The following is a 52,006-nucleotide window of genomic DNA, read 5'->3' as shown; positions in this document are numbered from 1 at the left end:
GGCGTCGCGGCCGACGGGCCCGGCCGACGCGCCCCGCGGCGGCGCGGCGGCGCCGGGTGGTGGCGGCGCAGGAGCCTGCGCTTCCGGCTGACCGCGGCCGCCTCGGCGGTGCTGGCGGTGGCCCTGGCCGTGTCCGCCTACGTGATGGTGGGGGTGATGTCCCGGGCCCTGCTGGGCCGGATCGACGAGTCGCTCTACCAGCGGGCCAGGCAGATGGTCTCGCTGGCCGACGCCGGGCGGCTGCCCGACGAGCCGAGCTCCTCCGACGGCACCCTCGTGCAGGTGATCGACGCCGCCGGGCGGATCACCCACGCCACCACGGGGACCGACCGGCTGGTCCCGCTGCTGGACGCCCGCCGGCGGGCCGCGGCGCTCGCGGAGGACGGCACGCGCTTCCTGGACGGCAGGCCGTACGGGATCCCGCACATGCTGCGCGTGCGGGTGCTCCGCGCCGACCGCGGGCAGACGGTGCTCGTGGCGCGGTCCTTCAGCGAGGTGGAGACCAGCATCGCCACCGCCGGCCGGGTGCTGGTGGTGGGGACGCCCCTGCTGCTGGTGCTGCTCGCCGGGGTCAGCTGGGTGATCGTCGGCAGGACGCTGCGGCCCATCACCGCGCTGCGCCGGGGCGCCGAGGAGATCACCGGCACCGCCCGCTCGCGCCGCCTGCCGGTGCCCGAGTCCCGTGACGAGGTCTACAGCCTGGCCACCACGCTCAACGCCATGCTGGACCGGCTGGAGCGGGCCGACGCCCGCCAGCGCGCCCTGGTCTCCGACGCCGCGCACGAGCTGCGCAGCCCGCTGGCCAGCATCCGGCTCCAGTTGGAGGTGGCGCTCGGCCATCCCGGCGGGCCGGACGACTGGCGGGAGACCGCCGAGGGCGTGCTGGAGGACACCACCCGGCTGACCCGGCTGGCGGAGGACCTGCTCGCCCTGGCCCGCCTCGACGAGCGGGGCGGGGCGCCGGCGCGCCGGGAGCCGGTCAGGCTGGACGAGCTGGTCTGGCAGACCGTCGAGCGGTACGGCGCGGCGGTCGTGGTGAGGGTCGCGCCGGGCCCGGACGGGGACGGCCGGGCGGACCCCGGCGGGGGCGCCGCCGCGGGGGCGGGCGCGGGCCACGCCGGGGACCCGGACGGGGGTCCGGCCGTCGTGGTGGCCGGGGACGCGCTGGATCTGGGGCGGGTGCTGGTGAACCTGGTCGACAACGCGCTGCGGTACACCGTCTCGCCGGTGGTGGTGGAGCTGCGGGCCGAGGGGGCGGACGCGGTGCTGACCGTGGCCGACGACGGCCCCGGCATCCCGGAGGCCGACCGGGAGCGGGTCTTCGACCGGTTCGTCCGGCTGGACAGCGCGCGCAGCCGTGACGAGGGCGGGGCGGGGCTGGGCCTGGCGATCGTCCGCGAGACGGTCAACGCGCACGGCGGGGCGGTGCACCTGGAGGACGCCCGCCCCGGACTGCGCGCCGTGGTGCGGCTCCCGCTGTCCTGACGGCGAGGACGTGGGCGGACGCCTCCCGGCGGCCGTACGGCGCCCCCCGGTGGCCCGCCCCGGTCGCGCCCGGGTCCGCTCGCCCCCCGCCGGGGGATTCGGCCTGCCGCCGTACGGCCCGTTCACCCTCCCGGGCGCCCGGACGATCCGCCGGCTCCTCCGGCGGCCTCCACGGTCTCGTCGTAGAGCTCGAAGAGCCGGACGGGCGGGGCCCCGGCACCGTGCCCGTCATGCCCGGCCCGGTCGCGCAGGGCGGCCCAGCAGTCGGCGACCGCGGCCCGGGCCCGGCCGCCGGGCCAGTCCCGGGGGAGCAATTCGGGCGGGAGCAGCGGGTCGGGCTCCATCGCGCGGGTGAGCTCCGCGGCGAGCTCGATCTCGACGGCCAGCAGCTCCGTCCGGGTGAGCGGCTCCGGTCCGGTCACCCGGCGCAGGCGGAGACGGGCCGCCTCGGCGAGCCGTTCGTATCCCGCGGCGAGCTCCTGCAGCGGCCACAGCGACGCGGCCAGCGCGCGCGGGTCGCGTTCGCCGCCCACGCGCAGTTCGGTGCAGGTGAGGTGGGTGAGCGCGGAGCCGAGGCCCAGACGCCGCGCCTCGGCCTCGACCAGGCCGTCCCAGGGATTGGCGGAGACGTAGAGGCCGCCGTGCAGGGGGGCGCCGCCGAGCCGCAGGATCGCCTCACGCAGCCCGTCGCGCGCCGCCCGCGCGGTCTCCGGGACCGCGAAGGCCACCAGGTGCCAGAGGCCGTCCCACGGTTCCAGCCCCCGGTCCTGCCGGAAGGCGTGGCGGACGAACCCGGCGGTCAGGGCCGGCGAGTTCGTGACACCGCCGGTGGCTCGCAGGACGGCCTTGCGCCCGCGGCCCTCGCGGGTGAAGCGCCCCTCCTCGGTGAGCCGCCCGATGCACAGCCGGACCTGCTGGTCGCTCATGCCGAGGATCCCGGCGACGGCGTAGAGCTCGTCGGCGTGGACCGTGCCGTCCCGGCGGACCAGCCCGTAGACGAGGGTGCGGGTCGGAACCTCGACCCGCGGGGTCCCGCTCCCCGGGGCCTGCGGCCGTTCCGTGGCGGTCATCCTCTCCCGCCTTCCGTGGCGGCGACGGGGCGGCGCATCGTGGTCACCGCTCCGAACCCCATGAGACCGCGCAGGTACGGCGTGCGCTCGGTCCCGGTGGCGGTGAAGCCGCGTCGTTCGTACAGCGCCCGGGCGCGCGGGTTGCCGTCGACGACGTCCAGCCGCACCCGCCGGTAGCCGAGGGCCGCCGCGACCGAGCCGATCTCCTCCAGCAGGAGGGTCCCGACACCGGAGCCCCGGTGGGCCGGATCGACGGCGATGCCGTCCATCACCAGCTCGCCGGGGGCGGGGTCACGCTCCAGCAGGGCCAGCAGCGCGAGCCGGGGCAGGCCGGAGAGCAGCCCGTAGGAACGCAGCACGTCGCCTGCCGTCCCCCCGGTGAGTGCCCGGCCCGCGTGCCGGTATCCCGCCAGTCCGACGAGCCGGTCCCCGGCCAGCGCCGCGACGGCCCGGTCGTGGTTCAGATGCGCCGCGATGAAACCGACGGCCTTGTCCGGCGGGTTGAGCGCAGGGCCGAGCTTGCGGCCGAAGGCCTCCCAGTAGAGCTCGGCCGCCCGCCGCTCGGCGCCGGGCGGCACCCCTCGCCGGATCGTGATCGCTTGACTGCTCCTCATATCGTTCGATTCTATTACGATCGTCTGCGTAACGATAGTTTTATGAGGGAGATGTCATGGGTTCAGGGAAGACCGGCGCGGGCGGGGCCGGATGGTGAGCCGGCGCGTGCGGAGACCGCTCATCGCGGTGCTCGTCCTCGCCCTCCTGGCGGCGGCGGGAGCGGGAGCGGTGGTCGCCGGGAACACCTACGAGCTCCGTGAGGAGCGGGTGACGATCCCCGGGGGCCCGCACCCGCTGGACGGCGTGCTCGCCACACCCGCCTCCGGGAGGGGACCGTTCGGGCTGGTCGTCTTCGTGCACGGTGACGGCCCCGTCGACGCGACCCGCGACGGCTTCTACCGCCCCATGTGGGAGGCGTTCGCCCGCGCGGGTTACGCCTCGCTCTCCTGGAACAAGCCCGGAGTCGGCGGTTCCGCGGGGAACTGGCTGGACCAGAGCATGCAGGACCGGGCGGAGGAGGTGGAGACCGCCATCGCGTGGGCCCGTTCCCGCCGCGATCTCGACGCCGGCCGCATCGGGCTCTGGGGCGCCAGCCAGGCGGGCTGGGTGCTGCCCAAGGTCACCGCCCGCGTCCCGGATGTGGGCTTCGTGATAGCCGTCTCCCCCGCGATCAACTGGCTCCGCCAGGGCCGCTACAACCTGCTCGCCGAGATGCGGGCCGACGGCGCGACCGCCGCCGAGATCCGGGACGCCGTCGACCGCAGCGACAGGACGCTGCGCCTGCTGCGCGCGAAGGCGTCCTTCGAGGAATACCGGCAGGCCGTGGGAGGGGAGACGGGCGGCCTCACCGCGGACCGCTGGCGGTTCATCCTGCGCAACCACACCGCCGACGCGACCGCGGATCTCAGGCATCCGGCGACCGGCCGGATCCCCACCCTGCTCGTCCTGGCCGGCCACGATCTCAACGTCGACGTCGCCGAGACCGAGGCCGTCTACCGCGAGGCCCTCTCGGCGCTCCAGGTCAGGCGCTACCCGGACGCGGACCACTCCCTGGTCCGCCGAAGCCTCGCGGACTCGGACATCAAGCTCACGCTCGCCGCGATCCTCGCCCCCCGGTCGCTGGCCCCCGACGGCCTCGTCGACGACATGGTCGCGTTCCTGCGGGATCCCGGCAAGGCGGCGAGACGGTGAACGGCGAACGCGCCCGGCGCCGCCGAGGCCACCGGGCACGTTCTGGAGGCCGCGGCCGCTTCGCTTCTCAGTAGCGGAAGCCCGCGACCAGCCGGTGCAGCCGGTCCGACAGCTCGGCCAGGGCGGCCGCCGCCTGCCGGCTGTCCGTGACGCCCTCGGCCGTCACCCGCGTCGCGTCGGCCAGCACCGCGATGCCGGCGGCGATGTCCGTGCTGCCCTGGGCGGCCTCGGCCACGCCGCGGGTCATCTCGCCGGTGGTCGCCGTCTGCTCCTCCACCGCGGAGGTGATCGTCAGCTGGTAGTCGTTGATCTTGCCGATGATGTCGCCGATCTCGGCGATCGCCGCGACGGCGCTCTCGGTGTCGGCCTGGATGGCCTGGACGCGCTTGGCGATGTCCTCGGTGGCCTTGGCCGTCTCCTGGGCCAGGTCCTTGACCTCGCCGGCCACGACCGCGAAGCCCTTGCCGGCGTCGCCGGCGCGCGCGGCCTCGATGGTGGCGTTGAGCGCCAGCAGGTTCGTCTGCTCGGCGATCGAGGTGATGGTCTTGACCACGTCGCCGATCTCCGCCGACGACGCGCCGAGCTTGGCGACGGTCTCGTTGGTCGCTTCGGCGACCGCCACCGCCTGGGAGGCGACCTTGGCGCCCTCGCCGGCGTTGTGCGCGATCTCCTGGATGGAGGCGCCCATCTCCTCGCTGCCGGCGGCGACGGTCTGCACGTTGTGCGAGACCTGGTTCGCGGCCGCGGCCGCGTTCCCGGCCTGCGCGGACGCCTCGTCGGCGGAGGCGGCGATGCGGTCGCTGACCGCCGCCAGCTCACCGGAGCTGGCGGCCAGGGCATCGGCGCTGGCGGCCAGTGACTCCATCGTCTGCCGGAGGGCGCCGTTGGCCTGGTTGACCGCCGCGGCCATCTGGCCGGCTTCGTCGCGGGAGGTCACGTCGACCCGCCCGGTCAGGTCGCCGTTCGCCGCCGCGCCCAGAGCCCGGGAGACCGCCGCCAGCGGCCGTACGATCATCCGCGCCACCGCGACGGCCAGTCCGAGACCGAGCACCAGCGCCACGAGGAACAGCGCGATGACCGTGAACCGGGAGCTCTCGTAGCCGTCGGTGGCCTCGGCGGCCATCTCCTCGGCCCGCTCCGCCTCGTAGGCGGCCAGGTCCTCGATGCTGGTGTTGAGGCCGACGAGGGCCTCGTTGAGCTGCTTCACCAGCCCGCCGGGTGCGGTGGAGACGGCCGTCCCGGCCGGGAGGGGGTCCTCGAAGACCAGGGCGTCGCGCACGGCCTGGTACTCCTGCCAGACCTCTTCGAAGGCGGCGGCCTTCTCCTGCCACTCCTGCGTGTGCAGGGCACCGGCCGCGTACGTGTCGAACGCGGCGGTCGCGGCCTTGGTGTAATCCCGCATCTCCTGCGCGGCCTCGGCCCTGCCGGCGGGATCGGGGATGCTCTCGTAGGCGACGTTGGCCTCGAACATGTCGCCCATCCGGCCGCGCATGTCACCGAGCTGCCGCAGGCTGGTGTTGCTCTGCTTCATCGCCTGCAGGTCGCCGTTGAGGCCGCCCATCTCGCTGACCGCGACCGTGCCGCTCACGGCGCTCAGGGCGGCGACGACGCCCACGGCAGCGATGATCTTGGTGTTGATGCGGCGGTCGGCGAACCATCCCAGCAGGCGGCTGCGGCGCACGGTCACCACGGGCCGTGCGGTGTGGGCGGGAGAGGCGGTCACGCAGATCCTTTCCAGAGCGACCGGCGGCTGCGAGGGGCAGCGGGTGAGGGCTGCATCTGTCCATCGGCACCCGGGACCGGTACATGAGCCGGTGAGCGGCTCACTCGCGCGCACCTCGCAGCGGGCCGCCGGTCCGGCGGCCGCCCCACCGCATCCGGCCGCTCCCCGGGGGTGCCGCCGGCCGGGTCCGGGGGCCGGGGCGCAGGCGGAGCCCGGCGGGAGGCGCGCTCAGGCGAGCAGGAACTTCAGGCGGTCGTCGGCCAGCCACGGGGCGATCTCGACGATCTCCGCGCTGACGACGTCCTCGGCGACGAACGGGTCGGCCGCCACGCGCTCCTCCAGCTCCTCCCGCGAGGTGCCGTGCGCCACGATCGCACCGCCCAGCCCCGGCCGGATGCCGCCGACCAGGAGGAACACGCCGTCGTCGACGCCTCGCTTGATCCATTCCTGGTGGCCGGGCATGTGCTGTTCGGCCGCGCCCTTGTTGGTGGAGAACCGCAGCAACACCACGAACATGTGATCCCTCTCAGATGGTCGGACTCGCATCGCGTCAGGCGTCGGCCTGCGCGCCGTCCTCAGGTACGGCGGACGCGGTGCTCCGGGTGCCGCCGGAGTACGCGCTCAGCCAGTCGTGCATCCGCTGCACCTCGCGGCGGATGAAGTCCTCGTCCCGGAAGGCGTGCGCCAGCGTGGCGACGCCCTGGCTGAAGGCCAGCACGTGCATCGCCAGCGCGTCGGCCTGCGCCGGATGCCCCAGCTGCGTGAACTGCTCACGCAGCCAGGTCCGGAAGAGCGTGAACAGGCCGCTCGCCTCATCCAGTGCGGGGTGGCCGAGTTTGGCCAGCTCCGTGGTCAGGGTGCCCACCGGGCAGCCGTAGTTCTGGATGTCGGCGCGGTTGGTCACCACGATCTCGACGAACCGGCGGATCCGGCCGGCGGGGTCGGCCTCCTCGGCCTCCCACCGCTGCAGCATCCGCCGCCTGTCCTCCAGCCGCGCGTCGATCACCGCGCTCAGGATGTCGTCCTTGGATTTGAAGTGGTAGTAGAAGTTGCCCCGGGAGATCCGCACGGCCTCGGCGATCGCCGCGAAGGACGTGTGCTCGTAGCCCTGCCGGTAGAACAGCCGGTCAGCCGCTTCGACGATCTGAGCCCGGGTCGCGGCTGCGCCCATCGCCTCGCACCTCCCGCGTCGCCTGCTTCACGGAACCGCTTTAGGACACTCGTCCTAGACGGATATTAGGACACTCGTCCCATGCGGTGCCAACCGGGCCCGACGCCCTGCGGAGCCGCGAGCACGCCGACGCGGGGCACGCCAGGACGGCCATCCGGCGCACGCGCGGCCGAGGCGCGCCGACCGGGATAACAACTTGATTTACCGGTGTCAGGATCTTGCGGTAAACGCCCGGGCGGGCCAGTATGGGGACACCCCCTCGCGCGGAGGATCACGCGGGGAGGGTCCCGGACCACCATCCCCGAGGCGTCCCCCCGCCTCCACGGGCCACCCGTCTGTCCCCCCCTGGGCGGGTGGCCCGTCCCCCCGGTTCCCCGCCGCCGCGGCCGGTGCCGCTCCCGCCCCGGACCTCAGGAGAGGTCGGCGAACCGCTCCACGTCCTCGATCTTCCCCGCGATGATGATCACGTCGCCGTAGCCGAGGACGGTGTCGGCGCCGGCGTAGGTGAACTCCTCGTACTGCCCCTTGACGCAGACCACGGTCACGCCGTACTTGCGGCGCAGGTTGGTCTCGCCCAGCGGCACGCCGATGTAGTCCCGCGGCGGGCGGGTCTTGACCAGCGCGTAGTTGGCGTCGACCTCCATGTAGTCGAGCATCCGCCCGTTGAGCAGGTGCGCCACCCGCTCCCCCATGTCGTGCTCGGGCAGGATCACATGGTGGGCGCCGACCCGCTCCAGGATGCGGCCGTGGTCGCGGCTGATCGCCTTGGCCCAGATGTCCTCGATCTCCAGCTCCACCAGCAGGGAGGTGGTCAGGATGCTCGACTCCAGGTCCGTGCCGATGGCGACCACGGCCCGGTAGAAGTCCGGCACGCCGAGCTGGCGCAGCGCCTCCAGGTCGGTGGAGTCGGCGGCGACGACGTGGGTGAGCTTGCCCGACAGGCCCTGGACCAGCTTGGGACGGTGGTCGATGGCGAGCACCTCGGTGCCCCGGCGCACCAGTTCCAGCGCCAGCGAGCTGCCGAACCGGCCGAGTCCGATCACCACGACGGGATCGTTTCTCATGTCGGGCAACGGTCGTCCCCTCCTGGACTTCACGACGGCCGGCGCGGGGCCTTCGGCTCCCGGGCCGACGGGTGCGGAGACCGGTTCCGCCGATCCCGCCGGGGCCCGCGCGGCGCCCCCGTGGACACGCCCACCGTAGCGAACCCGGCGGCCACCGCGTACCGGGGAAGGCCGCAGGCGTGTCAGAGCCCTCCGCGCAGGGCGGTGACGACGGCGAGGGCGGCGCGGGCGGAGGCCGCGTCGTGCACGCGGAAGACCCGGGCGCCCTGCCAGGCCGAGACGGCGAGGGTCGCCATGGTGCCGGCGTGCCGCTCGGTGACCGGCAGGCCGCCGAGGGTCTCGCCGACGAAGTCCTTGTTGGAGACCGCGACCAGCACCGGCCAGCCGGTGGCGACCATCTCGTCCAGGCGGCGGCTGACCTCCAGGGAGTGGTAGGTGTTCTTGCCAAAGTCGTGCGCCGGGTCGATCAGGACCGACTCGCGGGCGACCCCGGCGGCCACCGCCCGCTCGGCCAGGTCCACGGTGTAGCCGATCACGTCGGCCACCACGTCGGCGTAGCCGACGCGGTGCGGGCGGGTGCGCGGCGCGACGCGCCCCGCGTGCGCGCAGACCAGTCCGGTGCCGTGCGCGGCGGCGACGTGCGCCAGGTCGGGGTCCACCCCGCCCCAGGTGTCGTTGAGCAGGTCGGCGCCCGCCTCGGCCACGACCTCGCCGACCTCCGCGCGCCAGGTGTCGACGCTGATGATCAGATCGGGGTGGCGCTCGCGGACCGCCGCGACCAGGTCGGCCACCCTGCGGATCTCCTCGGCCGGGTCCACCTCGTCGCCGGGGCCGGCCTTCACGCCGCCGATGTCGACGATGTCCGCACCGCCCTCGACGGCTCCGTCCACCGCCTCCAGCGCGGCGGCGAAACCGTAGGTCCTGCCCTTGTCGAAGAACGAGTCGGGGGTGCGGTTGACCACCGCCATGATCGCGAACTCGCCGGGCCGGAACTCACGGCCGCGCAGGCGCAAGATAGTCATCGGGACCGATCCTAGCGACCGGTGCCGGAGAGGCCGGCGCTCCCACCTGCGCCGCCTCCGTGGGATCTGTCCTCTGGCCGGTGTGCCAGGCGTTCCTAGGCGGCCGACCCACCTTCGGCCACGGTCAGGAACTCCTTCACGAGGGCGGGCAGGCGCCGCCTCGCGTGGACGAGCGCGATCACCCGGCGGACCGAGGGATCGAGCGACCGGACGACCAGTCCGGCCCGGACGGCGCGCTCGGCCGTCCCGCGGTAGCCGAGCAGGGACGCCTCACCGGCGAGGGCCTGCTCCAGCCGGTCGCCCTGTTCACCGGCCGCGGGAGCCGCCACCGGGGCGACGCCGTACCGGGCGAACAGCGCGTCGAACTCCCTGCGCCGGGCGCTGCCGCCGGGCGGCAGCGCCAGCCGCATGCCGTCGAGCATGCGGACCGGGACCGGGTCGGGCAGGTCGAGGCCGGGCGGGGAGATCAGCACGATCTCCTGCCGCTCCAGCGGATGGCTGACGAGATCGGCGGGGACGGGCAGGTCCGTGAGGCCGAGGTCGGCCCGCTGGTCCCTGATGGCGCTGACCACGCCGTCTCTTCCGTCGCAACGGACGATGTGCACGCGCACCTTGGGGTGTTCGGCGGTGTAGGCGCGGAGGATGCGTCCGGCCACCCCCGGTTCGAGGCCGGGGGGCGAGGCGATGCGCAGCTCCGCCGCGGGCGAGTGGCCCTGGGCGGAGAGCGCCTCGATCTCGTGGACGGCGTCGAGCGCCTCCCGGGCCAGCTTGACCACCCGGCGCCCCTGCGCCGTGACGATCACGCCGCGCCCGGAGCGGGCGAACAACGTCATCCCGAGCTCTCGTTCCAGGTCCCTGATCGCACGGGAGAGCGCAGGTTGTGCGATGTACAGCGACCTGGCCGCGTCGGTCATGGTGCGGTGCTCCGCCGTCGCGACCACGTAGCGGAGCTGCTGCAGATTCATGGCTCCGAAGCTAGGACACCGCGGCCTGATCGGTCCCCGACATCGCAGAGATCACCTCGGGCGATCGCTGACCGTAACCGGACACCGTCACATCCGTTACGGATGATGAATCTGTAGGCTTACGTCCTTAATCGGGTGAAGTGCCGGATCGGCGGACCGCCCGGAAGCCCCGCCCGCCCTCGCGCGCACCCGACCCCCTCGCGTATCCGCCCGGCCGCTCCCGTCGCGGGCGCCCGCTCCCGTCGCGGGCAGCCGGGCGGGAAACGGGGCGGCCGTTCCGCCGGACATTCGCCTCCCATCACGCCACCATGGCGACGTCACGGCTTAAACACCCATTCATCCCTGATTGGCTACCTGTCTGCCATGTACAGGTACGGGGGTTAGAATCCAGGGCAATTCTCTGCAATCGGGGAGCCTTGGCTGTTCTGCCAGGTGGACCGGGTGAACCATAGGAAGCGGTGTGACGATGCACCTTGGCCAGGACTCGGGGGATGTCACCGGCGAGAGCGGGAAACGCCGCTCCCGGCGGCGGGGCGCACGCCCGGCGCAGCCCGGTGACACACCCGACGCTCCGGCCGGACGCGCGCCCGGCACCCGGCCGGGGAAGGTGGCGGGCGCGGACTCCGAGCAGGCGGGAAAGCAGGCCGCGAAGGGGGACTCCGGCCCGGCGCGGGCGGGTGCCGCCCAGGCGGCGTCCGGCGCCGCGAGCACGCCGGCCGGAACCCCGGCCGGAACACCGGACGGCCGCGGATCCGCCGCGGACCCGGCCGCCGCGCCTTCCCCGTCAGCCGCTCCGAAGACCGCCGCGCCCTCTCCCGGAGCCGCCCCGGAGGCCGCCGCCGGGCCCCCCTCCGGAACCGGCGGGCCCTCCGCCCCCGGAGGCGGGGGCTCCCCCGGCGCCGCGTCCCCCGCCGGGCCCGGACCCGCCTCCGGGCCGGCGGCGCGGCCGCGGTTCGCCCGCCCCCTGACCACCGGGGCGCTCATCGGCTGGACCGCGCTCTCCGCGGTCCTGCCCGGCGCGGCGCACCTGCGCGCGGGGCGGCGCCGCACCGGCTACGTCCTGCTCGGCGCCTTCGTCGCGCTGCTGGTGGCCGCGGTCGTCACCGCGCTCGTGCTCAGCGGGAACGTCGGCGTCGCCACCCGGGACGGCGTCCTGACCACGGCGGTGGTCCTGGCCGGGGCCGGCGCACTCGCCTGGTTCCTGCTGGTGGTCTCCTCCTACATCACGCTCGGCCCCGGCCGGCTGAACGGCCAGGGCCAGATCGTCTCCGGCATCGCCGCCGGCCTGCTGGCCGTGGCCGTGATGGCGCCCTTCGCGCTGACCGCGACCACGGTCATGACCGCCAAGCAGCTGACCAACGACATCTTCCCGAGCACCCCGGAGGACGGCTCGTCGGCCGCCCCGGTCAAGCACGAGGACCCCTGGAACGGGCGCGACCGCGTCAACTTCCTGCTCATCGGCGGCGACGGCGCGGGCAACCGCGAGGGCGTGCGGACCGACAGCATGAACGTGGCGAGCATCCACATCAAGACCGGCAACACGGTCATGTTCAGCCTCCCCCGCAACCTGCAGCACGTGCGCTTCCCGCCGAGCAGCCCGCTGGCCAAGCAGTTCCCCAACGGCTTCATGCGCGAGCTGCCCAACGGCGGCCTGCTCAACGAGGTCTGGCAGTACGCCGAGGACCACCCGGAGATCATGGGCCGCAAGCACCAGGGCCCCCGGGCGCTCATGGACGCCATCGGCTACACGCTCAACCTGGACATCGACTACTACGCCCTGATCAACATGTACGGCTTCGCCCACCTCGTCGACGCCATCGGCGGCCTGAAGATCCGGGTGGACCAGGACATCAAGTACGGCGGCTCGTACGGCACGGCGGGCACCATCAAAGCCGGCCACCGCACGCTCTCCGGCGAGGAGGCCCTGTGGTACGGCCGCTCGCGGGTCGGCAGCGACGACTTCTCCCGGATGGCCCGCCAGCGCTGCGTCATCGGCGCGTTCGCCAAGCAGGCCACCCCCACCGTGGTGCTCGCGAACTTCACCAAGATCGCGAGTGCGGCCAAGCGCATGGCGCAGACCAACATCCCGCGCGACCTGCTGGAGCACCTGACCGAGCTCGCCCTCAGGGTCAAGGACGCGAAGATCACCAGCCTCCAGTTCGTGCCGCCGGAGTTCTACACCGGCTCGCCCGACTGGCAGAAGATCCGCACCGCGACCGCCCGGGCCCTGCGCCAGTCGGTCCAGCCCAGCCGCGCCCGGCTGGCCGCCGGCAGGACGGCCACGCCCGGCACCGGCGGCGCCTCCCCCACCCCGACGCTCAGCGCGCCGGTGATGCCGACGGCCGCCAAGACGCCGTCCAAGAGCCCGACCGCCAACAAGGACGCCCAGTCCCTCGACGAGCTCTGCGGGCTGTAGGCCCCGTGCGGGGCCCGGCCTCACCGGGCCCCGCACGGACCCGGCGCCGCACGGTGGTCCGGCCGGGCGGTGCGGGCCGGGCCGGCCGGGTCATCCCCCGGGTCAGGCGGCCCGGGCGCCCCTGGGCAGCAGGGCGAACGCCCCCAGGTAGAGCAGGGCCGCCACGACCAGCAGGCCCCGGTAGCCGACGACCAGCGCCAGGTACTCCAGGCAGCCGCCGGCCATCGCGCCCAGCAGGTTCGCGCCGAAGGCCGTGGTGGCGTCGGCGGAGTCCGCGAAGCGCTTGGCGAACACCACGTTGGCCGCGAAGATCGGCAGGAACGCCACGACCACGGCGGCCACCGCCCGCAGCGGCACCGGCAGCCCCAGCAGCCAGGAGTTCGGCACCAGCCAGGCCAGCGCCAGCCCGGCCAGCAGCACGCCGTACATCACGGGCAGCGACGGGGTGCGCAGGCGGCGCGTCACCTCCACCGCGGCCAGCACCGCGACCAGCACCCCGGCGAACACGATCGCGTTGACCACCCACGTGGTGCCGAACAGCAGCGCGAACCCGGTCACGCTCTTGGTCTCCAGCAGCAGGAACGCCACGCCGAGCAGGAACAGGTCCGCATAGGGGCGCATGCGCCCGTACGGCCCGGCCAGCGCGCGGACCGCCAGCAGGCTCACGGCCAGGATCAGGGCAAGGGTGACGAGGTAGATCTGCGGGACCGTCCGCTCCTTCAGGTAGAGGAAGGGCAGGTCGTCCTCCGGCGGCGGCGGGGTCCCGGCGGCGGCGCCCGCCCACCGCCCGCCGCAGGACTGGTCCGCGGCGGTGAGCCCCGCGGTGATCACGGCCTGCTGGCCGGTCGTGCTGACGACGTCCACGCACGGCCGGTGGCCGAAGGCGGCCTGCACGGTGGAGGCGAGCCGGTCGACCAGCCAGCTCTCGCGGTAGTAGTTGTACATCGAGAAGGCGCCGCCGGGCTTGAGGCGCCCGCGGGCCGCCTCGATCGCCTCCCGGGTGAACAGATAGCTCTCCAGCCGGAGCGAGCTGGCTCCCGAGACGAGGGTGAGCGAGTCGGGGAGGGCGAACAGGATCAGGTCGTACTTCGCGCCGGTCCGCTCCAGGAAGGCGCGGCCGTCGGTGATGTGCACGGTCACCCGGGGGTCGTCGTACGGCCGGTCCGGGTGGTGGGCCTCGCCCAGCTCGCGCAGGCGGGGGTCGATCTCCACCGCGTCCACCCGCCGCGCGCCCTCGGCCAGCGCGATCGCCACGTCGGTGCCGCTGCCCGCGCCCACGACCAGCACGTCGTCCAGGCGCCGCGTGGCCGCACGCTCGTACGGCAGGGCGTACTGCCGCTCCCACTCCAGCCGCTTGGCCGCCGGGATCGCCTGCTGGTGCGGGATCCCGTTGACCTGGATGTCCATCACCGGCACGCCCTGGTGCGCGAAGCGGCTGTGGGTCACCTTGTAGTAGGGCGACCACAGCGCCCCGGCTGTCAGCGTCTCGACCCCCAGCGCGCCGACCACCAGCAGCGACGGCACGGCCAGCGCGAGGCGCCCGCGCAGGCTCCGGGGCCACAGCAGCACGGCGTAGGCGAGCGCGGCGACGGCGCCCCACGCCACCGGGGGCGCGCCGAGGAACGACAGCGCGGTGAACAGGCCGATCCCGGTCAGGCTGCCGATCAGGTCGTAGCGGTAGGCCTCCAGCCGCTCCAGCTCCGGGAAGCACCGACCGACCAGCTCGGCCGGGCCCATCAGCACGACCGCCGCGGCGGCGAAGACCACCGGCAGGATCAGCCAGGGCGGCGGCCCGCCCGTGCTCAGGCTGGTCCAGTACAGCACCCCCTCGGTCCGCCGGTCCACGGTGACCGGGAACACCAGCACGACCAGGACCAGCACCGCCAGCGTGACCGGCGAGTAGTACGGCGGCCGGTCCGTGCGGCCCACCCGCAGGAAGCCCAGCCCGATGCCGAGGAACGAGCCGAGCAGCACGAAGTTGGTGAAGTAGCTCAGGTGCACGATGTTCGACCCGGTCCACCGGATCAGCGCCAGCTCCAGGAAGAGCATGAAGGCGCTGGCCACGACCAGCCTGGACCGGGTGCCGAGCAGGTGCGCGGGGCGGGTGCCGGGACGTTCGGGAGGCGTGCTCTGCGCCGCTGCGGTCATGCCCTCCAAACGTAGTGACCCCCGCCCCCGCGGGGAAGGAGCCCGGCGGCGGTTCGCGGGACCCGGCCCTGGGGCACCGGCGGTTCGCGGGACCGGACCCCGGACCCCGGGCCGGGCGTCCGGGCGTCCGGGCGTCCGGGCGTCCGGGCGTCCGGGCGTCGGGGGACGCACCCGGCGGCCCGGCCGCCGGGGGCGCCGAGCGCGCACGCCCGGTACTGGACTCCGCCACCGGGATGCAGGAACGTGGGGAGGTTCGCTGTCGTCGAGTCATCGGTGGTGCAACCATGCGGGTCCTGATCCAGCTCCGCCCCTCTCCGGACGTCGTCGCGGCCGTGGCGGACCCCGGCCTGACCGCGACCGCGGCCGACGTCGCCGGCGGCCTGCCCGGCGTCGTCCTCGACCCCTCCTTCACCCCGGTGGCGGTGCCGCGCCCGGTCCCGCCGCCGGACGGCGACCCGCTCTCGCTGCGCAGGCCCGTGCGGTTCTCCTTCGCCGCCGAGGACGCCTCGGTGCTGGTCCGCGGGGAGATCTCCGACGACGAGGCATCGGTCCGCCTCGCCCTGCTGCCCGCGCTCCGCGCCGACGTCACCGGCGTCTTCGCCGACCCCGTGATCGAGACGACCATCACCTGCGGCGGCGACCCCCCGGTGGGCGACTGGCACGACGTGGAGCGGCTGCTGGCCGTCGAGGAGCTGGCCGGCGCCGGGCTGGACGGGGCGGGCGTGCCGCTCGCCGTACTGGACACCGGGATCAACGCCGCGCACGTCGCCCGGCACCTCGGCAGGGACTTCACGCTGGACGCCGGGCGGAGCTGGAACCCGGCGGGGGTCACCGGGAAGCCGGGCGCGTTCGAGGTGGGCCACGGCACCATGTGCGCCTTCGACACGCTCATCGCCGCGCCGCGGGCGACCCTGATCGACGTGCCCGTGCTGCTCTCCCAGCGCCCGGGCGGCTCGGCCGTGGACGGGCTGCTCTCGGACGCGGTCGCGGCCTTCGCCCACCTGCGCGCGGTCCTGGAGGGCCAGCCCGAGGAGTCGCGCGCCCTGGTGATCAGCAACAGCTGGGGCTCCTTCTCCCCCCGCTGGGACTTCCCGGTCGGGCACCCCGGCAACTACTCCGACAATCCGGCCCACCCGTTCAACCTGATCGTGGCGAGCCTGGACGACGCGGGCGCCGACGTGCTGTTCGCGGCCGGCAACTGCGGGCGCGAGTGCCGCGACGGCCGCTGCGCCTTCCCCGACCGCCCGATCGTCGGGGCCAACTCCCATTCCCGCGTGCTGTCCGTCGGCGGCGTCGACACCGGCGGCGAGCGGGTCGGCTACTCCTCGCAGGGGCCGGGCCGACTGGACGAGCGCAAGCCGGACCTGTGCGCCTACACGCACTTCTCCGGCTCCCGGGCCTTCGGCGACGACCAGCCCGACTCCGGCACCTCGGCCGCCTGCCCGGTGGCCGCCGGTCTGGTGGCGGCCGTGCGCACGCGGTGGCCGGCCTCCCGCCTCTCCCCCGCCCAGCTGCGCACCCTGCTGCGCCGCACCGCCGCCGACCGCAGCACGGTGGGCTTCGACCACGACTACGGCTACGGCGTCGTCGACACCCGCGGGGTGCTCGCCGCGCTGCGCCGGATGAGCGAGGCGTAGCGTGATCCCATGCGGATGGTGACGGTTCGCCTGCCGGACGAGGCGACGCTGGAGCGGGCCATGGAGGAGCTGGGGCTGCCGGAGGAGGAGGTCGACACCGGCTACGGCCTGGTGGCGATCGACCCGGGCCGGAGCCTGTACGGCCTGCGGGTGACGGAGGCCGCCGCCCGCCGGATGGACCGGCGGGAAGGCTCCGGCCCCTACTCCGATCCGCCCATCGAGCCGTACGGCCCGCCGCGCTAGGCCGGCCGGGGCCGTACGCCCCGCCGCCGCGGGGTCCCGCGGCACGGCCCGGAGAACGCGACCGGCCCCCGGCCGCCTGGGCGGCCGGGGGCCGGAACGGGGCCCGGGACCGCACGGGTCCCGGGCGCGGCGCGCCGCCGGTCGGTCAACCGGTCGTGATCAGCTGACCGTGTCCTTCATGATGGCGCTGAGCCGGGCGGCCTGGTCCTCCAGGCTCGCCGCGGCGGCGAGCACGGTCTGGGCGGCGGTCGCCGCCGACTGCCCGGACCGGGCGACCGCGACCATGCCCCGGGACATCTCCGCGCTGGTCGCGCTCTGCTCCTCCACCGTGGTGGCGATCAGCGTCTGCTGCTCGGCCACGGTGTTGATGAGCCCGGCGATCCCGGCGATGCCCTCGGCCGCCTGGGTGCTCTCCGCCTGGATGCCCTCGATCATCTCGGTGATCTGCGCGGTGGCCTCCGCCGTGCGGGCGGCCAGATCCTTGACCTCGCTGGCCACGACCGCGAAGCCCTTGCCCGCCTCGCCGGCCCGGGCGGACTCGATGGTGGCGTTCAGCGCGAGGAGCTTGGTCTGCTCGGCGATCTCGGTGATCAGCTTGGTGATGCTGCCGATCTGTCGGCTCGACTCCTGCAGCTGCTCCATCCTGCGGGTCGCGTCCCGCGCGGAGTCGGCCGCGGTCGTGGTGCCGGCCGCCGCGTTGCTGACGCCGCGGGAGATCTCCTGGATGCTCTCGCTCAGCTCGGTGGAGCTGTGCGAGACGGTCTCCGCCTGCCCCGCGCTCTCCCCGGAGGTGCGCACGAGCTCCTGGCCGGCCGCGGTCAGGCCCTCGCTCGCCGCGATGAGCTCCTGCGACAGCTGCCGGATGGCCTCTTCGGTCTCGACCTGGTCGGTCGCGTCCTCCCAGGTCATGATGTAGCCGCCGGGGATGCGCTGGTAGTCGCTCGACCCGTAGGTCTTGCGGCCCTTGAAGTCCAGCTTGCTGACCACGTGGTGCGGGAAGGAGCGGGCGGTGCGCACCTCCTTCTTGGCGATGTCGGCGAGCAGCAGCAGCGCCTCCATGCCGTAGGCCGCCGCGGTCTGCTGCAGCAGCCGGTCCGCCGCCTGGTTGCGGTGGACGACGTTGCCGGCCTCGTCGAGAACCAGCAAAACCGCCGGCGCGTTGTCCAGTATCGCGAGCAGCGACTCGCGGGACTGGACCAGGGGGTGGGTGTCCGCAGCCGCCTGGCGAGAGCGCCACCATTTCATCATGTCTGCTCCTTAGCTCCTCGGGGAAACCGATCGGCACGGCGGGCCCGGACCTTAGGGATGCGGGGGAACCGTGAACCGGGGGTCCCCGGAGCCCGCACCCGGGCCCGCGCGCCCGGCCTCCCCCTGGACCGCCGGCGCCTCCGCCCGGCCGGTGCCTCCGCCCGGCGCGCGCCCGGCCTCCCCCTGGACCGCCGGCGCCTCCGCCCGGCCGGTGCCTCCGCCCGGCCGGTGCCTCCGCCCGGCGCGGGCCCCGCCGGCGCGGCCTCCCCGGCGGGGGTGGACGCCCGGGAGCCGTTGCCGCGATCATCGGTCGTGCCCGCGCCCCTCAGCCGCACAGGAGACGAACGTGTCCCGCAAGAACGTCCTGGCCGTCATCCCGCCGCAGGTCGGCGGGCGCGCGGCGGGAGCCGCCCTGGCCGGGCTGCTCGCCGACCGCGCGGAGGTCACCGTCGTGGAGTCCGCCGGCGAGGATCCCGGCGCCCTCGCCGCGGCCCACGTCATCGTCAGCGCGCTGAGCCCGGTCGGCGCGGAGCACATCGCGGCGGCGCCGGCTCTGGAACTGGTGCAGTGCGTCGGCCACGGACACGACCACGTCGACCTGGCCGCGGCGCACGCCCGCGGCGTCACCGTGTGCACCATCGCCTCCAGCGGGGCCGAGGGCAACAGCGTCGCCGAGCACGCCTTCGCGCTCATCCTCGCCTGCGCCAAGAAGATCGTCCCCGCCAGCACCGCGCTCGCCGCGGGAGAGTGGGCGCTGCCCCGCCTCCGGCCGGAGCTGACCGAGCTGGCCGGCAAGACCATCGGCATCGTCGGGCTGGGCCGCATCGGCCGCGACGTCGCCCGCAAGGCCGCGGCCTTCGACATGACCGTGCTCTACAGCGCCCGGCGCCGCGCTCCGGCCGACGTCGAGGAGCGCACCGGCGCCCGGTGGACGGAGCTGGAGGAGCTCCTGCGCCTGTCCGACGTGGTGACCCTGCACGCGCCGCTCACCGACGGCACCAGGAACCTGCTGGACGCCCGCAGGCTGGCACTGCTCAAGCCGACCGCCATCGTGGTGAACACCGCGCGCGGGCCGCTGATCGACCAGGACGCGCTCGCCGACGCGCTGGAGGGCGGCCGCCTCGCCGCCGCGGGCATCGACGTGTTCGATCCGGAGCCGCCGCCGCCCGGCGCGCGGCTGCTGTCCGCGCCCAACGTGGTGCTCACCCCGCACGCCGGCGCCGTCACCAGGGAGACGCTCGTCCGGATCGCGCTGGCCGCCGTCGAGAACGTCCGCCGCCACCTCGACGGCGGGAAACCGCACGACGCCGTCGCGGCCGGGGGCTGAGCGGCCGGGGGCGGGGCGGCCGGGTCCTCCGAAAGGAGGATGCCGCCCGCCGGATCGGACGATGCCGCCCGGTGCGGCGCCGCGGCGATGCTCGGAGCATGACGGCGATCGAGGTGAAGGATCTTCACAAGAGGTACGGCGGGACGCGCGCGGTGGACGGGGTGTCGTTCACCGTGGCGGCCGGCGAGACGTTCGGCCTGGTCGGGCGGAACGGCGCGGGCAAGACCACGACGGTGGAGTGCCTGGTCGGGCTGCGCAGGCCCGACGGGGGGACGGTGCGGGTACTGGGCCTCGACCCGGCGCGCCGGCGCCGGGAGCTGGCCCAGCGGGTCGGCGTGCAGCTGCAGGAGAGCCAGCTGCCGGACCGGTTGAGGGTCGCCGAGGCGCTCCGGCTGTACGCGGGTCTCCACCGCGCGCCGGCCGACTGGCGGTCGGTGATGGAGCGGTGGGGGCTGGAGCCGGTCCGCAACCGGTCGTTCGGCGACCTGTCCGGCGGCTGGAAGCAGCGCCTGCAGCTCGCGCTCGCCCTGGTCGGCGCGCCCGAGGTGGTGGTCCTTGACGAGCTGACGACCGGACTGGACCCGGTCGCGCGCCGGGACACCTGGGAACTGATCGGTGACCTGAAGGCGTCGGGCACCACGGTCGTGCTGGTCAGCCACCACCTGGACGAGACCGAGGCGCTCTGCGACCGGGTGGCGGTCTTCGCCGCCGGCCGGATCGCCGCGCTCGGCGGCCCGGCGGAGCTCGTCGAGCGCACCGGGAGCGGTTCCCTGGAGCAGGCCTGCTTCGCGTTGATGGAGCAGGCCCGCGCGGCGGCACGGGAGGACGCGCGGTGAAGGCCTTCGCCCTGCTCTCGGCGGCCGAGCTCAGGCTGCTGGCCCGCGACCCCGGGTCGTTGTTCTTCATGGTCGCGTTCCCGCTGATGCTGCTGATCCTCAACAGCGGCGGCGACCGCGAGGCGGAGATCTTCATGCCCGGCTACATCGTGATGATCCTGGCCATCGGCGGCCTCTCGGCGCTGCCGGCCACCGTGGCGACGTACCGCGAGCGCAAGGTGCTGCGCCGCCTGGCGGCCGCCCCGGTGGCGCCGCTCACCCTGCTGGCCGCGCAGGTCGGCGCGCAGCTCGCGATGGGGCTCGCCGGGTCGGCCATCGTGGTCGGCGTCGGCGTCCTCGGCTACGGCGCCGGCCTGCCCGACCACCCGGCGCTCTCGGTCCTGGCCTTCCTGCTGTGCGCGCTGATGCTCTACGCGCTCGGCTTCGTCATCGCGGCCCTCGCACCGCGCGCCAAGGTCGCCGAGTTGCTCGGCCTCCTGGTGCTGTTCCCGATGCTCTTCCTCGGGGGAGCCGCCATCCCCCGCGAGGGGCTTCCGGGAGAGCTGCTCAGGATCGGCGAGCACCTGCCGCTCACCTACGCGGTCACCGCGCTGCGGGACGGCTGGTTCGGCTCGCCCGGGGCCTTGCCCCTGCTGGTCCTGGCCGGTATCACAGTGATCGGCACGGCCGTCGCCGCCGTGCTGTTCCGGTGGGAATGAGCGGAGGCGCACTCGTGGACGGCGCGGAGACGCGGTGGATCCGCGCTTTCCACCTGCTGTTCTTCACGTGTCTCGGCATCCCCGCCGCGATCGTGCTGGCCGGCGGGGGCGCCGCGCCGACCGGCCGGGCGACGACGCTCGCCCTGACCGCGCTGGCGGCGGCCTGGTACGCCCTCTTCGTCGCCCGCCGCCCCGACCTGCTGGAGCGGGTCGTGCCCACGGCCCTGCACCTGCTGGTGATCATCGCCCTGCTGGCCGTGCTCATCCTCCGCGAGCCGCTCTACGAGATGGTGCTCTTCGGCGTGTTCGCCCTGCCGTACCTGCTGCTGCCGCGGGGATGGGACTATCTGGGGGCGGTGCTGGTCGTGCTCGTGGTCATGGGCGCGGGCGGGCTGCTGACCGAGATGTGGCACGATCCGGGCGCGCTGGGCACGGTGGCCGGGAACGTCTTCCTGGTCCTGCTGATGGGGTCGTTCGTCGGCTTCCTGGTCGAGCAGGGGGAGCGGAACCGGGAGCTCGGCGTGCTGGAGGAGCGCGCCAGACTGGTGCGGGAGATCCACGACACGCTCGCCCAGGGGTTCAGCGGGATCATCACCCAGCTGGAGGCGGCCGAGCAGGCCGAGGGCGACCCGCCGGCCGTACGGCGGCGCGTCGCCCTGGCCAAACGCCTGGCGCGCGAGAGCCTGGCGGAGGCACGGCGGTCGGTCGACGCGCTGCGGCCCGGTCCGCTGCGGGACGCCGGGCTGGACGGCGCGCTCGCCGCCGTGGCCGGGCGCTGGCAGGCTCTCACCGGCGTCCCGGTGGCCTTCTCGGTGAACGGCGGCGCCCGCCCGCTGGGCGCCGAGGCGGAGACGGTCCTGCTGCGGGCCGCGCAGGAGGGACTGGCCAACATCGCCAAGCACGCGGGCGCCCGCCGGGTGGCGCTCACCCTGTCGTACATGGAGGGAGAGGTCACGCTGGACGTGCTGGACGACGGCGCGGGCTTCGACCCGTCGCTCCCGAGCGGCGGGTACGGCCTGGCCGCGATGCGCGAGCGCGCCGGGCAGGCCGGGGGCACGGTGACGGTGGAGTCGGCGCCGGGAGAGGGGACGGCGCTGTGCCTGAGCATCCCCTGCGCCTGATGATCGTCGACGACCATCCGGTGGTCCGCGACGGCCTGCGCGGCATGTTCGACGGGGTGCCGGACATCACGGTGGTCGCGGAGGCCGCCGACGGGCACCAGGCGCTCGCGCTGGCCCGCGCCGAGCGGCCCGACGTGGTGCTGATGGACCTGCGGATGCCGGGTCTGGACGGCGTGGGCGCGATCGAGCGGCTGCGTGCCGACCATCCGCGCGTCCGGGTGGTCGTGCTGACCACCTACGACGCGGACGCGGACGTCTCGCGCGCCCTCGCCGCCGGGGTGGCCGGTTACCTGCTGAAGGACGCACCGCGCGAGGAGCTGCACCAGGCCGTGCGCACCGCCGCCGCGGGCGGCCGGGTGCTGGCCCCCTCCGTCATGGCCCTGCTGGTCGGCGGGCTGGCCGGCGGGCTGGCCGGCGGGCCCGCTCCGGCGGCCGCCGGGGTGCCGAGCCCGAGGGAGCTGGAGGTCCTCAGGCTCATCGCCGCAGGTGCCACCAACCGGGAGGCGGCGCGGGCCCTGCTGATCAGCGAGACCACGGTGAAGACGCACCTTTCGCACGTGTTCGCCAAGCTGGGGGTGGACAACCGCGCGGCGGCCGTGGCGGTCGCGATGGAGCGTCGGCTCATCTGACGGCCCGCCCGGCCGCCCGGAGCCGGGTCCCGGCGCGCGGGGGGCGGGACGGGTCCGGCGCGCCGGCGGGCGGGGCGAGGCGGCCGCGCCGCCGGTACCACGCGGCGAACAGGGCGGTGGCCAGCAGCAGCTCGGCGAGGTCGCCGCCGTAGTACATGACCTGGGCGGCCCGCCGCAGGTCGGCGGCGTCCGCGCCGGCGCCCGGGGGCAGCGCGGGCGCGTGGGCGTACAGGTGCTTGGCCAGCCAGGCGTGGACCGCGGCCGCGCCGACGAGCGCGGCGACGCGCACGGCCGTGCCCGGGCGGCGGGGGGCGGGGTCGGGGCCGGCGACCGCCCAGGCGAACAGGTAGCCGGCGGCCAGGTAGTGCAGGTGGACCGCGTGGTGGAGCACCGGGCTGGTCAGGGTCGCCGCGTACAGCGGGGTGAGCATCACCAGCAGCAGGCCGCCGGCGTTGAGCGCCGCGGCGGTGACCGGGTGGCCGAGCACGTGCGGGAGCGGGGAGCGGAGCAGGCGGGCGGCGCGGCGGCGGTACGGCACGGGCGCGGTGCGCAGCAGCAGCGTGACCGGCGCGGCCAGGACCAGGGCGAGCGGCGCGAACATGCCGAGCACCAGGTGCTGGACCATGTGGCCGGTGGCGCCGGCCGGCAGCAGGGCGTGCCCGGGCGGGGAGACCGCCGCGGCGAGCGCGGCGCAGCCGGTGAGCCAGGAGGCGGTGCGCAGGCGGCTCCACCCCCGCGGCCCGGCCGCCGCCCGCCGGGCCGCGACCAGGTAGACGACGGCGCAGGCGAGGACCGGCAGCAGCACCGGCAGGGCGGTCGCCCACGCGGCGGCGCCGGGATGCCCGGAGGGCGGGTGCGCCGCGGCCGGGGCCGACAGGTCCGGGAGGGCGGGGAGCGGGGCGTCCGGGCCGAGCGCGGTGGCTGGCCGCATCAGGGGCGCCGCCGGGCGGGCGGGGCGGCGCGCCGGCGGCGGGCGCGTACGGCCAGCACGGCGCCGCAGGCCAGCAGCAGGGCGCCGCTCAGGTTCCACGCCAGGTCGTAGGGGAGCAGGTCGACCCCGTAGCGGATCTGGTGCACGCGCAGCACCTTGTGGTCGACCAGCCCGTCGAACAGCTGGAAGCCTCCCGCACCCAGCAGGAAGCCGCCCCAGGCCGCCGAGGGGACCAGCGCCGCACGGCGGCGCAGGTCGGACAGCCAGAAGAACCCGCCGACGACGGCCACCAGCTCGGCGGCGTGCAGCAGCCCGTCCGAGAGCAGTCCCACCCGGAGGGTGGCGCGGTCGTAGAAGTGGTGCCAGGCCAGGAGCTGGTGGAAGACCAGCTCGTCGACGGCGGCCATGACGCCGATGCCGATGAGGGCGGCCGACAGCAGCGAGGGCCGGAGCGGGGCCGGAGCGCCGGCCGGGGGTTCCGGCCGGTGGGCGGGACTCGACATGCCGGGCCCCTACCCGGCCGGGCGGCGGTCATACGGGCGTCCGGCCGGGCGGGCGGCGCCGTACGCCCGGCCGGGGCGGGACCGCGCGCCGCGCCGCCCCGGCGGCCGGGGCCGCCGCACCCGCTCCTGACCGTTTCATGACCCAAAGTTGGCAGGCGGGGTGGGCGATCCCTCCGTTCTCCGGGCAAAGGTGGTCGAAGTGGAGGAGGTCAGGCCGGTGCGGGACGAGGAGCGGAGAGCGGCGCTGATGAAGCTGCTCGACGACGTCACAGCCGTGGCCAGCGCCAGCGAGGAGCTGGAGCCGGCGGCGCGCACCACGCTGGAGGCGGTCTGCGAGCTGACCGGCTGGCCGCTGGGGCACATGTGCGTGCCGGCCGACATCGGCGACGACTTCGTCTCCTCCGGGATCTGGGTCGGCGCGATCGACAGGTTCCCGGTGCTGCGCGAGGTGACCGCCCGCACCCGCTTCCCGCCCGGCATCGGCACCGTCGGCAAGATCATCGTCACGGGCGAGCCGGTCTGGTCGGCCGACATGATCCGCGACCCGCTGGTGCTGCGCACCCGGCAGGAGAAGGACCTGGGCGTGCGGGCCGTCTTCGCGTTCCCGGTCGTGGCCGCCGACGGCGTCGCGGCGGTGATGGAGTTCTTCTCCGACCACGTGGTCCCCCGCGACGAGGCGCTGCTGAAGGTCATGGCCAGCCTCGGCCACCAGCTCGGCCGGGTGATCGACCGGCGCAAGACCCATCACCTGCTGGAGAGCAGCCGGAACCGGCTGGAGCAGATCATCGAGACCTCCATGGAGGGGTTCGTCTCCATGGACGCCGCCGGGCGCGTCACCGGCTGGAACGGCGCGGCCGAGCGCATGTTCGGCTACTCCCGGCAGGAGGCGCTGGGCCGGCGGCTGCACGAGCTGATCGTGCCGCCGCGCTACCGCGCCGCCGACCAGGCCGGCCGGGAGCGCTTCCTGGCCACCGGCCGCTCGGACGTGCTCGGGCGGCGCCTGGAGCTGTCGGCGATCCGCGCCGACGGCACCGAGTTCCCCGTCGAGCTGGTCGTCTGGGCCACCCGCGAGCACGACCAGTGGACGTTCAACGCGTTCATCCACGACATCACCGACCGCCGCCGGGCCGAGCAGGCCCTGCGCGAGGCCTACGAGGCCGAGCAGCGGACGGTGGCCCGGCTGCGGGAGCTGGACCAGGCCAAGAGCGAATTCGTCGCCACCGTCTCCCACGAGCTGCGCACCCCGCTGACCAGCATCGCCGGATATCTGGAGATCTTCGCCGACGACGCCGAACCGGTCAGCGAGCGCCAGGAGCGGATGCTGCAGTCCATGGTCCGCAACGCCGCCCGGCTCCAGCACCTGGTCGAGGACCTGCTGGCGGTCAACACGATCGACGCCGGCCGGCTGGACGTCGACGCGGCCCCCGTCCCGGTCCGCAGGGTCCTCCGGGAGGCGATACGGGCCGCCGGGGGCGAGGCCCAGGACAGCGGCCACACCTTCCGGGTCCACGTGGACCCCGGGGTGGACGCCGTCACCGCCGATCTCGACCTGCTGGTGCGGGCGGTGGCCGCGCTGCTGTCGAACGCCGTGAAGTTCTCCCCCACCGGCACCCCGGTCGCCGTGCGCGTCTCCGCCTGCGGGGACGCGCACGGGGGCACCGGGGGCACCGGGGGCACCGTGTCGATCGCGGTCACCGACGCCGGGCCCGGCATCGCCCCCGACGAGCTGCCGCACGTCTTCGAGCGCTTCTACCGCACCCGCTACGCCGTCGAGCGCGCCATCCAGGGCATCGGGCTGGGCCTGTCCCTCGCCAGGACGATCGCCCAGGCCCACGGCGGCACCCTGACCGCCGCCAGCGCGCCGGGCGAGGGCTCCACCTTCACCCTCACCCTGCCTGCGGCCGCGGATCAGGACGCCGGGCAGGCGGGCGGGCGGCCTCCGCCCGGCCCGCTCACGCGTTCTCCCGGTTGAAGACGCGGGTGCCGGCCGCGACGCAGACGGCGGCCAGGACGGCCGTCACCGCGGCCCCCGCCGCCACCGCCGGGGTCAGGTAGCGGCCGGCGAACAGCTCGCGCACGGCCTCCACGACGTAGCGGAACGGCGTGACCCGGGACAGCGCGTCCAGCCAGCCGGGAGCCATCGACATGGGCAGGAACGCCCCGGACAGCAGGGTGAGCGGGACGACCGCGGTGCTCATGACAGGCGCGAACAGGTCGGGGTTCATGACCAGCGCGATCGCGTTGGAGAGCGCCGCCAGGCCGATCCCGAGCAGCGCCATGAGGACGAGCCCGGCCAGCACGCCCGCCAGCGGCGCACGCAGGCCGAAGGCGTAGCCCACCGCGACCAGCGCGGCCGACTGGAGCAGCAGGGTGAGCGAGCCGCCCAGGACCCGGCCCAGCAGCAGGGCCGCCCGGTGGGCCGGGGTGACCCTCAGCCGCTCCAGGACGCCGGAGCGGGCGTCGAAGACGACGCCGAACCCGGCCAGGCCCGCGCTGAACAGTCCCAGCTGGACCAGCAGGCCGGGGACCAGCACCTCCCAGGTGCCGACGGCGGCGAACAGCGGGCCGAACAGCACCAGGTACAGCAGCGGCTGGAGCGCGCTGAAGACCATCCCGGCCCTCTGCCGCAGGGCGAGGCGGACGTTGTAGCGGAGGACGAGCCAGGTCTCGCGGAGCACGCCGTTCACGCCGTCCCCCTCTCCCCCGCGCCGACGGTCCCCGCCACGCCCGCGGTGCCGGGGCCGCCGTCCCGCAGGGAGCGGCCGGTCAGGGCCAGGAACGCCTCGTCGAGCGTGCCGGCGCCGCCCCTGATCTCGGCCGGGGTGCCCTCGGCGATGACGGCGCCGTGGTCGACGACGACCAGCCGGTCGGCCAGCGCGTCGGCCTCGTCGAGGTAGTGCGTGGTCAGCAGGACCGTGAGCCCCTCCTCGGCGCGCAGCCGCCGCAGGTGGTCGGCGAGGTCGGCCCGGCTCTGCGGGTCCAGGCCGGTGGTGGGCTCGTCGAGGAAGAGCAGCGACGGCCCGTGGACCAGGCCGAAGGCCAGGTCGAAGCGGCGGCGCTGACCGCCGGAGAGCGCGGCGCCCGGCCGGCCGGCCAGGTGCGTGAGACCGAACCGCTCCAGGGTCTCCGCGACCCGCCGCCGGGCCGCCGCCGGGCGCATGCCGTACAGCAGGGCGTGCAGTTCGAGCTGCTCCCCCACCGGTTCGGCGGGGGCGATCCCGCCGCCCTGCGAGACGTAGCCGATGCGTCCGCGCACGCCCCGGGGGTCGGTGAGCAGGTCGCGCCCGGCGACCGTGGCCGTGCCCGCGGTGGGCCGCAGCAGCGTGGTCAGCATGCGCATGGTGGTGGTCTTGCTCGCGCCGTTGGGGCCGAGCAGGGCCACGATCTCCCCGGCCCGCACGGTCAGGTCGACGCCCCGGACGGCCTCGACGCCGCCCTCGAAGGTCTTCCTCAGACCCGATGTCATGATCATTTCATCGCCTCCATTTTTACAGTAACACTAATTTTTAAGTGACTGCAAAATTTGTTCCGCACCTAGGATGGGGGGCATGAGCGAGGGCCTGCGCGAGCGCAAGAAGAGAGAGACCCGGCAGCGCATCTCCGACATCGCGACGGGGCTGTTCACCGCGCGCGGCTTCGACGACGTGACGGTGGCGGAGATCGCGCGGGCCGCCGACGTCTCGGTCAACACGGTCTTCAACTACTTCGCGACCAAGGAGGACCTGCTCCTGGACCGGGCCCCGGAGGTGGAGGAGCTGCTCGCCCGCGTCTTCCGGGAGCGCCGGCCGGGCGAGGGCGTGCTGGACGCGGTACGGCGCGACTTCCTGGACGCCGTGGACAGCGGGCACTACCGCTACGGGTTCCACGAGGCCGACAGCGGCTTCATCAAGATGATCGAGTCCAGCCCGTCCCTGGTCGCCCGCGTGCGGGAGATGGACGAGGCCAGGGAGCGGAAGCTGGCGGAGGCGATCGCCGAGGAGCTCGGCACCGGCCCCGGCGACCCGGCCCCCGGCCTCGTCGCCGCGCAGATCGGCGCCGTGCTGCGCACCGTGGTCCGCTACGCCGTGCGGCGCATGCTCGCCGGGGAGACCGTCGAGGCCATCGCCCCGGACCTGCGCGCGCAGGGCGAGCGGGCCTTCGCACTGCTGGAGTCGGGGATCGCCGGCTACGCCACGCGCCCGGCGGAGCGGCCCGCGGGCTGACGGGCCCGCGGCGGGGCCCGGCGGTGATCAGGAGTCCGTTAGGATTTAGGATCTTGCACCGTCCTCGGCCGCCACGATCCCGGGAGTCCCCGTGCCGGTGCGCGCGCCTCCGCGCCGCCCTCGAGACCTCGCGCTTCCAGCAGGTCGTCATCACGGCCATCGTGGTCAACGCGGCCACCCTGGGCCTGGAGACCTCCGCCTGGGCCGTCGAGCGGTACGGCACCGTGCTCACGGCGGTCGACCGCCTCGCGCTCTACCTGTTCACCGCGGAGCTGGCCGCCAAGGTCTACGCCTACGGCCCCCGCTTCTTCCGCGACCCGTGGAACCTGTTCGACACCGCGATCGTGACGGTCTCGCTGCTGCCCGCGGCGGGCGGGCTCTCGGTGCTGCGGGCGCTGCGGATCCTGCGGGCGCTGCGGCTGATCTCGGTGGTGCCGAGCCTGCGCCGGGTGGTCACCGCGCTGCTCACCGCGGTGCCGGGGATGACGTCGATCGTGCTCCTGCTCGGCCTGGTGCTCTACGTCGCGGCCGTGATGGGCACGAAGCTCTACGGCGCCACCGCGCCGGAGCACTTCGGGGAGCTGCCCACCTCGCTGTTCACCCTGTTCCAGATGATGACCGGGGACGGGTGGTCCGACATCACCCGCCGGGTGATGGCCGAGCACCCGTCGGCGTGGGCGTTCTTCGTCCTGTTCAGGCTGGTGTGCACGTTCGTGGTGCTCAACCTGTTCATCGCGGTGGTGGTCAGCGCGATGGAGGAGGAGCACGCCGAGGAGTCGGTGCACGCCACCGAGGAGCTGGGCGTCGCGGTGCTGGCGGAGCTGGCCGCGCTCCGGGCCGAGGTGCGCGAGCTGCGCGACCGGGTCCCGGCCGCGACCGCGCCGCCCGCCCCGCCGCTCCCGGCCGCCCCCGCCGCTCCGCTCCCGGCCGCCCCCGCCGCTCCGGTCCCGGCCGCCCCCGCCGCTCCGGTCCCGGCCGTCCCGGCGCCGGAGGCCGCGAAGACCGCGAAGGCCATGAAGACCCCGAAGGCCGTGAAGACCCCGAAGCCGTCGAAGGGGCGGCCGTCCCGCAAGCGGCCCGCCCGGCGCGGGGGCGGGCCGGGTCAGCGGGAGTAGAACTCCACCACCAGCTGCTCGTCCACCGGGACCGCGATCTGCTCGCGCACCGGCCGGGAGACGACGGTGAAGCGCAGCTGCGCGTGGTCGACGGCCAGGTAGGGGGCGGTGCGCTCGTCGGCGTAGACCCCCTCCGCGGCGGCGACGAACGGCTGCATCGCCCGGGAGCGCTCCCGCACCGCGATGACCTGGCCCGGCTTGACGAGGTAGCTGGGGATGTCCACCTTGCGGCCGTCCACGGTGATGTGGCCGTGCGCGACGTACTGGCGGGCGGCGTAGATGGACGGGGCGAGCCCGGCGCGCAGGACCAGGGAGGCCAGGCGGCTCTCCAGCAGCACCACCAGCTCGGCGCCCGACCGGCCGGAGCTGCGCAGCGCCATGTCCCAGTAGCGGCGCATCTGCCGCTCGGAGACGTCGTAGTACCAGCGCAGCTTCTGCTTCTCCATCAGCCGCAGGCCGTAGTCGCCGCTCTGGCGGCGGTTGGTCTTGCGGCCGTGCTCACCCGGCGGGTACGGCCGCTCCTCGAAGTAGCGGACGGCCTTGCGGGTCAGCGGGACGCCGGCGCGCCGGGAGAGGCGCACCTTGGGTCCGGTGTAGCGCACAGTCACTCCATTGTGCTTAGGTATGCCTAAATGAGGTAAGCCTTACCTTAGTTGAAACAGCCGCAAGATCTCAAGGAGAGCCGGTCCATGCAGCAGCCCGTCACCGTGCCCCCCGTCCCCGAACGCGTCCGCACCCTCGCCGCGACCGCCGCTCCCACCCACGTCTCCCTCCCGGGCGCCGCCCGGCCCGCGTGGTGCGCGCGGGGCGGGGTGGACCACGCGGGCCGGCCGGTCCTGCTGGTCGGCCCGGGAGACCCGCTCCACGGCGCCCGGGACGAGCCCGTGGTGACCGTGGACCTGGTCGCCAGCCGCTCGCTCGGCGGGGTGGAGCTCCCGCGCGGCCTGCTCAAGGTGCAGGGCTGGGCGCAGGCCGTACCGGAGCGCGAGCTGCGCGCGACCGCGGTCGCGATCGCCGACCGCTGCCCGGACGAGGCGCTCTTCGAGGTGCTGGAGGGCGCGGACGGCCCCCGGCTGCTCCGGGTGGACGTCGGCCAGGTGATCTATCTCACCGGTCCGGAGTCGGGCGTGCTCGACGCCGAGGAGTATCTCGGCGCCGCCCCCGACCCCCTGGCGGCCGCGGCCGAGAGCATGGTGCGCCACGTCAACGGCGCCCACCGGGACCGGCTGGCGGCCGCGCTGGGCCCCCTGCTCGACCTGCCCGCCGACGACCTCTGGCTCTGGGAGCTGGACCGCTTCGGCGCCACCGTGCGCTCCGGCCTCGACGACCCGACCCTGATCCGGCTGCCCTGGCCGGCTCCCGCCGCCGACGCCGGGTCGCTGGAGCAGGCCCTGCACTGCCTGCTGTGCCACCGGTGACCCCGCGCCCCCGGTGATCGCGCCCCTCCGGCCGGAAACGGCACGGCCCGGCGCCGCGGCCGTTTCCGGCACGGGCGGTCCCCGGTAAGACCGGTTTCCCGACGGATTCCGCCCCGGAGACGGAAACCGGTGCGGCCGCCTACCTTTCCGTGCGGACCTCTCCGGTGGCGCGGACGATTTCGTCCACGAATCCGTACTCCTTCGCCTCGGCCGCGGTGAACCAGCGGTCGCGGTCCCAGTCCTGCTCGATCCGCTCCAGCGGCTGGCCGGTGTGGAAGGCGATGCGCTCGCGCATCAGCTGCTTGGTGTGGAGCATCTGCTCGGCCTGGACGGCGATGTCGGAGGCCGTGCCGCCGACGCCGCCGGACGGCTGGTGCATGATGATCCTGGCGTGCGGCAGCGCGTACCGCTTGCCGGGCGCGCCCGCGCAGAGCAGGAACTGCCCCATCGAGCCCGCCAGGCCCATCGCCACGGTGACGACGTCGTTCGGGACGTACTGCATGACGTCGTAGACCGCCATCCCGGCCGAGATCGAGCCGCCGGGCGAGTTGATGTAGAGCCGGATGTCGCGCTCGGCGTCGTCGGCGGAGAGCAGCAGCAGCTCCGCGCAGATCCGGTTGGCCGCCTCGTCGTCCACCTCGCTGCCCAGCACGACGATCCGCTGGCGCAGCAGCCGCTGGTGGAGCTGCTCCCCGGGAGCCGGCTGCGGATGTGTCATCTCTTCCACCTGCTTCGATCGGGATTTTCCGAAAAACGGATCCCTGCGACCGTAACCCCGCCCGGCGCCCCGTTCTCCCCGCGTTCGCTCTGGGCGCTTTTCGCGCAGAGCGCAGCGGTCCGGGAATTCTCCGCGTGTTCACCCCGCGCGATTCCCGGGGGAACCCGCGCCGCACCGGAATCGTTTTCCCCGCCTTTTCCCGCGCCGCGGCCCCGCATACCGGACCGGCCCCCCGCCGTGCGATGATGGCTCGGCCATGTCCGCCCGCCTGCCTCTCCGCCTCGCCCGCGCCGCGGTCTTCGCCGTGGTCTGCCTCGGGCTGAGCGTGGCGGCGCACCTGTTCGCCGGGGGCCGGGTCTCCGGGGCGGGCGCGCTCGGCGGGCTGGCGCTGGCGTTCGCGGCGGCCGCCGCCCTGTCCGGGCGCGAGCGCACGCCGGCCGTGATCGTGCCGCTCCTGGCGGGCCTGCAGGCCGCCGGGCACGTGGTGTTCTCCCTCACCGGCGGGGCCGCCCCGGCGGCCGCCCCGCACACGCACTCCGGGCTGCTGCCCGCTCTGGGCATGCTGGCCATGCACGGCTGGGCGGCGGTGCTGGTCTCGCTCTGGCTGGCCCGCGGCGAGGCGGCGCTGTGGGCGCTGCTGCGGCGCCTGCCGGTGCGGCTGCGCCGCGTCCTGCGGGTGCACGCCGTCCCGGAGCCGGTGCCCTTCTTCGCCGTCCGCGCGGCCGAGCCGCGGGCGCTCCGCCCGGCTCTGCTGCGCCACGCCGTACGGCGGCGCGGTCCTCCCGTGCGGCGCGCCGCCGTCCCCGGCTGACCCTCCGGCCGCCGGGGCGCGGCCGTGCGTCCCTCCCGGCCCGTGTACGGCGGGCCGTCCCACCCGGCCCGCGCCCCGCGGGCGTCACGGCCCCTGCGCGCCCCCGTCCCGGGGTCCCGCGCGGGCGGCCGTCTTCGCGGACCCGCGTGCGCGGCCCCGTCCGAGGGGCCCGCGCGCCCGGCCGCCGTCTCCGGATCCGCCCGCGCGGCCCGGGGGACCCCCGGGTTCCCCGGCCGCCCGGCGGCCCGGCCGGCCGGTCGTCCCGCGTGACCTCTTCCACCGGCGTTCCTCCGGCGGACCCCCTGCGCGGCGGCCCGCCGTACGGCCCAGAAAGGCTTCCAGCGTGTCCTCTCGTCACGTCCGCGTCCCCGCGCTCCTGCTCGCCGCCGCGGCGGCGCTGTCCGGCTGCGGCTCGTCCACCACGGCCGCGCCCGCGACCCCCGCGCCCGCCGCCTCCGCGCCCCCCTCCACCGCCCCGTCGGCGGCCCCGTCCGCCGCCACCGCCCCGCTCACCGTCACCGACCCCTGGGTCAAGACCACCGACGAGGGCATGACCGCCGCCTTCGGCACCCTGGTCAACACCACCGGCGCCGAGGTGACGGTCGTCTCCGCCTCCTCCCCGCTGTCCTCCGAGGTCGAGCTGCACGAGGTCGTCGAGTCCGGCGGCACGGCCGTCATGCGCGCCAAGAAGGGGGGTTTCGTCATCCCCGCGCACGGCACGCACACCCTGGCGCCCGGCGGCGACCACATCATGCTGATGGGCGTCACCGGGAAGGTGGAGCCCGGGGCGCAGGTCGCCTTCGCCCTCACCCTGCAGGACGGCTCGACCGTGGAGTTCACCGCCGTCGGCAAGGACTTCGCCGGCGCCGAGGAGCACTACCAGCCGGGCGGGGGCGGCCACTGATGACCGAGCACCGGATCACCCGGCGGGGCCTGCTCGCGGGCGGCGCCGCCACGGCGGTCGGCGCCCTCGCCGCCTGCTCCCCCGCCTCCCCGGCCTCGCCCGGCCCGGCCGCCGCGTCCACCGCGCCGTCCACCGCTCCGCCCGGGGCCGTACCCGCCGCGGCCTCCGGCGGGTACGGCGCGGCCGTCGAGCCCTTCCACGGGCCGCACCAGGCGGGGGTGGCGACGGACCCCCAGGCGCACGCCGTCTTCGTCGGCCTGGACCTGCGCGCGGGCACCGGCCGGGAGGCCCTCGCGCGCCTGATGCGGCTGCTCACCGACGACGCGCGCCGCCTGACGGAGGGCAGGCCCGCGCTCGCCGACACCGAGCCCGAGCTGGCGCTCTCGCCCGCACGGCTGACCGTCACCTTCGGGTTCGGTCCCGGCCTGTTCACCGCGGCGGGGCTGGAGCACCTGCGCCCGGACTCGCTGGCGCCGCTGCCGCCCTTCTCCGTCGACAAGCTCCAGGACCGGTGGAACGGCGGCGACCTGCTGCTGCAGATCTGCGCCGACGACCCCCTGACCGTGGCCCACGCGCTGCGCATGACGGTCAAGGACGCCCGCTCCTTCGCCGAGGTGCGCTGGGTCCAGCGGGGCTTCCGGCGCGGCCTCCACCTGCAGGCCGCCGGGACGACCCAGCGCAACGTCATGGGCCAGCTGGACGGGACCGTCAACCCCCGGCCGGGCACCGCGGACTTCGACCGGGCCGTGTGGACCGGCGACGGACCGGACTGGCTGCGCGGCGGCACCACGCTGGTGCTGCGGCGCATCCGGGCGGAGATGGAGACCTGGGACGCCGCCGACCGGGTGGCCAAGGAGTTCTCCGTGGGCCGCCGCCTGGACACCGGCGCCCCGCTCACCGGGGGCGGCGAGCACGACGAGCCGGACTTCGGGAAGGTCGACGCCTCCGGGTTCCCGGTCATCGCGGAGCAGGCCCACATCCGGCGGGCCCGCGTCGCCGACCCGGGCCTGCGGATCTTCCGCCGGGTCTACAACTACGACGAGGGGATCACCGCCGGCGGGCGCGCCGACTGCGGGCTGCTGTTCGCCTCCTACCAGGCCGACATCGCCCGGCAGTTCGTCCCGATCCAGCGGCGGCTGGCCGAGGCCGACCTGCTGAACGAGTGGACGACGCCGATCGGCTCGGCCGTGTTCGCCGTTCCACCGGGCTGCGCGGCCGACGGGTGGATCGGCGAGACCCTGCTGTCCTGACGGGCGCCCCGGGCCGGGGCGCGCTCGGCGGCCGGGGCGCCCGGCGAGCGCGGGGCGGCGCTCACGGATTGAGCAGGACCTTGATCGCCCCGTCCTGCTTCTTCTGGAAGATCTCGTAGCCGTGCGGCGCCTGCTCCAGGGGGAGGCGGTGGGTGGCCAGGTCCATCACCCCGAGCGGGTCCGACTCGTCGAGCACCAGCGGCAGCAGCTCGTTGGTCCACCGCCTGACGTGGGCCTGGCCCATGCGCATGGTGACGCCCTTGTCGAACATCCGCAGCATCGGCATCGGGTCGGCCATGCCGCCGTAGACGCCGCTGACCGAGATCGTGCCGCCGCGCCGCACGGTGTCGATGCACTGGTGCAGCGCGGCCATCCGGTCGACGCCCGCGGTGGTCATCAGCGGCGCGGCGATCATGTCGGGGAGCAGGCCGGTGACGGTCTGGGTGAGCTTCGCGACCGGGGAGCCGTGTGCCTCCATGCCGACGGCGTCGATCACCGAGTCGGGTCCCCGGCCGCCGGTCAGCTCGCGGACCGCCTCGGGGACGTCGTCGACCTCCGAGGCGTCGACCACTCTGATGCCGTGCCTGCGGGCCATCTCCAGCCGCTCGGGGACGCCGTCGATCCCGACCACCCAGTGGCCCAGGTGCTTGGCGATGCGGGCGCACATCTGGCCGATGGGGCCGAGACCGAAGACCGCGACCGTGCCGACGTCGGGGATGTCGGCGTACTCCACCGCCTGCCAGGCGGTGGGCAGCACGTCCGACAGGTAGACGAACCGCTCGTCGGGCGGGCCGTCGGGCACCTTGATCGGCCCGAACTGGGCCTGCGGGACGCGCAGGTACTCCGCCTGCCCGCCGGGGACCGCGCCGTACAGCCGGGTGTAGCCGAACAGCGCGGCGCCCATGCCGTGGTCGCGGACCTGGGTGGTCTCGCACTGGGCGAAGAGCTTCAGCCCGCACATGTGGCAGTGGCCGCAGGAGACGTTGAAGGGGATGACCACCCGGTCCCCGGGCTCGATGTGGGCGACGTCCGCGCCGACCTCCTGGACGATGCCCATCGTCTCGTGGCCCAGGACGTCCCCCTCGTTCAGGAACGGCCCCATGATCTCGTACAGGTGCAGGTCGGAGCCGCAGATCGCGGTGGTGGTCACCTTGATGATCGCGTCGGTCGGCTCCTTGATGATCGGGTCGGTGACCTCCTCGACCCGGATGTCGCGCTTGCCGTGCCAGGTGACGGCCTTCATGCTCTGCCTCCTCTGTCCGGACCGGGCGCCGCGCGGGCCGCCCGGTCGAGCCGTCGGGCGCTCGGGCGGTCAGCGCAGCCGCGGCAGGATCTGCTCGGCGTAGAAGTCGAAGAAGGCGTCCTGCTCGCCGCCGATCTGGTTGACGTAGACCTCGTCGAAGCCGGCGTCGACGTACTCCTTGATCGCCGCCAGGTGGACCTCGGGGTCGGGCCCGCACGGCGTCCCGGCGCTCGCCTGCTCCACGGTGACCGTCTGCGCGAGCTGCTCGAAGTGCCGGGGCAGCGGGAGCAGCTGCGCGGCCTCGCCCTGGATGCCCTGGGTCGGCCAGAGCCGGTGCACGGTCTTGCGCGCCGCGTCCTCGTCTGCGGCGTAGCAGACCTTCAACCCGCCCTGGGTGGGTTTGCCCTGGCCGCCCGCGGCGTGGAAGCGCTCCACGAGCTCGGCCGAGGGGCCGGTGCAGATGTAGCCGTCGGCGATCCGCCCGGCCAGCTCCACCGCCTTCTCCCCGAAGCCGGACATGTAGATCGGCGGCGGTGCGTCGGGCAGCGTGTACAGGCGGGCGGTGTCGACGTCGTAGTGGGTGCCGCGGTAGGTGACCAGCTTCCCGCTCCACAGCTCCCGCATGAGCTCGATCGCGTCCTCCAGCATCTCCAGCCGCTCCTCGGCGGGAGGCCAGCGCGAGTCGATGATGTGCTCGTTGAGCGCCTCACCGGTCCCGACGCCGAGCCGGAACCTGCCGCCGGTCAGCACCGCGCTGGTGGCGGCGGCCTGGGCGATGATCGCCGGATGGACGCGGACCAGGGGGCAGGTGACCGCCGTGGTGATCGGCAGCGAGGTCGCCTCGGCGAGGGCGCCGATCACCGACCAGACGAACGAGCTCTGCCCCTGCTCGTCGAGCCAGGGATGGAAGTGGTCGGAGATCCACAGGGCCTCGAACCCGGCCTCCTCGGCGCGCTTGGCCTGCCGTACCAGCTCCCGGGGGTCGTGCTCCTCGCTTGACAGGAAGTAGCCGAACGTCGTCATGCACCGCCTCCTCGACCTGGATGAGCTGCAGGGACTCTCCCCATACCCGCGCTGGGGCGGTCAAACGGGGGAGAACGGCACGCTGCCTTGTGCCTTCTGCACCGCAGGGGCGACACTGGGAGGACCAGGCGCATGAGCGGTCCAGGAGACGCCGGGACCGCCGTCCTCATGTCGCTGCTCTGGAGCCGTCCATGCCACTGCGGATCAGCGGAGAGCGCCACCACGCCTTCACCGTCATCCGGCTCGCCGGAGAGGTCGACAAGACGCAGGAACGCCGGCTCCGCGCGACGATCGACGAGGCTCTCGCGGGCGAGCGCCCCCGGCTGCTGTTCGACCTGTCGTCGATGACCTTCATCGACTCCTCGGGGCTGCGCCTCCTCGTCCAGGCATCCTGCCGGGCCCACCGCTGCGGCGGCACCTGCGCCCTGTGCTGCCTCACCCCGGCGCCCCGCCGCCTCCTGAGGCTGACCGGCCTCGACACCGCCTTCGACGTGTACCCCACGCTCGGCGCGGCGCTCAGCGAGGGGGAGCCGGAGAGCGCCGCCTCGGTGGAGCTGCGCTGACACCCGCCGGTTTGCCCCCCACCCCTGGGGCATCTGGGGAGGTATGCGGGTAATAGTCATCGGCGCGACCGGCAACGTCGGCACCAGCGTGGTGTCCGCCCTGGCCGCCGAGAGCAGCGTCACATCCATCCTCGGGCTGGCCCGCCGGCCGCCCGACTGGCATCCCGACAAGACCACGTGGCGGACGGCGGACGTCGCCGCGGACGACCTCGTGCCGTACCTCGACGGCGCCGACGCGGTCGTCCACCTGGCCTGGCTGTTCCAGCCGACGCGCCGGCCGGTGACGACCTGGCGCAACAACGCGCTGGGCAGCATCCGGGTCTTCGAGGCGGCGGCCCGGGCGAAGGTGCCCGCGCTGGTCTACGCCTCCTCGGTGGGCGCCTACTCCCCCGGCCCGAAGGACCGCGCGGTCACCGAGGACTGGCCGACCCACGGCTGGCCCGGCGCCGCCTACGGCCGGGAGAAGGCCTACGTGGAGCGGGCCCTCGACGCCTTCGAGCGCGAGCACCCGGAGATCCGGGTGGTACGGCTCCGCCCCGGATTCGTCTTCAAGAAGGAGGCGGCGAGCGAGCAGCGGCGGCTCTTCGCCGGGCCGCTCCTCCCCCACCGGCTCGTCCGGCCGGGCATGATCCCCTTCGTCCCCGACCTGCCCGAGCTGAGGTTCCAGGCGCTGCACGCCGAGGACATGGCCGAGGCCTACCGCCTGGCGGTGGTCAGGAACGTCTCGGGCGCCTTCAACATCGCCGCCGACCCGGTGCTCGACTCCGCGCTGCTGGCCGAGGTGCTCGGCGCCCGCCGGGTGCCCGTCCCGGCCTGGCTGCTGCGCGGCGCCGCCTCCGCCGCCTGGCACCTGCGCCTGGTGCCCGCCTCCCCGGACCTGCTCGACATGCTGTTCACCGTACCGATCATGGATGTCACCCGGGCCCGCACCGAGCTCGGCTGGACCCCCCGGCACTCGTCGGTCGACGCGCTGCGCGCGGTGCTGGAGGGCGTCCGCACCGCCTCGGGCATGGACACCCCTCCCCTGTCCCCGCGGACCGGCGGTCCCGCTCGGTCGAAGGAGGTCACCACCGGGATCGGCGAGCGGCCCTGACCTCGCCGCCGGTCCCGGAGGCCGGCGCCGGCGGCGGTGGAGGAGCGGAGAGGAAACGGCGCGGAGGACCGGGAGGGAAACGGTGAGAGGCGAAGGCCCCGGCTTCCCGCCGGGGCCTTCGCCTCTTCGTTGCTCCGCCGCCGTGGCGGCCGTTCGCGGTGCCTGCCCGCGTCAGTACCGCGAGGTGGCGGCGTGCCGGCGGCTGAGCGCCAGCCCCAGCCCGACCATGCCCAGGCCGAGGAAGAGGTGGAGCCAGTTGTCGGCGGTGTTGAACGGGACGAAGTTGGCCGAGCTGTCGTGCGGGACCATCAGGCCGTACAGCCAGAACAGCAGGTAGACGATGCCGCCGCCGATCAGGAAGTTGCGGGCGCCCGTCCACGTCCGGGACATCGCCAGGCCCGCGATGCCGAACAGCAGGTGCACGATGTTGTGCAGGATCGAGACCTCGAAGATGCCGAGCAGCATCGCGTCGGATTGGTGCCCGGCGAGGGCGAGCTGGTCGACGTTGCTCGTGATGCCGGGGATGAAGCCCAGCACGCCGACGAGGAGGAACACGATTCCCGTGATCCGCGCCGCGAGCTGCAGCGGGGAACGGGTTGCCGTGTGGGTGCGCGGTGCGTCCATGATGTCTCCCTCGGTGGTCGGGTCTGCCGCCCTCCCCTGCTACCCCCCGCGCACGGATGTAGTCACCCGTCGCGGAACAGGGACCGCAGTGGCCGCACGGCGCCGCACGGGCCCGTGCGCCGGACCCGCCGGATCCGGCGCACGGCCCGGCCGGGAGGTGACACGGCCCGGCGTGCGGGCAGAGCCCCCGGCATGACGATCCAGGACTCACGGGCCGAGGCTACGGAGACGACGGCGGGGGCGGCTGCGGGGACGGCGGCTTCGGGGACGGACGCCAGGGCCGCCGCGGGGGCGGGTGCCCTCCGGACGGGCCCGGTCCTCCGCCCCCCGCGCTCCGCGGGCGCCCCCGCGGCCGCGGGGAACGTCCTCGTCGGCACGGCCTCGTGGACCGACAGGTCGCTGCTGGAGTCCGGCTGGTACCCGGACGACGCGGCGACGCCCGCCGCGCGGCTCGCCTACTACGCCTCGCGCTTCCCCCTGGTGGAGGTGGACGCCACCTACTACCATCCCCCCTCACGCAGGACCGTGGAGGCGTGGCGGGACCGCACGCCGCCCGGCTTCACCTTCAACGTCAAGGCGTTCTCCCTGCTGACCGGGCACCCCACCCCGGCCCGGTCGCTCTACAAGGACCTGCGGGAACGGCTCGGCGACCCGGACGGCAGGCTCTACCCCCGCGACGTCGGCCCCGGCGTCGTCGAGGAGGTGTGGGCGCGGTTCCTCGGCGCGCTCGCGCCGCTGCACGAGGCGGGCAGGCTGGGCGCCGTCCTGCTGCAGTTCCCGCCCTGGTTCCCCGCCGGCGAGGGCAACCGGCGCCGCGTGCTGGAATGCGTACGGCGCTGCGCCCCGGTGCGCGCGTGCGTGGAGTTCCGCAACCGCACCTGGATGGAGGAGGGCGAGCGGGAGCGGACCCTGGGCTTCCTGGCCGAGCACGGCATCCCGTACGTCGGCGTCGACATGCCGCAGGGGCATCCGTCGTCGATCCCGCCGGTCCTGGCCGCGACCGCCGACCTGGCGGTGGTCCGCTTCCACGGCCATTCGGAGAAGTGGACCAGCAAGAAGATCGAGGAGCGCTTCGCCTACCTCTACTCCGAGGAGGAACTGGAGCACTGGGCGGCCCGGCTCCGGGAGTTCTCCGCCCAGGCGGAGACCGTCCACGTTCTGATGAACAACTGCTGCCGCGACAACGCCCAGCGCAACGCCGCCCGCCTCACCGAGCTGCTGGCGGCCCGGTGACGCCCCGGGGCCGCGGCCCCGTGCGGCCCGGGACCCCGACGGAGGGCGGCGGCCCCGCAGGGGGGCGGCAGGCGGCCAGGTCCTCCCGGCGCGACAGCAGGAAGGCGCGCTCCGGGTCGGTGCCGACGGCCTCCAGCGCCCGGCCGTAGGCGTCCAGGGCCTCCCGGTCCCGTCCCAGGCGGCGCAGCAGCTCGGCACGGGTGGCGTGGAACAGGTGGTGGCGACCCATCGTCCCGTCCAGCCCGTCGAGGAGCTCCAGCCCCGCCTCGGGCCCCTCCGCCTCGGCGACCGCCACGGCCCGGTTGAGCCGGACCACCGCCGAGCCCGCGATCTCCTCCAGCCTGCCGTACAGCCGGGCGATGGCGGGCCAGTCGGTGTCCTCGGCCCGTCCGGCGACCGCGTGCTCGGCGGCGATCGCGGCCTGCAGCAGGTAGGGGCCGGGGAACCGGTCCCCGGGACCGCCGGGGCGTACCGCCTCCAGCAGGGAGAGCGCCTCGCCGATCTCCTCCCGGTGCCAGCGCGAGCGGTCCTGGTCGGGCAGGCGCACCAGCTCTCCCGACGGGCCCAACCGGGCGTCGCGCCGGGCGTGGTGCAGCAGCATCAGCGCCAGCAGCCCGTCCGCCTCCGGGTCGGCGGGCAGCAGCTCGCGCAGCATCCGGCCCAGCGCGATCGCCTCGGCGGCGAGGTCCGCGCGGATGAGCCGGTCTCCCCCGGTCGGGGCGTACCCCTCGGTGAAGATGAGGTAGACCACGGCCAGCACCCCGTCGCGCCGCCCGGCCAGCTCCGGCCCTGCCGGGATCCGGTAGGGGATGCCCGCCTGGGCGATCTTCTTCTTCGCCCGGGTGATCCTGGCCGCCATGGTGGTCTCGGAGACCAGGAACGACCGGGCGATCTCGCGTGTGGTCAGGCCGCCCGCGCAGCGCAGGGTGAGGGCCACCCGGGCCTCCATGGACAGCGCCGGGTGGCAGCAGGTGAAGATGAGCCGGAGCCGCTCGTCGGGGATGCCGGCGGGCTCCGGCCGGTCGTCGACGACCAGCAGCGGCAGCTTCCTGGCCGCGACGGCCTCGCGCCGGAGCCGGCTCAGCGCGCGCCTGCGCGCCGTGGTGAGCAGCCAGGCGGGCGGGTTGTCCGGCTCCGGCGGCCACGCCGCGACGGCCGCGGCGAAGGCGTCCTGCAGCGACTCCTCCGCGAGGTCCAGATCGCGCAGCTCGGCGGTGAGCAGGGCGAGCAGGCGCGCCCAGTGCCGCCGGTACGCCTGCTCGACCGCCGTCATGCTCATCCCTGGTATTCGACCACGGGACGGATCTCCACGATCTCCTCGGGGCAGGCCGCGGCGAACTCGATCGCCTCGTCCAGGTCTCGTGCCTCCACGAGGTGGAGACCGCTCAGGTGCCCGGTGGTCTCGGCGCAGGGACCGTCGGTGCGCAGCGCCCGCCCTCCGCCGGTCCGCACGGTGACGGCCGTGGCGGAGTGGTCCAGCCCCTCCCCGCCGAGATAGGCCCCGCGTGCGGTGAGCATGTCCACGAACCGCCCGTGCGCGGCGCGGGCCTCCTCGATCTCGGTCTCGGTCGCCGCGGCCCGGCCGCCCTCGTCGCGGTAGATCAGCAGTGCGTACTTCACGGCGCCGTCACCCCCGCTCCGGCACGGGCCTGATCTCCACGACGTCCGACGGGCAGGCCTCGGCGAACTCGATCGCCTCGGCCATGCTCGCGGCCTCGACCGTGATGTAGCCGCCGATCTGCTCGACCGCCTCGGCGTAGGGGCCGTCGGTGACGATCACCTCTCCCCCGGCCTTCCTGACCGTGGTGGCGGTGGTGGAGTGGGCCAGCTCCTCGCCGCCCCGGCCCGCGTCCCTGGCCGCCAGCATCCCCTCGAAACGGCCCCACCGGGCGTAGATCTCCTCCCGCTCGGCCGGTCCGGCCTCCGCCCAGCGGCTCTCGTCCCCGACCGCCAGCAGCACGTATCTCATGGTGTCTCCCTTCGGTGTCGTCCGGCGTGCGCCGTCCGCGTCCGCACGGCGCATGCCCATGACGCGCGACGCCCGCCGGAATCGACAGGTCGCCGGAGGCGATTCTCCGGCCGGACCGGTGTCAGCCCGGAGCGGCCGGCCCGTCCGGGGCGTGTGCGGGCCATACGGCCATGGCCAGCTCGGCGACCGCGGTGAGCTCCGCCGCGTCCGCCCCGTCGCGGGCGCGCTGGGACATCCCCTGGACGACCGCGGCGAAGTATCCGGCCAGCGCCGCGGGGTCCGCGCCGGAGGGGAGCTCGCCCTCCCGCTGCGCGGTGCGCAGGCGGTCGCGGAAGGCGGTGAGGTTGGCCTCGCGCAGCCCGCGCAGGAAGGTCGCGACCCCGGCGTCCTGGGCTGTGACGTTGGTGGCGGCACTGATGACCAGGCACCCGGCCGGATGCGAGGGATCGGGGTAGACGGCCGCCGCCTCGCGCAGGATGCGGGCGAACGCCCGATGGGCCGTGGGCTCCTCCTGCAGGGCCCGGCCGATGAAGGCGCCGACCGGTGAGCGCCGGTAGGCGTGCACCACCTCTTCGAACAGTGCTCGTTTGTCACCGAAGGCGGCGTACAGGCTGCCCGGCCGGATGCCCATCGCCTCGGTCAGCTCGCCGACGGAGGTGGCCTCGAAGCCGCGCTCCCAGAACAGCCGGGTGGCCGCGGCCAGCGCGGCGTCCCGGTCGAACGCGCGCGGCCTGCCCCGCGCCGCTCCCGTCTTCCCCATGCCGGACATTGTAGAGCGATCGCTCAATAATCTGTGCTAGCTTATTTTTTGAGTGATCGTTCAACAAAGGAGGGAGTCACCCGCATGGACGCACGCGTCCTGGACGGCAAGGTCGCGCTGGTCACCGGAGGCAGCAGGGGCATCGGCAGGGCCGTCGCCGAACGGCTCGGCCGTGACGGCGCCACCGTCGCCGTCGCCTACGCCCGGGACGAGACCGCGGCGGACGAGGTCGTGGCGCGGATCCGCGCCGGGGGCGGCCGCGCCTTCCCGCTCCGGGCGGAGCTGGGCCGCCACGGCGACGCCGCCGCCCTGTGGGCGGCCTTCGACGCCGCCGCCGAACGGCACGCAGCCGCCGCGGGCGTCGACGTCCTCGTCAACAACGCGGCGATCGGCCGCAGCCCGGACCTGGCCTCGCTCACCGAGGACGACTTCGACCACGTCTTCGCGGTCAACGTGCGGGCACCGTTCTTCATCGTGAAGGAGGGGCTGAGCCGGCTGCGCGACGGCGGGCGGATCATCAACGTCTCCAGCGGCGTCACCCGCATCGCCATGCCGGAGATCATCGCCTACAGCGCGACCAAGGGCGCTCTGGACACCTTCACCCTCACCCTGGCCAAGCAGCTGGGCCCCCGGGGCATCACGGTGAACTCCGTGGCCCCCGGGATCACCGACACCGACACCAACGCGGGCTGGCTGCGCGGCAATCCGGAGGCCGAGGCCGCGGCCGCGTCCCTGGCGACGCTCGGCCGCGTCGGGCAGCCGGAGGACATCGCCGGCGTCGTGGCGTTCCTCGCCTCCGACGACGCCCGCTGGGTGACCGGCAGGGTGATCGACGCCACGGGCGGCGCCGGGCTGTGACCCCCTCGCGGCCCGGTGCGCCGCACCGGGCCCGCGGTCAGGCCGGCGGAGGGGCCGCGCTGTCCCGGACGACCAGCTCGGTGGGGAGCAGGACCCGCCGCGGCACGGTGGTCCTGCCGGTCCGGGCGTCCGCGATCGCCTCGGTGAGCGCGGCGGCCGCGGCCCGGCCCTTCGCCTCGATGTCCTGGCGCACGGTGGTCAGCGCCGGCCGGATCTGCACGGCCAGCGGGCTGTCGTCGAAGCCGACCACGGACAGTTCCTCCGGGACCCGGATGCCCAGGTCCGCGGCGACCTGGAGGGCGCCGTAGGCGACCGCGTCGGAGAAGCAGAGAAGCGCGGTGGGGCGGTCCGGGCGGTCCAGCAGCAGCCGGGCGCCGATCCTCGCCTGCTCCAGGTCGGCCCCGCCCTGGCGGGCGATCAGCGGCGTGATCCCGGCGGCGTCGAGGGCGTCGAGCCAGCCGAGCAGCCGCTGCCTGGAGGCGTGCCCGTCGATGGCGACCTGGGAGGGGTCGATGATCCCGTGCGGGCCGTGCAGTCCGGACATCAGCAGCCCGATCCGCCGGTGGCCCAGGTCGACGAGGTGCCGGGCGGCGGCACGGGCGCCGGAGCGGTCGTCCACGTTGACGCTGGAGATGCTGTCGACGGGGTCCTGGTCGACGTAGACCAGGGGCAGCCGGCGGCGGAAGAGGTATTCGATCGCCGTCGACGTCGGGTCGCACGAGTAGACCAGCGCGCCGTCGATGGCGACGTCCCGGGCCGGGATGATGTCGCCGCTGTCGGACGAGGTCAGCAGGGTGAGGGCCAGGCCGGTCGGCCCGAGCTGCTCGGCGATCGCGCCGAGGAAGCCGGTGGCGACCGCGTCGGTGAAGGCGAAGCGCAGCGACGAGGTGAGCACGATCCCGACGGCGCCCGTGGTGCCCTTGGCCAGGGCCCGGGCCGTCGGATCCGGCCCGACGTAGCCGAGCTCCTCCGCGGCGGCGAGGATCCGCTTGCGCAGCGCGGCGGAGAGCTGGTCCGGCCTGGAGAACGCGTTCGACACCGTCATGCGGCTGACGCCGACGTGGTCGGCGATCGTCTGCAACGTCACGCGTGGCGCCATGTCACCGCCGGTTTCCGCCAGATCGGGCTCTTCTCCGCGGCCGGCGGGCGCGAGCGCGGCCGTCGGCGGCGGGTCGGCCGGGGACCGGCGCCGCTGCGCGGGGCGCCGGTCGTCCGTCGACATCCGCCAGGCTAACAGGCGGGCTCGATCACGTGGGCGGCGCGGATCAGGCCTCTGGCCAGCGCCGCGCGGACCCTGCGGGTGCGCCGCGGGCGCTCGGTGTGCGGGACGACCGGCGCGCCGGGAAGGGCGGCGGCGTGCTCGCGCCGGACACCGTCGAGGGCGAGCACGAAGGCTGCGGGCATCTCCATGGGATTCTCCCCTGACTCTCTCCATCGATCTCTATACCGGTAAAGTAACCGCGTTCTCTGTACCGGTCAAGAGAATTTCTGGAGCGGTAAAGAAGACCTCCCGGGCGGAACGGGACCGGTGAAGGCGGCCCCGGCGGGAGACCCTGCCGGAGAACGGGGAAGCCGGCGGAGGACGCGACGCCCGCGCCGCGGAGGCCGGGACCAGGGTGTTTCGGCGGGTGCCGAAACGTCCGAGGCCGATAATCGAGCCATGGACACCCGGCGCGCACCCGTGGCAGGACCCGACCTGGCCTCCGTGGCCAGGCCCCTCGCCGACCGCACCCGAGCGAGCTTCTGCATGGCCCTGCTCGACGGCCGGGCCTGGACCGCGACCGAGCTGGCGCGTCACGCGGGCGTCGCCGCCTCGACCGCGACCGAGCACCTGAACGCGCTGGTGGGCGGGAACCTGCTGGCCGAGGAACGGCAGGGAAGGCACCGCTACGTCCGGCTGGCCGGCCCGCACGTCGCCGAGCTGATCGAGGGACTCGCCGCGGTGGCGCCCGCCGGCGCCCCGCCGCCCCGTTCGCTGTCGGCGGCCGGCCGGCGCAGGGCGCTCGCCCACGCCCGCACCTGCTACGACCATCTCGCCGGAGCCGTCGCGGTCGCGATCACCGACACGATGACGGAGCGGGGACTGCTGGACTGGGGGCGGGGGCTCAGGCTCACCGGCGACGGGGAGGCCTGGCTCGGGCGGCTCGGCGTCGCCGTCCCGGCGGGCACGCGCCGGCCGCTGGTGCGGTCGTGCCTGGACTGGACCGAGCGCCGCCCCCACCTGGCGGGCGCCGTCGGGGCGGCCCTGTGCCGCCACGCGCTCGACTCGGGGTGGATCGCCCGCGTCGGCACCACCCGCGCCGTGGCCGTCACCGCGGCGGGCCGGGACGCGCTGCGCGAGCAGCTCGGCCTGCCCGAGGACCTCCTTCCGCCCCGCTGAGCGCCCCGGCCCCGTTCCGGCCGGGCCCGCCGGGTCAGGCGTGCCCGCCCGCGGTGACGCGGCCGATCGTCAGGCGCGGCGTCCCCTCCATGATCAGGCCGACCCGCTCGACCTGCTCGTCCAGCGCGGCCCGGTGCGCGGCGCTCAGCGGCGCGAAGGGCTCGACGGTGACGTCGATCCGCCGGCCGGAGCGGCGCTGGTGCCACAGGCCCGCGACGACGCCGTCCACCAGGAGGTTCTGGAAGTTGCCGGCCAGGGCGCGCCCGGCGGCCGCGCCCGGGTACAGCCGTTCGGGGGACGGGACGCCGACCCGGTAGGAGTAGCCGTCGAAGTAGGGCAGCAGCCGGACGCCGGGCACCGCCTCCGACCGCGCCGCGGCCTCCCCGGCCGCCGTCCCCGTGCCGTCCGCCGTCCAGGCCGGGGTGCCCTCGACGTCGACGCGCCGGAGCTCCCCGGCGAGGGCGGCGAACGCCTCCGAGGCGCGGGAGACCGGCGCGCCCAGCCAGTTCGCGAACCGCTGCGGCGTGGACGGCCCGTAGGCGTGCAGGTAGCCCCGCACGGCCCAGGCCAGCGCCGGCCCCTCCTGCGCGGGGCGGAAGCCCGGCAGCCACCGCCGGGGATCGGTGTAGGTGACCTTCCGGCCCCGGTTCGGGCCGAAGCAGAGCACCCCGCGCATCCCCGCCAGGTGCAGCGCCTGGCGCCAGCGCGGCCACCTGCCCTGGAAGGCCGGCATGACGAGGTCCGCCGCCCAGGGCCCCGTCCGTCCGACGACCTCGTCGCCCAGCTCGTCGATGGTCAGCACGGCGTCCGCCAGCGCGTCCGCGATCGCGGCCACGACCTGCTCGGTCTGCTCGGGCGTGAGCCGGACCTCCGGCGGGAAGCCGCCCGGCCCGGTCGTCAGCGGGGACAGCGCGCCGACCCATTTCTCCAGGTCGCGGGCGGGCAGCAGGTGGACCGTGCCGCGCGGCCCGAAGGTCTTGACGAGGCTGCGCTCCTCCCACAGGGCCGCGCGCACGTCGGAGCGGGTGGCCCCGGCCAGGCGGGATCCGATCGCCAGCTCGGCGGCCGACATCACCTGGGCGTGCGTGCCGGCCGTGGCCGCGGCGACGTCGGCGGGCCCGGCGCCGGTGAACGGCTCGGCCAGCCCGTGCCGGCGCAGCCGCAGCGCGCGGACCTCGGCCCAGGTCATCGTCGGGACGTCGGAGGGGGTCATCGGTTTCCTCTCGTCGGCAGGGCGGAGGCAGGTCTCCCGGACGTTCCGGCGAGGGCTCGGCCACCGGGGGCAGGAGCCACGTTAGGGGCCGTACAGGTCAGATCCCGTCCTCTATTTCTGCCAGGCTGTCCGCATGACAGGAACCTCCACGTCGGCACGGCTGCTGAGCCTGCTCTCACTGCTGCAGACACCGCGCGAGTGGTCGGGGAGCGAACTCGCCGAGCGCCTGCGGGTCAGCCCGCGCACCGTCCGCCGCGACGTCGAGCGGCTGCGGGACCTCGGCTACCCGGTCCAGGCCGCCAAGGGGCCGGACGGCGGGTACCGGCTCGTCGCGGGTACGGCGATGCCGCCGCTCCTGCTGGACGACGAGGAGGCGGTGGCCATCGCGGTCGGGCTGCGCACGGCCGCGGGGAACGCCGTCGAGGGGATCGGGGAGGCGTCCGTGCGCGCCATGGCCAAGCTGGAGCAGGTGCTGCCGTCGCGGCTGCGGCACCGCGTCGGCGCGCTGAACTCCGCCACCGTCCCGCTCCCGGTGCCCGGCGGGCCGGGCGTCGACCCGGACGTGCTGACCACCGTCGCCTCCGCCTCGGCGGGCGGGCAGCGGCTCCGGTTCGCCTACCGCGCGGCCGACGGGACCGCCGGCAGGCGGTTGGTCGAGCCGTACCGGATGGTGGCCGCCGGGCGGCGCTGGTATCTGGTCGCCTACGACACCGGCCGCGGCGACTGGCGGATCTTCCGCGTCGACCGGATCACCGAGCCGTTCGCGACCGGGGAGCGGTTCCCGCCGCGGGTGCCGCCCGAGCAGGACGCGGCGGCCTTCGTCACCGCCAGGCTCCGCTCCCTGGCCCAGGTCTACCGGGCCGTGGTGACGCTGCACCTGCCGGTCGAGCAGGCCCGGGGGCGGCTGGGCCCGGACCCGGGAGATCTGGAGGCGGTCGACGAGCGCACGTGCCGGTTGACCGGGCACGCCGACACCCTGGAGTGGCTGGCGGCCCGGCTGGTCATGCTCGGCTGCGAGTTCGAGGTGCACGAGCCGCCCGAGCTGGCCGAGCACCTGCGCGAGCTGGCCGGGCGCGCCGCGCGGGCCGCCGGCGGCCCGCGCTAGGGCGGGCCGCCGGGACGCGGGCCGTCAGGACGCGGAGCCGGAGCGCGGGCCCGCCGGGACGCGGAGCCGCCGGCGGCGGGGTCCGGCGCCCGCCCGTTCCGGGCAGGCGCGGCCGTCAGCGGCGGGCCAGCGGCGCGGGCTCGCGGAGCTTGTCGTGGAACCACGCGATGGTACGGCGCAGCCCGTCGACGACGTCCACCCGCGGCCGCCAGCCCAGCCGCTCGGCGGCCAGCGAGGTGTCGGGCCGGCGGACGGCCGGGTCGTCGGCGGGACGCTCGACGAACTCGATCGGCGAGGACGACCCGGTCAGGTCGCGGATCGTCCTGGCGAGCTCCAGCATGCTCAGCTCCGCCGGGTTGCCGATGTTGACCGGGCCGGTGAAGTCGCTGTCGGCCAGGGCGAGGATGCCCTCGACCGTGTCGGTGACGTAGCAGATGGAGCGGGTCTGCCCGCCGTCGCCGGCGACGGTGATCGGCTCGCCGGACAGCGCCTGGCGGATGAAGGTCGGGATGGCCCGGCCGTCGTGGGGGCGCATCCGCGGCCCGTAGGTGTTGAAGATCCGCACGATCGCCGTGTCGGCCTCGCGGGAGTTGCGGTAGGCCGTGGTCAGCGACTCGGCGAAGCGCTTGGCCTCGTCGTAGACGCTGCGCGGCCCGACCGGGTTGACGTTGCCCCAGTAGTCCTCGCGCTGCGGGTGCTCCAGCGGGTCGCCGTACACCTCGCTGGTGGAGGCGAGCACGAACCGGGCGCCCTTCTCCTTGGCCAGGCCGAGGGCGTGCAGGGTGCCGAGGCTGCCGACCTTGAGCGTCTCGATCGGGTGGCGCAGGTAGTCCACCGGGGAGGCCGCCGAGGCGAAGTGGAGCACCAGGTCGACGTCGCCGGAGACGTGGACGAACTCGGTGAGGTCGCACTCGACGATCCGGAACGCGGGCCGGCCGAGCAGATGGGCCACGTTGTCCGGGGAGCCGGTCAGGAAGTTGTCCATGCAGATCACCTCCGTCCCCCGCTCCAGCAGCCGTTCGCACAGATAGGAGCCGAGGAAGCCGGCTCCGCCGGTCACCACCGCGCGGCGGTGGGCGGGAGCGGTCATCGGACAGTCACCTCCAGTCGGTCGAGCGCGGCGTCGAGGACCTGCCGGGCCTCGATCCGCAGCAGCCCGGGGTCGGGCCGCTTCCCATGGGGGTCTCCGCGCAGCCCGGCCCAGAGCGCGGTGTGCGGCCCGCCGGGCGGCGGTCCCCACAGGGCGGGCGGGACGGGTCCGAACAGCACCACGGACGGGGTGGCGAACGCGGTGGCCAGGTGGGCGACGCCGGTGTCGCCGCAGACGACCAGCCGGGCCCGCGCCACCAGCGCGGCCAGCTCCGCGAGGCCGGTACGGCCGGCGAGCACGTGCTCGGCGGGCAGGCCCGCGAGGCCGGCCACCTGCCGGGCCAGGCCGTGCTCGGCCACGCCCCCGGTGACCACCACGTCGTGGCCGGCGTCGCGCAGGCCGGACACCACCTGCGCGAACCGCTCCGGCGGCCAGCGCCGGGACGGGTGGGCGGCGCCCGGGTGGACCACGACCGGCCCGGTGTGCGCCCCGCCCGGCCCGGCGGGGTCGGCCAGGTACAGGTCGCCGGGGTCGGCCGGGATCCCGTACCAGCCGAGCAGGTCGCACCAGCGCCGCACCTCGTGGGCCTCGGCCCGCCAGCGCGGTCCCGCCACACCGGGCACGTCGGGGTGCGCGTGGGACAGCAGCCGCCCCGGGCGCGTGCCGAGCAGCGCCCCGGTGCTCTGCGGGCCGCGGCCGTGCAGGTTGACCGCGATGGCGGGGGCCTCGACGGGCACGTGCTCAGGGGCCGGTTCCGGGCCCGGCACGTCGCACAGCTCGTCGACGGCGCCGATCAGCGGCAGCAGCTCCGCCAGCGCGGCGGGGGCGGCCAGCACGATCCGGTGGCCGGGGAAGGACCGCCGCAGCGCCCGCAGCGCGGGCACGGCGGTGAGCAGGTCACCGAGGCCGAGCGCGCGCAGCGCCAACAGCACGGGCCGCCCGTCGCGGAACACCGCCGCGCCGTCCCCGTACCCGCCGCGGATCCCGTTCCCGCCGCGGATCCCGTTCCCGCCGGCCCCGGCTGCGCGCCCGCCGTCCCCGTTCCCGCCGGCCCCGGCTGCGCGCCCGGTACCGCCGCTCCCGTGCCCGGCGCCGTCCCCGGTCACGGCCATGACGTCTCCGTCGACGGGCAGACGACGAGTTCCCGCACCTCGCAGCCCTCCGGCTGGCCGAGCGCGAACACCACGGCGGCGGCCACGTCCTCCGGCTTGTTGAGCCGCGCGTCGGGACCCGGCTTGTACCGCTCGTCGCGGTCGTCGAAGAAGCGGGTCTGCATGCCGCCGGGGATCAGCAGGGTCACGCCGACCTGCCCGGCGAGCTCGGCCGCGAGCGCCCGGGTGAACCCGACCACGGCGAACTTGGACGCGCAGTAGGCGGTGGCGTCGCTCAGCGCGCGCAACCCGAGCGTCGAGGCGCAGGTCACGACCTTGCCGCGGGAGGCGGTCAGGTACGGCAGGGCGGCGCGGACCACCGAGGCGGTGCCCAGCAGGTTGACCTGGATCACCCGCTCCCAGCGGTCGGCGGGCACGTCGGCCAGCCGCCCGCAGGCGTCGGTGCCGGCGGCGGTGACGACGCCGTCGAGGCGGCCCCCGGCCCGCTCGGCCAGTTCGGCCACGGCACGCTCCGCCTCCCGGCGGTCGGCCAGGTCGGCCACCGCGTACTCCACGTCGTAGGCGGGGGCGTTCACGTCCACCACCAGCGGCCGCCCCCCGGCCTTGGCCACGGCCTCGGCGCAGGCCAGGCCGAGGCCGGACGCGCCACCCGTGATCAATATGTTGCCCAGCATGCGAAGTCTCCTCGGTCTCGTCGGATCCCGGTGGATCCCGGTGGATCCCACCGGCCTCACAGCGCCGCGCGGGCGGCGGCGATCAGGTTGGTCGTGGACTGCCCGGGGACCAGGGGGAGGATCACGATCTCGCCGCCCGCGCGGCGCACGGTCTCGGCCTCGGGCAGGTCGGACTCGGCGTAGTCGCCGCCCTTGACCCACACGTCGGGCCGGAGCCGTTCGATCAGCGCGGCCGGCGTGCCCTCGTCGAAGATCGCCACCGCGTCGACGCAGCCCAGCGCGCGCAGCACCTCGACGCGGTCCTGCTCCCCCACGACGGGCCGGCCGGGCCCCTTGAGGCGGCGGACGGAGTCGTCGGAGTTGACGCAGACGATCAGCGCGTCGCCCAGCGCCCGGGCCCGGCGCAGCAGGCTGACGTGGCCGGCGTGCAGCAGGTCGAAGCAGCCCCCGGTGGCCACCAGCCTGCCCCCGGCGGCCCGGACCACCTGGGCGACCTCCAGGGGGGCGCGCGGCCGGTCGCCCAGCGCCGGCAGGCCGTCGCCGGGCCCCGGGCCGGGCGCCCGGACCGCGCCCGCTCCCCCGCTCTCCACGAACCGCGCGGCCTCGCGGGCCGCGGCCGGGACGGCGGCCCCGGCGCGGGCGCCCTCGCGCATCGCCAGCGCGGC

Annotated in this window: 53 protein-coding genes; 23 read left to right on the top strand and 30 right to left on the bottom strand. The window is 75.0% G+C overall.

The features are described 5' to 3' along the window. Positions 1–1,485, top strand: a 1,485-nt coding sequence (locus tag ABD823_RS26155) for a sensor histidine kinase (RefSeq protein WP_425566660.1), incomplete at its 5' end; no start/stop codon positions are given. 122 nt (positions 1,486–1,607) lie between these two features. Here the strand turns inward: ABD823_RS26155 and ABD823_RS26150 are convergent. Then, positions 1,608–2,555, bottom strand: coding sequence for a PaaX family transcriptional regulator C-terminal domain-containing protein (locus tag ABD823_RS26150; RefSeq protein WP_344864046.1), 948 nt, complete (start codon positions 2,553–2,555; stop codon positions 1,608–1,610). Continuing rightward, a complete protein-coding gene (locus ABD823_RS26145) occupies positions 2,552–3,169 on the bottom strand; it encodes a GNAT family N-acetyltransferase (protein ID WP_344864044.1) in 618 nt (205 codons plus the stop codon). The genes ABD823_RS26150 and ABD823_RS26145 overlap by 4 nt, the downstream gene beginning before the upstream one ends. 106 nt (positions 3,170–3,275) lie before the next feature. Here ABD823_RS26145 and ABD823_RS26140 point away from each other — a divergent pair, with 106 nt between their 5' ends. Continuing rightward, positions 3,276–4,301: an alpha/beta hydrolase family protein gene (locus ABD823_RS26140; RefSeq protein ID WP_344864042.1), complete on the top strand. Its 1,026-nt coding sequence runs from the start codon at positions 3,276–3,278 to the stop codon at positions 4,299–4,301. A gap of 67 nt (positions 4,302–4,368) precedes the next feature. Here ABD823_RS26140 and ABD823_RS26135 read toward each other — a convergent pair whose 3' ends face one another. The 6 genes from ABD823_RS26135 to ABD823_RS26110 form a co-directional block, all read right to left on the bottom strand. Next, entirely contained in the window at positions 4,369–6,024 is a 1,656-nt protein-coding gene (locus ABD823_RS26135; RefSeq protein WP_344864040.1) for a methyl-accepting chemotaxis protein, read from the bottom strand. A 228-nt stretch (positions 6,025–6,252) separates the two neighbouring features. After that, entirely contained in the window at positions 6,253–6,540 is a 288-nt protein-coding gene (locus ABD823_RS26130; protein WP_344864038.1) for a YciI family protein, read from the bottom strand. Positions 6,541–6,574: 34 nt separating this feature from the next. Further along, positions 6,575–7,195: a TetR/AcrR family transcriptional regulator gene (locus ABD823_RS26125; protein ID WP_344864036.1), complete on the bottom strand. Its 621-nt coding sequence runs from the start codon at positions 7,193–7,195 to the stop codon at positions 6,575–6,577. Positions 7,196–7,605: 410 nt separating this feature from the next. Further along, positions 7,606–8,259 (bottom strand): potassium channel family protein, encoded by a 654-nt coding sequence (locus ABD823_RS26120; protein ID WP_344864034.1) that lies wholly within the window; start codon positions 8,257–8,259, stop codon positions 7,606–7,608. 182 nt (positions 8,260–8,441) lie between these two features. Beyond that, positions 8,442–9,281, bottom strand: a complete 840-nt coding sequence (gene folP / locus ABD823_RS26115) for a dihydropteroate synthase (RefSeq protein WP_344864032.1) — start codon at positions 9,279–9,281, stop codon at positions 8,442–8,444. 95 nt (positions 9,282–9,376) lie between these two features. Further along, a complete protein-coding gene (locus ABD823_RS26110; protein ID WP_344864030.1) occupies positions 9,377–10,246 on the bottom strand; it encodes a LysR family transcriptional regulator in 870 nt (289 codons plus the stop codon). A gap of 466 nt (positions 10,247–10,712) precedes the next feature. Here ABD823_RS26110 and ABD823_RS26105 point away from each other — a divergent pair, with 466 nt between their 5' ends. Beyond that, positions 10,713–12,662 carry an LCP family protein gene (locus tag ABD823_RS26105; RefSeq protein ID WP_344864047.1) on the top strand — a complete coding sequence of 650 codons (1,950 nt, stop codon included), beginning with the start codon at positions 10,713–10,715 and terminating at the stop codon, positions 12,660–12,662. Positions 12,663–12,764: 102 nt separating this feature from the next. Here the strand turns inward: ABD823_RS26105 and ABD823_RS26100 are convergent, their stop codons facing one another. Next, positions 12,765–14,810 carry a spermidine synthase gene (locus ABD823_RS26100; RefSeq protein ID WP_344864028.1) on the bottom strand — a complete coding sequence of 682 codons (2,046 nt, stop codon included), beginning with the start codon at positions 14,808–14,810 and terminating at the stop codon, positions 12,765–12,767. 284 nt (positions 14,811–15,094) lie between these two features. On the opposite strand from ABD823_RS26100, the gene ABD823_RS26095 reads away from it, so the two are divergent. Together ABD823_RS26095 and ABD823_RS26090 are read left to right on the top strand one after the other, a co-directional pair. After that, positions 15,095–16,447: a S8 family peptidase gene (locus ABD823_RS26095; RefSeq protein WP_344864026.1), complete on the top strand. Its 1,353-nt coding sequence runs from the start codon at positions 15,095–15,097 to the stop codon at positions 16,445–16,447. A gap of 9 nt (positions 16,448–16,456) precedes the next feature. Beyond that, positions 16,457–16,690 (top strand): hypothetical protein, encoded by a 234-nt coding sequence (locus tag ABD823_RS26090; protein ID WP_344864024.1) that lies wholly within the window; start codon positions 16,457–16,459, stop codon positions 16,688–16,690. Positions 16,691–16,849: 159 nt separating this feature from the next. On the opposite strand, the gene ABD823_RS26085 is transcribed toward ABD823_RS26090, so the two are convergent. Then, positions 16,850–17,938 (bottom strand): methyl-accepting chemotaxis protein, encoded by a 1,089-nt coding sequence (locus tag ABD823_RS26085; protein WP_344864022.1) that lies wholly within the window; start codon positions 17,936–17,938, stop codon positions 16,850–16,852. A 346-nt stretch (positions 17,939–18,284) separates the two neighbouring features. Between ABD823_RS26085 and ABD823_RS26080 the strand changes: the two genes are divergently transcribed. The 5 genes from ABD823_RS26080 to ABD823_RS26060 all read left to right on the top strand — a co-directional run bounded on the left by ABD823_RS26080 (position 18,285) and on the right by ABD823_RS26060 (position 22,549). After that, positions 18,285–19,265 (top strand): 2-hydroxyacid dehydrogenase, encoded by a 981-nt coding sequence (locus ABD823_RS26080; RefSeq protein WP_344864020.1) that lies wholly within the window; start codon positions 18,285–18,287, stop codon positions 19,263–19,265. A gap of 98 nt (positions 19,266–19,363) precedes the next feature. Then, positions 19,364–20,101: an ABC transporter ATP-binding protein gene (locus ABD823_RS26075; RefSeq protein WP_344864018.1), complete on the top strand. Its 738-nt coding sequence runs from the start codon at positions 19,364–19,366 to the stop codon at positions 20,099–20,101. Next, the gene (locus ABD823_RS26070; RefSeq protein ID WP_344864016.1) at positions 20,098–20,799 is read left to right on the top strand and encodes an ABC transporter permease; all 702 of its coding nucleotides are present in this window, start codon (positions 20,098–20,100) and stop codon (positions 20,797–20,799) included. Before ABD823_RS26075 ends, ABD823_RS26070 begins: the two co-directional genes overlap by 4 nt. Next, entirely contained in the window at positions 20,796–21,920 is a 1,125-nt protein-coding gene (locus tag ABD823_RS26065; RefSeq protein ID WP_344864014.1) for a sensor histidine kinase, read from the top strand. Before ABD823_RS26070 ends, ABD823_RS26065 begins: the two co-directional genes overlap by 4 nt. Then, entirely contained in the window at positions 21,896–22,549 is a 654-nt protein-coding gene (locus ABD823_RS26060) for a response regulator (RefSeq protein WP_344864012.1), read from the top strand. Before ABD823_RS26065 ends, ABD823_RS26060 begins: the two co-directional genes overlap by 25 nt. Here the strand turns inward: ABD823_RS26060 and ABD823_RS26055 are convergent. Together ABD823_RS26055 and ABD823_RS26050 are read right to left on the bottom strand one after the other, a co-directional pair. Next, positions 22,542–23,480 carry a cytochrome c oxidase assembly protein gene (locus tag ABD823_RS26055; RefSeq protein ID WP_344864010.1) on the bottom strand — a complete coding sequence of 313 codons (939 nt, stop codon included), beginning with the start codon at positions 23,478–23,480 and terminating at the stop codon, positions 22,542–22,544. The genes ABD823_RS26060 and ABD823_RS26055 overlap by 8 nt on opposite strands. After that, on the bottom strand, positions 23,480–23,983 hold the full coding sequence (locus tag ABD823_RS26050) for a DUF2243 domain-containing protein (RefSeq protein ID WP_344864008.1): 504 nt from the start codon (positions 23,981–23,983) through the stop codon (positions 23,480–23,482). The genes ABD823_RS26055 and ABD823_RS26050 overlap by 1 nt, the downstream gene beginning before the upstream one ends. Positions 23,984–24,182: 199 nt before the next feature. On the opposite strand from ABD823_RS26050, the gene ABD823_RS26045 reads away from it, so the two are divergent. Next, positions 24,183–25,955: an ATP-binding protein gene (locus tag ABD823_RS26045; protein ID WP_344864006.1), complete on the top strand. Its 1,773-nt coding sequence runs from the start codon at positions 24,183–24,185 to the stop codon at positions 25,953–25,955. Here the strand turns inward: ABD823_RS26045 and ABD823_RS26040 are convergent. Together ABD823_RS26040 and ABD823_RS26035 are read right to left on the bottom strand one after the other, a co-directional pair. Continuing rightward, complete coding sequence (locus ABD823_RS26040; RefSeq protein WP_344864004.1) at positions 25,936–26,670, bottom strand: ABC transporter permease; 735 nt, start codon at positions 26,668–26,670, stop codon at positions 25,936–25,938. The genes ABD823_RS26045 and ABD823_RS26040 overlap by 20 nt on opposite strands. Continuing rightward, entirely contained in the window at positions 26,667–27,449 is a 783-nt protein-coding gene (locus ABD823_RS26035; RefSeq protein WP_344864002.1) for an ABC transporter ATP-binding protein, read from the bottom strand. Before ABD823_RS26035 ends, ABD823_RS26040 begins: the two co-directional genes overlap by 4 nt. An 82-nt stretch (positions 27,450–27,531) precedes the next feature. On the opposite strand from ABD823_RS26035, the gene ABD823_RS26030 reads away from it, so the two are divergent. Continuing rightward, complete coding sequence (locus tag ABD823_RS26030; protein ID WP_344864000.1) at positions 27,532–28,185, top strand: TetR/AcrR family transcriptional regulator; 654 nt, start codon at positions 27,532–27,534, stop codon at positions 28,183–28,185. A 53-nt stretch (positions 28,186–28,238) separates the two neighbouring features. Next, positions 28,239–29,300, top strand: coding sequence for an ion transporter (locus tag ABD823_RS26025; RefSeq protein WP_344863998.1), 1,062 nt, complete (start codon positions 28,239–28,241; stop codon positions 29,298–29,300). Here the strand turns inward: ABD823_RS26025 and rpsD are convergent. Then, a complete protein-coding gene (rpsD, locus tag ABD823_RS26020) occupies positions 29,288–29,902 on the bottom strand; it encodes a 30S ribosomal protein S4 (protein ID WP_344863996.1) in 615 nt (204 codons plus the stop codon). The genes ABD823_RS26025 and rpsD overlap by 13 nt on opposite strands. A gap of 87 nt (positions 29,903–29,989) precedes the next feature. Between rpsD and ABD823_RS26015 the strand changes: the two genes are divergently transcribed. After that, positions 29,990–30,718, top strand: coding sequence for a DUF2470 domain-containing protein (locus tag ABD823_RS26015; protein ID WP_344863994.1), 729 nt, complete (start codon positions 29,990–29,992; stop codon positions 30,716–30,718). Positions 30,719–30,857: 139 nt separating this feature from the next. Here the strand turns inward: ABD823_RS26015 and ABD823_RS26010 are convergent, their stop codons facing one another. Further along, entirely contained in the window at positions 30,858–31,436 is a 579-nt protein-coding gene (locus ABD823_RS26010; protein WP_344863992.1) for an ATP-dependent Clp protease proteolytic subunit, read from the bottom strand. 256 nt (positions 31,437–31,692) lie between these two features. Between ABD823_RS26010 and ABD823_RS26005 the strand changes: the two genes are divergently transcribed. From ABD823_RS26005 to ABD823_RS25995, 3 genes are all read left to right on the top strand, one after another. Beyond that, positions 31,693–32,247, top strand: coding sequence for an MFS transporter (locus ABD823_RS26005; RefSeq protein ID WP_344863990.1), 555 nt, complete (start codon positions 31,693–31,695; stop codon positions 32,245–32,247). Positions 32,248–32,590: 343 nt separating this feature from the next. Then, complete coding sequence (locus ABD823_RS26000; protein ID WP_344863988.1) at positions 32,591–33,151, top strand: copper chaperone PCu(A)C; 561 nt, start codon at positions 32,591–32,593, stop codon at positions 33,149–33,151. Continuing rightward, positions 33,151–34,401, top strand: a complete 1,251-nt coding sequence (locus tag ABD823_RS25995; RefSeq protein ID WP_344863986.1) for a Dyp-type peroxidase — start codon at positions 33,151–33,153, stop codon at positions 34,399–34,401. The genes ABD823_RS26000 and ABD823_RS25995 overlap by 1 nt, the downstream gene beginning before the upstream one ends. 61 nt (positions 34,402–34,462) lie before the next feature. On the opposite strand, the gene ABD823_RS25990 is transcribed toward ABD823_RS25995, so the two are convergent. Both ABD823_RS25990 and ABD823_RS25985 read right to left on the bottom strand, forming a co-directional pair. Further along, entirely contained in the window at positions 34,463–35,644 is a 1,182-nt protein-coding gene (locus tag ABD823_RS25990; RefSeq protein WP_344863984.1) for a zinc-dependent alcohol dehydrogenase, read from the bottom strand. A 69-nt stretch (positions 35,645–35,713) separates the two neighbouring features. After that, complete coding sequence (locus ABD823_RS25985; protein ID WP_344863982.1) at positions 35,714–36,667, bottom strand: LLM class F420-dependent oxidoreductase; 954 nt, start codon at positions 36,665–36,667, stop codon at positions 35,714–35,716. Positions 36,668–36,858: 191 nt separating this feature from the next. On the opposite strand from ABD823_RS25985, the gene ABD823_RS25980 reads away from it, so the two are divergent. Both ABD823_RS25980 and ABD823_RS25975 read left to right on the top strand, forming a co-directional pair. Further along, positions 36,859–37,230, top strand: a complete 372-nt coding sequence (locus ABD823_RS25980) for an STAS domain-containing protein (protein ID WP_344863980.1) — start codon at positions 36,859–36,861, stop codon at positions 37,228–37,230. A gap of 43 nt (positions 37,231–37,273) precedes the next feature. Further along, the gene (locus ABD823_RS25975; RefSeq protein ID WP_344863978.1) at positions 37,274–38,323 is read left to right on the top strand and encodes an NAD-dependent epimerase/dehydratase family protein; all 1,050 of its coding nucleotides are present in this window, start codon (positions 37,274–37,276) and stop codon (positions 38,321–38,323) included. A 171-nt stretch (positions 38,324–38,494) separates the two neighbouring features. Here ABD823_RS25975 and ABD823_RS25970 read toward each other — a convergent pair whose 3' ends face one another. Next, the gene (locus ABD823_RS25970; RefSeq protein ID WP_344863976.1) at positions 38,495–38,947 is read right to left on the bottom strand and encodes a DUF4383 domain-containing protein; all 453 of its coding nucleotides are present in this window, start codon (positions 38,945–38,947) and stop codon (positions 38,495–38,497) included. 192 nt (positions 38,948–39,139) lie between these two features. Here ABD823_RS25970 and ABD823_RS25965 point away from each other — a divergent pair, with 192 nt between their 5' ends. After that, positions 39,140–40,180, top strand: a complete 1,041-nt coding sequence (locus tag ABD823_RS25965) for a DUF72 domain-containing protein (protein WP_344863974.1) — start codon at positions 39,140–39,142, stop codon at positions 40,178–40,180. Here ABD823_RS25965 and ABD823_RS25960 read toward each other — a convergent pair. From ABD823_RS25960 to ABD823_RS25945, 4 genes are all read right to left on the bottom strand, one after another. After that, the gene (locus ABD823_RS25960; protein WP_344863972.1) at positions 40,155–41,459 is read right to left on the bottom strand and encodes an RNA polymerase sigma factor; all 1,305 of its coding nucleotides are present in this window, start codon (positions 41,457–41,459) and stop codon (positions 40,155–40,157) included. The two genes, ABD823_RS25965 and ABD823_RS25960, sit on opposite strands and share 26 nt — an antisense overlap. Beyond that, positions 41,456–41,800 carry a YciI family protein gene (locus ABD823_RS25955; protein ID WP_344863970.1) on the bottom strand — a complete coding sequence of 115 codons (345 nt, stop codon included), beginning with the start codon at positions 41,798–41,800 and terminating at the stop codon, positions 41,456–41,458. The genes ABD823_RS25960 and ABD823_RS25955 overlap by 4 nt, the downstream gene beginning before the upstream one ends. A gap of 7 nt (positions 41,801–41,807) precedes the next feature. Further along, on the bottom strand, positions 41,808–42,149 hold the full coding sequence (locus ABD823_RS25950) for a YciI family protein (RefSeq protein ID WP_344863968.1): 342 nt from the start codon (positions 42,147–42,149) through the stop codon (positions 41,808–41,810). Positions 42,150–42,270: 121 nt separating this feature from the next. Continuing rightward, entirely contained in the window at positions 42,271–42,909 is a 639-nt protein-coding gene (locus ABD823_RS25945; RefSeq protein ID WP_344863966.1) for a TetR/AcrR family transcriptional regulator, read from the bottom strand. A gap of 84 nt (positions 42,910–42,993) precedes the next feature. On the opposite strand from ABD823_RS25945, the gene ABD823_RS25940 reads away from it, so the two are divergent. Continuing rightward, on the top strand, positions 42,994–43,767 hold the full coding sequence (locus tag ABD823_RS25940) for an SDR family oxidoreductase (RefSeq protein ID WP_344863964.1): 774 nt from the start codon (positions 42,994–42,996) through the stop codon (positions 43,765–43,767). A gap of 37 nt (positions 43,768–43,804) precedes the next feature. Here ABD823_RS25940 and ABD823_RS25935 read toward each other — a convergent pair whose 3' ends face one another. Together ABD823_RS25935 and ABD823_RS25930 are read right to left on the bottom strand one after the other, a co-directional pair. Continuing rightward, a complete protein-coding gene (locus ABD823_RS25935; RefSeq protein WP_344863962.1) occupies positions 43,805–44,854 on the bottom strand; it encodes a LacI family DNA-binding transcriptional regulator in 1,050 nt (349 codons plus the stop codon). Positions 44,855–44,997: 143 nt separating this feature from the next. Next, positions 44,998–45,177, bottom strand: a complete 180-nt coding sequence (locus ABD823_RS25930; protein ID WP_344863960.1) for a hypothetical protein — start codon at positions 45,175–45,177, stop codon at positions 44,998–45,000. Between the two features lie 250 nt (positions 45,178–45,427). On the opposite strand from ABD823_RS25930, the gene ABD823_RS25925 reads away from it, so the two are divergent. Continuing rightward, a complete protein-coding gene (locus ABD823_RS25925; protein WP_344863958.1) occupies positions 45,428–46,147 on the top strand; it encodes an ArsR/SmtB family transcription factor in 720 nt (239 codons plus the stop codon). A 34-nt stretch (positions 46,148–46,181) separates the two neighbouring features. On the opposite strand, the gene ABD823_RS25920 is transcribed toward ABD823_RS25925, so the two are convergent. Further along, on the bottom strand, positions 46,182–47,360 hold the full coding sequence (locus ABD823_RS25920; RefSeq protein ID WP_344863956.1) for a winged helix DNA-binding domain-containing protein: 1,179 nt from the start codon (positions 47,358–47,360) through the stop codon (positions 46,182–46,184). Between the two features lie 133 nt (positions 47,361–47,493). On the opposite strand from ABD823_RS25920, the gene ABD823_RS25915 reads away from it, so the two are divergent. Then, on the top strand, positions 47,494–48,465 hold the full coding sequence (locus ABD823_RS25915; protein WP_344863954.1) for a helix-turn-helix transcriptional regulator: 972 nt from the start codon (positions 47,494–47,496) through the stop codon (positions 48,463–48,465). Between the two features lie 115 nt (positions 48,466–48,580). Here the strand turns inward: ABD823_RS25915 and ABD823_RS25910 are convergent, their stop codons facing one another. The 4 genes from ABD823_RS25910 to rfaE2 form a co-directional block, all read right to left on the bottom strand. Further along, positions 48,581–49,555 carry a UDP-glucuronic acid decarboxylase family protein gene (locus ABD823_RS25910; RefSeq protein WP_344863952.1) on the bottom strand — a complete coding sequence of 325 codons (975 nt, stop codon included), beginning with the start codon at positions 49,553–49,555 and terminating at the stop codon, positions 48,581–48,583. Then, on the bottom strand, positions 49,552–50,667 hold the full coding sequence (locus tag ABD823_RS25905) for a glycosyltransferase family 9 protein (RefSeq protein ID WP_344863950.1): 1,116 nt from the start codon (positions 50,665–50,667) through the stop codon (positions 49,552–49,554). Before ABD823_RS25905 ends, ABD823_RS25910 begins: the two co-directional genes overlap by 4 nt. Further along, positions 50,658–51,341, bottom strand: coding sequence for an SDR family oxidoreductase (locus ABD823_RS25900; RefSeq protein ID WP_344863948.1), 684 nt, complete (start codon positions 51,339–51,341; stop codon positions 50,658–50,660). Before ABD823_RS25900 ends, ABD823_RS25905 begins: the two co-directional genes overlap by 10 nt. 56 nt (positions 51,342–51,397) lie before the next feature. Then, positions 51,398–52,006 (bottom strand): D-glycero-beta-D-manno-heptose 1-phosphate adenylyltransferase (gene rfaE2 / locus ABD823_RS25895; protein WP_344863946.1); only part of this gene is annotated, 609 nt, incomplete at its 5' end.

Source organism: Planomonospora alba, from assembly GCF_039534085.1.
Classification (GTDB): Bacteria; Actinomycetota; Actinomycetes; order Streptosporangiales; family Streptosporangiaceae; genus Planomonospora_B; species Planomonospora_B alba.
The sequence above is the reverse complement of the archived record's forward strand: the minus strand, read 5'-3'. Positions and strand labels throughout refer to the sequence as shown.

Excerpts from the sequence above, each read along its gene's own strand:
- ABD823_RS25985 (WP_344863982.1), bottom strand. The coding sequence starts at position 36,667 with ATGACGACGTTCGGCTACTTCCTGTCAAGCGAGGAGCACGACCCCCGG.
- ABD823_RS26130 (WP_344864038.1), bottom strand. The coding sequence starts at position 6,540 with ATGTTCGTGGTGTTGCTGCGGTTCTCCACCAACAAGGGCGCGGCCGAA.
- ABD823_RS25915 (WP_344863954.1), top strand. The coding sequence starts at position 47,494 with ATGACAGGAACCTCCACGTCGGCACGGCTGCTGAGCCTGCTCTCACTG.
- ABD823_RS26015 (WP_344863994.1), top strand. The coding sequence starts at position 29,990 with ATGCAGCAGCCCGTCACCGTGCCCCCCGTCCCCGAACGCGTCCGCACC.
- ABD823_RS26145 (WP_344864044.1), bottom strand. The coding sequence starts at position 3,169 with ATGAGGAGCAGTCAAGCGATCACGATCCGGCGAGGGGTGCCGCCCGGC.
- ABD823_RS25920 (WP_344863956.1), bottom strand. The coding sequence starts at position 47,360 with ATGACCCCCTCCGACGTCCCGACGATGACCTGGGCCGAGGTCCGCGCG.
- ABD823_RS26150 (WP_344864046.1), bottom strand. The coding sequence starts at position 2,555 with ATGACCGCCACGGAACGGCCGCAGGCCCCGGGGAGCGGGACCCCGCGG.
- ABD823_RS26050 (WP_344864008.1), bottom strand. The coding sequence starts at position 23,983 with ATGTCGAGTCCCGCCCACCGGCCGGAACCCCCGGCCGGCGCTCCGGCC.
- ABD823_RS25950 (WP_344863968.1), bottom strand. The coding sequence starts at position 42,149 with ATGAGATACGTGCTGCTGGCGGTCGGGGACGAGAGCCGCTGGGCGGAG.
- ABD823_RS26075 (WP_344864018.1), top strand. The coding sequence starts at position 19,364 with ATGACGGCGATCGAGGTGAAGGATCTTCACAAGAGGTACGGCGGGACG.
- ABD823_RS25940 (WP_344863964.1), top strand. The coding sequence starts at position 42,994 with ATGGACGCACGCGTCCTGGACGGCAAGGTCGCGCTGGTCACCGGAGGC.
- ABD823_RS26095 (WP_344864026.1), top strand. The coding sequence starts at position 15,095 with ATGCGGGTCCTGATCCAGCTCCGCCCCTCTCCGGACGTCGTCGCGGCC.
- ABD823_RS26005 (WP_344863990.1), top strand. The coding sequence starts at position 31,693 with ATGTCCGCCCGCCTGCCTCTCCGCCTCGCCCGCGCCGCGGTCTTCGCC.
- ABD823_RS25910 (WP_344863952.1), bottom strand. The coding sequence starts at position 49,555 with ATGACCGCTCCCGCCCACCGCCGCGCGGTGGTGACCGGCGGAGCCGGC.
- ABD823_RS26090 (WP_344864024.1), top strand. The coding sequence starts at position 16,457 with ATGCGGATGGTGACGGTTCGCCTGCCGGACGAGGCGACGCTGGAGCGG.
- ABD823_RS26120 (WP_344864034.1), bottom strand. The coding sequence starts at position 8,259 with ATGAGAAACGATCCCGTCGTGGTGATCGGACTCGGCCGGTTCGGCAGC.
- ABD823_RS25970 (WP_344863976.1), bottom strand. The coding sequence starts at position 38,947 with ATGGACGCACCGCGCACCCACACGGCAACCCGTTCCCCGCTGCAGCTC.
- ABD823_RS26035 (WP_344864002.1), bottom strand. The coding sequence starts at position 27,449 with ATGACATCGGGTCTGAGGAAGACCTTCGAGGGCGGCGTCGAGGCCGTC.
- folP (WP_344864032.1), bottom strand. The coding sequence starts at position 9,281 with ATGACTATCTTGCGCCTGCGCGGCCGTGAGTTCCGGCCCGGCGAGTTC.
- ABD823_RS25960 (WP_344863972.1), bottom strand. The coding sequence starts at position 41,459 with ATGAGCATGACGGCGGTCGAGCAGGCGTACCGGCGGCACTGGGCGCGC.
- ABD823_RS26100 (WP_344864028.1), bottom strand. The coding sequence starts at position 14,810 with ATGACCGCAGCGGCGCAGAGCACGCCTCCCGAACGTCCCGGCACCCGC.
- ABD823_RS26125 (WP_344864036.1), bottom strand. The coding sequence starts at position 7,195 with ATGGGCGCAGCCGCGACCCGGGCTCAGATCGTCGAAGCGGCTGACCGG.
- ABD823_RS25900 (WP_344863948.1), bottom strand. The coding sequence starts at position 51,341 with ATGCTGGGCAACATATTGATCACGGGTGGCGCGTCCGGCCTCGGCCTG.
- ABD823_RS26055 (WP_344864010.1), bottom strand. The coding sequence starts at position 23,480 with ATGCGGCCAGCCACCGCGCTCGGCCCGGACGCCCCGCTCCCCGCCCTC.
- ABD823_RS26085 (WP_344864022.1), bottom strand. The coding sequence starts at position 17,938 with ATGATGAAATGGTGGCGCTCTCGCCAGGCGGCTGCGGACACCCACCCC.
- ABD823_RS25995 (WP_344863986.1), top strand. The coding sequence starts at position 33,151 with ATGACCGAGCACCGGATCACCCGGCGGGGCCTGCTCGCGGGCGGCGCC.
- ABD823_RS25925 (WP_344863958.1), top strand. The coding sequence starts at position 45,428 with ATGGACACCCGGCGCGCACCCGTGGCAGGACCCGACCTGGCCTCCGTG.
- ABD823_RS26065 (WP_344864014.1), top strand. The coding sequence starts at position 20,796 with ATGAGCGGAGGCGCACTCGTGGACGGCGCGGAGACGCGGTGGATCCGC.
- ABD823_RS25930 (WP_344863960.1), bottom strand. The coding sequence starts at position 45,177 with ATGGAGATGCCCGCAGCCTTCGTGCTCGCCCTCGACGGTGTCCGGCGC.
- ABD823_RS25965 (WP_344863974.1), top strand. The coding sequence starts at position 39,140 with ATGACGATCCAGGACTCACGGGCCGAGGCTACGGAGACGACGGCGGGG.
- ABD823_RS25975 (WP_344863978.1), top strand. The coding sequence starts at position 37,274 with ATGCGGGTAATAGTCATCGGCGCGACCGGCAACGTCGGCACCAGCGTG.
- ABD823_RS25990 (WP_344863984.1), bottom strand. The coding sequence starts at position 35,644 with ATGAAGGCCGTCACCTGGCACGGCAAGCGCGACATCCGGGTCGAGGAG.
- ABD823_RS25980 (WP_344863980.1), top strand. The coding sequence starts at position 36,859 with ATGCCACTGCGGATCAGCGGAGAGCGCCACCACGCCTTCACCGTCATC.
- ABD823_RS26030 (WP_344864000.1), top strand. The coding sequence starts at position 27,532 with ATGAGCGAGGGCCTGCGCGAGCGCAAGAAGAGAGAGACCCGGCAGCGC.
- ABD823_RS26105 (WP_344864047.1), top strand. The coding sequence starts at position 10,713 with ATGCACCTTGGCCAGGACTCGGGGGATGTCACCGGCGAGAGCGGGAAA.
- ABD823_RS26010 (WP_344863992.1), bottom strand. The coding sequence starts at position 31,436 with ATGACACATCCGCAGCCGGCTCCCGGGGAGCAGCTCCACCAGCGGCTG.
- ABD823_RS26110 (WP_344864030.1), bottom strand. The coding sequence starts at position 10,246 with ATGAATCTGCAGCAGCTCCGCTACGTGGTCGCGACGGCGGAGCACCGC.
- ABD823_RS25945 (WP_344863966.1), bottom strand. The coding sequence starts at position 42,909 with ATGGGGAAGACGGGAGCGGCGCGGGGCAGGCCGCGCGCGTTCGACCGG.
- ABD823_RS25905 (WP_344863950.1), bottom strand. The coding sequence starts at position 50,667 with ATGGCCGTGACCGGGGACGGCGCCGGGCACGGGAGCGGCGGTACCGGG.